The sequence below is a fragment of the Algoriphagus lacus genome (genome assembly GCF_003583985.1).
GTDB lineage: Bacteria > Bacteroidota > Bacteroidia > Cytophagales > Cyclobacteriaceae > Algoriphagus > Algoriphagus lacus.
Map to the genome: position 1 here is coordinate 230685 of NZ_QXML01000005.1, position 57671 is coordinate 288355.

A 57671-nucleotide genomic window follows, 5' to 3' on the forward strand; every position below is an offset into this window, starting at 1 on the left:
GCTGGATGCGGATTTTTATGTAAACCAATACCGCAATCTCATGGCGCAGCTGGACGCCAATGTGCCCAAAACCTCTAACGGAGACAGTCTTGGCTATTATTTCCTGCAAAATTCCACCCAAGACCTTTATCGGCTTTGGACCAATTCCAAAACGGTCAGCGTGAATTATGGGGGCAGTTTGGGCGTCAGCTACAACTTCTTCAAAAACTTTCAGCTTGGTGGCAATTTCACTTACGCAAAACTCTCCCGACAAACCCGGGGTGATGGGTTGGAAGACGGATTCAACACACCTGAATGGAATTACAACCTTTCCCTCGGAAATCCCTCCGTGTACAAATCGCTTGGATTCCAGGTCAACTTTCGTCAGCAGGCAGGTTTTCTATGGGAATCAGCCTTGGCGACGGGTTGGGTTGAGGGCTATTCCACATTGGATGCACAGCTCACGGCAGGGATTTTCAAAAATTCTGGAAGCCTCAAGATTGGCGCCACCAATGCCTTCAATCGCTACTATTACTCCTTTTTGGGTGGGCCGGCAATCGGAGGGTTTTATTACACCAGTGTGACGTTTGAGTTTTAAAGGACTTTCATCCTCATTAACTTGATTTATAAAAACTTCTGTTTGATTTCCGTAAGGCGACCCCCATCGGAAATCCCTAACTTTAAATCTTAATTTCAACAACTATGGCCATTTTCAATCTCAACATCAACGGAACTTCCAAGCAAGTCGATGTGGACCCCAACACCCCGGTGCTTTGGGTTTTGCGTGACCACTTGGATTTGGTAGGCACCAAGTTTGGCTGCGGAATTGCCCAATGTGGTGCGTGTACAGTCCACCTGGACGGCAATGCAGTACGGTCCTGTTCGCTTCCTGTCTCCAGCATCGGAAATTCAGAAATCACCACCATTGAGGGTCTTTCCGAGAATGCCGATCACCCCGTTCAAAAAGCCTGGATGGAACACGATGTGCCTCAATGCGGATATTGCCAAGCCGGTCAAATCATGACCGCGGCTGCTTTGCTTCAGCAAAATCCAAACCCCAGTGATGAAGAAATCGAAAATGCCATGAACGGCAACATTTGCCGCTGCGGGACTTACCTGAGAATCAAAGCTGCTGTAAAAACTGCTTCTAAAAACGGCTAAATCCAATTACCTATGACAACTTTAGATAAAAAATTGGACCGCAGGTCATTTTTGAAAGTCTCTGCCTTGGCGGGCGGGGGCATGATGCTAAGCTTCAGTTGGCTGGCAGGCTGCAAGCCGACTCCGGAGCAGGCTTTGGAACTGCCAAAAGAGTGGTTTGAACTAAACAGCTACATCAAAATCGGCGAAAACGGAGCCGTCACACTCTTCTCACCTAATCCGGAATTTGGCTCCAATGTCAAGACGTCCATGCCGATGATCCTGGCTGACGAACTCGAAGTGGATTGGAAAATGGTGATGGTTGAGCAGGCTGATTTCTGGCCGGAGCGATTCCAGCGCCAGTTTACCGGAGGAAGTCAGGGCATCCGACAGGGTTGGACTCCACTCCGTACAGCAGGGGCTACTGCACGTCAAATGCTAGTCAATGCCGCTGCCCAAACCTGGAAAGTACCGGCAACCGAAATCACTTCCTCAGCAGGTGTATTGGAACACAAAGCAAGCGGTAAAAAAGCAGGCTACGGCGAAATGGCTTCTTTGGCAGCCACCATGGAAGTGCCTGAGGAAGTAAAACTCAAGGATCCGAAAGACTTCAAAATCATCGGAACCTCCAAAAAAAATGTGGACATCACGAGCATTGTTACCGGAAAACCACTTTTCGGTATTGACAAAAAAGTAGAAGGAATGAAATACGCGGCCATCGTACATCCTCCTGCTTTTGGAATGAAGCTGAAATCCCTTGATGCTTCCTCCGTGCTGTCCATGTCCGGAATCCAGGATGCATTTGCGATCAACATTTTCAAGGAAGATTATGCGAGAAACTTCTTTGATACGGCGACATTCCCAGAAATGGTCGCCATCGTAGGTAACTCTACCTGGGAAGTCCTTCAAGCTAAAAAGGCCCTTAAAGTAGAATGGGAAAATGCCCCAGAATCCAGCTTTATGATGTCTGGACGAAATGGGCAACCTTCTTTAGCAAAAATCCCTGCAGGCCTCGAAAGTACAGAGGTACACAAAGCAAAAATGGCGGACTACCTCACCAAACCAGGAAATGTCCTTCGTCGTGACGGAGATCCGGAAGCAGCCTTCAAAAAAGCTGCGAAGGTGATTGAAAAAACCTACACCGCTCCATTTCTGGCGCACAACACCATGGAGCCGGTCAATTGCTTTGCAAATGTGACAGCAGACCAAGCTGAAATCTACGGACCTACTCAGGCACCAGAATTCATAATGGGGGCTCTTTCTTCCACACTTGGCTTGCCAAAAGAAAAAATCAGCATCAAACTGGCCCGAATGGGCGGAGGATTTGGTCTTCGTGCCTACAGCCATCACATGGTGGAGGCGGCCGTGATTTCGCAGAAAGTTGGAGCTCCGATCAAGATGGTCTATACCCGAGAAGATGACATGACTTATGGCATCTATCGCCCGAGCTATTCAGCTACCTATCGTGCTGCTTTGGATGAAAACAACAACCTGCTGGCACTTCATGTAAAAGCGGGTGGTGTCCCTGAGACACCCATTCACCCCAACCGTTTTCCTGCTGGTGCCATCGACAATTACCTTGCTGAAGGCTGGCAGATCGAATCCAACATCACCATCGGGGCCTTCCGTGCACCACGTTCCAACTTTATCGCGGCAGCTGAGCAAAGCTTCCTGGATGAATTGGCTGAGGTGATGGGCAAAGACCCAATCGAATACAGACTCGAATTGCTCAAGCGGGCCGAGACCAATCCAGTGGGTGAAAACAACGACTACGATGCCAAGCGCTACGCAGGCGTACTCGAACTCGTGCGTGAAAAATCCAAGTGGAGCAATCCTCCGGCTGGCGTACACCGGGGCGTTTCGGCCTACTTCTGCCACAATTCCTATGTTGCAGAAGTGGTAGACACCGTGATCAGGGACAACAAACCGGTAGTGGAGAAAGTCTATGCAGCGGTCGACTGCGGAATCGTGATCAACCCGGACGCTTCCATCAACATGGGCGAAGGTGCCATCGTGGACGGAATCGGCAATGCTTTCTTCGGAGAATTGGCTTTCAAAGATGGGGTACCAAACAAGACCAACTTCGACAAGTATCGTATGATCCGCCAGAAGGAGGCTCCAAAAGCGATTGAGGTTCACTTTGTAAACAGTAAAGAAGATCCGACCGGACTGGGCGAACCTTTCTTCCCTCCTGTCTTTGCGGCTTTGGCAAACTCGCTCTACAAAGCAACCGGAAAGCGCTACTACGAGCAGCCATTTGCTCCGCAGTTGGAGATGCAGAATCTGAAGATGTGATTTACATTCAAGATAAAATCGCCTGGGTCAAAAGCTCAGGCGATTTTTTTTGTCTTTTTTTAAAACCTTGGGGTTATGAAATTTCCCTTGAAATTGACTTCAGTTTTTACCCAAGGGAAATCAAATTCTAACTATTAATCGGATCCTCCGGTCCTACTTTAAAGGGGGAAATGTAGGGTAAACCATAATTTTGTCTACCAAAAACAAACTCTCCCCTTCCGAAAAGCTTCCAATCCGGCCTTTTTTGACTACCTTTGAACTTCATTGAATTTCTCTCCCTCAGTCTTTAGCCCTTCCTGATTTTTTGATCCGATTTGTTTCGGTCCGGAGGTCACCACAGACAGACTGATCGCTTTGCTTGTTCAATCACCGATTAAAATCAATTTAAAAACAGCCCAAGGCCCATTCCCTTGGGATAATCTCAATACCAAATACAAGAGCAATGATCGAAACTGCAACAAGTGAAGTGACTCAGGAGCAACCTCAAATCCTACTTGAAGGATTGAAAGTTCTGATAACCTCCGACCAAACCCAGGATGAACTCGTATCCAAGCTGGCCAACCTTGAAGTGGAAGTTCAGTGGCAAAAAATCCCTGAATCGTTAAAAAACCTGGAAGAAACTTTTACTTTTCGACATGTCAAGCCTGCATTTGACTTTGCCGAACAGCAAGGTCTGGACTTGGTTATTGCCATTGATTCCAGTTCCAACAAGTTTTCGATCGGTGTCAGAAAGTCTGTAGAAGGCGGATTCATGCTGCTCAACATCCATCATACTTCCTTGCTTTTAGCTAAACTCCTACTGGAAAACCACGGAGCATTGAACTGCAAAAAATCCATTTTCATCACTGATCTTTTGGATAAGCTTTTCGCTAAGTATCAGGCACCTGTGACCACACTTGCCTACCTCTCCAGTCCACTTTCGGAGCAGGAAACCTTTCAGAAAAGCGAGGAAAATGAATGCTTGTTCATTTCTGAAAATCAGGAAATAAATCTGAAAGGGCAAAACGACAGTTTGGGCTATCTCCTTTCACGACTGTTGATGGCTGCCAAAAAAACCAAAGCGGAAAATCAAACACTTTTCGACCTGTTGATCGGGACCTATCAGGAACTGGGCTTCCAGCGGGAAAAAAACCTGGCAGTATCAATCGAAGAACCTACTCAAAAGGCTTTCTTCAAAAAAATCATGGCCCGTCTCAAGAAAAAACCACCCTTGACCTTGGGAATGAATGAAATCGTAAGTATCGAGGATCTCAGCAACAGTTCATTAAAAAATCTTCTTAGCGGAAGAATTGTTCCTTCCAAATCTCCTGTTGCACCGGCACTTCAAATCCAATTGAGCAGTTCAATTCGAATCCTGATTTTCCCTCATGGAGATCGGATCAATTTCTTCTTCACCAGCCAGGGCAGACAGATCAACAAAGACAATTTCAGCACCATCAGCCAGCAATTGGACCAACAAGTGATCAAGCTGATCGCCGAAATCAACCGATTGGGGCTGGAGAATTAATCCTTGAGCCCAAAACGCAAAGAAATACAATTCAAAGAATCTCTTTTTAATACCGAAGTACTCAGCTAAAACAGTTCGTTTTTCTTTTAATTTCAACAGATTATAAAAGAAGAATGAACCGTTTTAGACATACTTGCATCCTTTTCCTGTTCTCAATTTCTTTGGGACTTGCCCAGACCAACCTTCAAAAATCTCCTGTTCAGCTTAGCGGTATCTATCCTCATCTTGCCTACTATAACAACGAAGGGGAGTGTGGCACCGGAGCCGTGGTTCCTTGGGCTGGAAAACTTTGGGTCATCACATACGGCCCACACCTCCCCTATGGCTCTTCTGACAAACTCTACGAAATCGATGAAGCGCTAAATCTAATTATCAGGCCCGAAAGCATCGGCGGAACGCCTGCCAACCGAATGGTCCATCGGGAGTCCAATCAACTTTTTATCGGTCCTTATGCCATCGACGCCCAAGGCAATTTACGCGTCATCCCCTACTCACAAATGCCCGGTCGACATACGGGAAATGCCCGGCATTTGACAGATCCTGAAGGGAAAATCTATTATGCCACGATGGAAGAAGGGTTTTACGAAGTCAATGTCCACAGCCTTGCCGTGACCAAATTGTATGAGGATGCAAATGTCAGCCGAGACACCAAAACGCTAAGCCCAGAGAAACCTTACAGCTATTTACTCCCTGGGGCTCATGGCAAAGGCGCCTATTCCGGACAAGGTGTTTTAGTCTATTCCAACAACGGCGAGCCCTCAGACCTGGCACTTAAGCAATTTGATATCCAATCCGGATCCCTGAGCGAATGGGACGGTAAAGACTGGAAGGTAGTTCGCCGAAACCAGTTTGTGGAAGTAACCGGCCCCGGAGGAATCTATGGAAATAAGGATCCTGAAAATGACCCAATATGGGCTACGGGTTGGGATCACAAATCCGCAATTTTGGGTGTAAGGGAAAAATCAGGATGGACCTTTTATCGTTTCCCAAAGGCAAGTCACAGCTATGATGGAGCGCATGGTTGGAATACCGAATGGCCAAGAATCCGGGATATCGGCACTCCTGATTCACCGCGATATCTGATGACCATGCATGGGATGTTTTGGGATTTTCCGGAAAATTTCTCTTCCAAAAACTCCAAAGGCATCCGCCCAAGATCTGCCTACCTAAAAGTGATCGGAGATTTCACCAGATGGAACGACCGCCTTGTATTTGGCACGGATGATTCTGCTCAGAAAGAATTTCTTAATAAACGTGCTTCAAAAGGAGGAATCGAAGGCCCCGGACAGTCCAATTCCAATTTATGGTTTACTGACTTGAATCTTCCGGATCAATTGGGTCCAGCCACGGCCAATGGCACAATTTGGCTCAATGAAGAAATCCCAAGCGGCGTTCCCTCCGAACCCATGCTCTTTGCAGGATGGAAAAACAAAGTATTGTGGATCCAAAATCAAGGACAAGAGGAGGTGACTTTCTCAATTTCATTGGATTTAGAAGGCAACGGAACCTGGAGGGTAATTGATTCGCTGAAAATGAAACCCAACCAATCCAAAAAGTTGATTTTCCCGGATAACTTATTGGGCGAGTGGATCAAAATCACTCCCGATAAAACGACCAAAGCCACAGCCCATCTCGCTTTTTCAAATGAAGATAAACGGGTAAAAACTCCGGCCACTTTATTTGCCGGACTTCTCCCCATTTCTTCCGAGGAAATGACAGGAGGCTTGCTTTATGGCTTGGGAAATGACCGGAGAAAACTCGGAATCGCTGCCTCGAAGTATGCAAATGGCACAGAAGTGACAGAGGCCGGCTATTACGAACTGGATGAAAAATTAAATCTCGTCAAAACCGACGATCCTGAAACAAATCAGTTCATCAGGGAAAAATTTGCCATCCCTAGCCAGGTATTTACGGTGGAAGAAGGCTCTGTCCTGATTGTCGACGACAAAAACAGAAGATGGAGACTTCCGCTGGGGTCGGAGAATTTTACGGAGCCCTCCCTCAATGGGGAACTCCGGATCTGCAGGGAGGTAGCCACCGAGCGGGATCTCTTCAATTGCCACGGGACCTTCTATGAGCTCCCTGCCGAAAACGCGGATGGGTATGCCAAGATCAGGCCGATTGCTTCCCACAACTATAAAATCAACGATTACGCTTCCTACCGAGGAATGCTGGTAATGACTGGTGTGGATTCAAAGGAAAGTACAGGAAATGAACACATCATCACTTCAACAGACGGGAAATTATCCATCTGGGCAGGTGCGATTGATGATTTATGGAAAATGGGAAAACCCACAGGTAACGGAGGCCCTTGGGTAAATTCAGAAATCAAATCCGGAGAAGCTTCTGACCCCTATTTGTTTGGATTCTATGACCAAAAGGAATTGAAACTCTCACATGCTTCTGAAGAAATCGTGACTTTTTCTATTGAATTTGAACCGATCGGTCATGGACCTTGGATGGCCTGGAAAGAAGTGGAAGTAAAACCCGGAGAAACCGTTGTGATCAAATTTCCTGATGGTCTGGAAGCCCGATGGATCAGATTCCGAACTGATCGGGACTGCAAAGCAACGACCTGGTTGAGTTATCAATAAGGACTTTTGGATACCCTGAATGAATATTCCAATCAACCGAACAACCGACCTAACATGAGAATTCAGGTTTTGAAGCCTGAATTTTTCATTTGGTCTATGGCATTGGAATTTTCATTGATCAAAATCGATCCGTTCACGCCTTTTTATTATTCCTGAAAAAGTCCGCAGCAATTTTCAGCGGTCGGAAAGTCAGGCGGTTTTTGATGCGGATAGAGGCAACCCGTTGAGCAATACTTTGGAGCGTACGAAGGAGTTCAAGGGTGTGCTTTCCTTTATTGATCATGATGCACTCAGCAGCGGCTGCCCTACCGGCATCCGTGATTTCGGCACGGGATGCGATGCCGGATTTGTGCAGGTTTTCCAATACTTGCGTGGCCCAGATCACCGGTACATGGGCGGCTTCACAAAGCCAGGAAATTTCTTCCTGAATCTCCACCAAACGCTCAAAACCGATCTCCACGGCCAAATCTCCACGCGCGATCATCACCCCAAAATCCGGTTCAACCATCCCTTCCAGCAAAAGTTGGGGCAAGTTGACCACAGCTTCGTGAGTCTCGATCTTAAGGATAATCGGAGGGATTTCGGGTTTGATTTCCCCCAAAGCCATTCTGAGTTCAGCGATATCCGCGGCAGTTCGGACAAATGAAAAACCAACGGTATCGGCATAAGCACAGGCAAATGGAAGGCAGGAACGATCAAACTCCGTCAACGAATGAATATTAAGCGTGGAGTCCGGGAAGTTGAGACCCTTTCCAGCCTTGATGACCGGCTTTTTGGAAGAAATCCGCTCAATTCGAACCGATGCTTTATCGTGGAAAACCTCCTGAATTGTTCCCAAAATCAAACCATCATCGATGAAAACCCGCTCCCCTGCTTTGAGCCAGGGAATAATTCCAGGTTCATTGGGACTGATGACAATGTCTTTTTCATCAAACCCTTTCACTGAATCACTCAGCCAAATCAGTGAATCGGGATGAATCTCCACGGAGCCTTTCTTTTTGCCTTTGCCTAGCAAAACCGTCCGAATCTTTGGCCCTGCGAGATCCAAATGGATTTTACAGGGAATACTGGTCTGTTTGCTGGCTTGCTGGATTTTTTCGACCATTTTCAGCCAAATAGCCTCGTCGTCATGGGCGCAGTTGATGCGGGCAACTCCCATCCCATATTTCAGTAAGTCGGCCACGAGGTGTTTTTCCTCCAAAAAAGACCGATCAAAAGTGACCATTACCGAAGAAGGCCATTCGGCATGGAGTTCTCCAAAAAGATGGATGCTGCTCTTTTCGATCTTCTTGGCACCAAACTCCATTGTGCAGGGATCGAGTTTGGGAAATTCAACTCCCAGATGCTGCAGGGTCACCTGAATCTGTCGATGGGTATGGCTTTCACAACTGGCCAAGGATGAAAGTCCATTGGCGTGCAACATGTCCTGAAGTCGCCTAACGTCCGTTTTGCGCAAGACCAGGTATTTAAGAAAGTTGACTGCTGACCTCCGGTTGTGGGGATGAACCCGCCCCAGAACTTCGGCAAACTCCTCCTCGATCTTGGACATGGATTGGTGAAGAGCGGTCAATTGGGTCTTAATTTGGGCAAAAGGGGCTGCCATAGCTATGCCTCGGTTAGGTGGGTGTAAGTTCCAAAAACTTTGGGTAACCTAATCACGTGACAATGGGATTCATAGTTTTATTTTTTTCGGGCTTGACCTTTGAAAATATCCCACTGAGGATAAATCAATTAGGGAACGACAGAGCATATCAGTGATTTTTTTCTGGTCTGTTTGAAGCGAAAAAGCGATCCATTGCGTCATGGAGAGGTATTTGAAAACCTAATCCAACAAGTATGTACTTTATTTCATCAAACAAAAACATCCTCACAAGAGGAATTAAGACTGTAACCGGATTGATTGCCGGATCACTTTTATTGACAGGTTGTATGGACGATCTTGAATCTCCTGAATTACCGCCGGCGGCTTATGTATCCATCTACCAAGGTTCACCTGCTGCCCCAGCGATGGATGTCTTCGCCAATCAGAACCGGGTTAATCAAAATCCTTTGAACTACACGGAGGTATTGGCTTACAGCGCCTTTTATCCGGGTACAAGAGACTTCCGTTTTTCAGGTTTTAATTCCGCAACCTCCCTGCTGGAAAAAAACTTTGTGCTGAAGGCAGACTCAGTGTATTCGGTCTTTGTAACCGACAAAACAGCAGGAATTGACGCAATTCTGGTCAAAGATGTCTGGGCTGAGCCCAAAGCTGAAAAAACACAGATTCGGTTTGTTCACCTTTCATCAGACACCGAAAAGGTGTACTTACAGGCCTCAGGGGTGGCTTCTCCCTTGGTAACAGATTCCAATTTCAAATCCGTTTCGGACTTTAAGGAATTGAACAAAGGAAACTTTACCCTTACCGTAAAATCCGCAACGACCAATGAGACTCTAATCCAGTCCGGAACGCTGGAACTAAAAGGCAACAGAGTCTACACGCTGATCCTGAGAGGAATGAAAAGTGAAACCACAGGCGGGAAAAAACTCGATCTCCAGCTGATTACCAACTTTATCAACTATTAAAAAACGCCTCATATTTTTTGTTTTTCCCGGAGCCCTGTGGGCTTCGGGAATTTTTTTGCCCTTCCCTTTCCAATCCACAACTATGGATTGGAAAAGTTTATGAGAGCCTACACAAAAAGTAATCAAATCTTCAATGAAAAAAGCCACTCGGATCATTCCGGAGTGGCTTTGGGTTTGGTTTAGTAATCGAGATTCTGAACAACGAAATGATGACTGTGGGATTACCAAATCCTTTTAAAATCAGGGATCCAGCAATTTCATCAGTCATTGGCTTTAAGGCCCAATAACCTTAGACTATATATCAACCAACAGATAATTGCGTCTTGGGTTATTTCTTTTGGACAGCTCCGAAATTGACCTTGAAAGAAGCTCCGAACATGCCCAGTTTTTCTCCGTATCCGGAGAATTCCTGCAAAGGATAATTGTAAAAAGGCATCACCTCATAGCTGGTCTTCTTGGATTGATACAGACGGACATTCACCCCGAAATTGGCTGTAGCGAAGGGATAAAACCTGTTTTCAGGAACATCCAAGGCCGAAACCTGACTAACCGCTTCTGACTTAAGTGTAAATGAATTGGCACTTTCAGCCGAAGCATCCAAAACAGCCACCTGCCGGGTGTAAGAAGATTGCTGCTCCGCATTCTGATTGAAGGTCATCAGATTGGAAAATCCTGCCTGCACTGATATGGACTGACTTCTCGTCAATGGATATTTGACAAACAGCGGGATATCCAGCTGAATTTGACTGATCTCGCTGGATTGGGTGACAGGGGATGAAAATCCCGCCACTTGAGCATAAGACTGACTTTCACTCGCCTGATTCAGGTAATTGACCGCCAGCCCAGAGCCTAATGTCAACTTGCCTGGCAGATCCATATCCACCAACACTCCCAATCCCAGACTGGATCCTGAGGTGGTTTGCTCGGTGCCTTGGGAAGTTCCAAAACCCGGAGAAAGTCCCATCGCCAATCTGGCAAACGACTTGGTTTCCAGAATCTCCTGAATCTCTTCTTCGCTGAGCTGAGGCTCTGTTGGCAATTCCTGAACAACAACAGCCTGATCCTGCTTGGCTTTGGAAGGAATTTCTTCCTTTGGATTTTCAGCTTGGGCAATCAGGGATTCAACCGCTTCAGCCTTTTGGCCAATTTCCTCAGTAGATGATTTTTCAATCAATGCCAGATTATCGCTATTTTTTGGCTCCGGGGAAACGGGATTGGAATTGATAGATTTCTGTTTTTGGCCTGATGAAATTTGGTCCTTGGGAGTCTTAATTGATTCCTCATTTCTGCCGGAACTCAAACTTTCAGAAACACTTTCTTCCTTTCGGTCTGCATTGGGTATTTCCTGATCCAATGCGTTAGACTCAAGTTGAGTTTCTTGTTGGTTTGAGGCTAGTTGTTCAATCAACGGTTCTTCCTTCAAAGGAAGATCCTGAGAAATCCATACACTTCCTGCAACCCACAAAAGGGCTAGTGAGGCAGCGACACCTGTAATCCAATACCCTGCTCTTTTGCGGACAGCGGCGGCACGTTTGGCTTCAAAAGCCTCCCAAGCCCCCAATTCGTAAGGAAGAGGGTTTTCCTCCTGCTGCTTTCGAAGCGAGGATGCCAACCATTTTTCGGGGTTATCTTCCTGCATATTCTTTCATGTGTTGGTGAATCAGCTGACGTAATTTGGATTTGGCCCGTGTCAGGTAAACCCTGGAGGAGCTCTCGGTGATTTCCAGCCGATCCGCTACCTCTCTGTGACTATATCCTTCCACCTCGTAGAGGTTGAATACCAGTTGTTGATCCTCGGGCAGCTGCCGTAGGAGTTTGAGAATGTCCTCAAAAGCCAGCTGATCCGGGGCATATACTTCATCGAAAACCGGGGTTTCTCCGTCTGCTTCCAGGTGATTTTGGAAGCGTTTGTCCTTCCGGTAATAATCTATTGCGGTGTTGACCGTGATTCTCCTTAGCCAAGGCTTGAGGGAGGGGGCTTCGTCCATCTTTTTCAGGGACTCAAAGCACTTCAAAAAAGAGTCATTGGTGATCTCCATGGCCAAGTCCCTGCTTTTTGAATAGGACAGACTGATCCCCATGACATAGCCATAGTATTTTTTGAAAAAAAACTCCTCATGTTTTTTTGACCGGCGTTTGCAACCGTCGATCAACTCTTGGTCAGACCAGTTCAAATCAAATCAACCTTTCACTATTGTTATTCACTCAATCAGGGATAATCAGTTCACAATTTCCCACACAGTTAAAATCTTTAAAGCTGCAATGTTCTCTCATGTAAATGGAAAAAGGATCCATTGGAGAAGTATTGCGGAAAGCTTTTGCCAAGTCAATTCGGATTACCTCTATCTCCTGTTCGGAACCTGAAATACAACTTGAAAATTGTGCCGTGAGATAGATTTGCATTCTTTTTGGAGAAGATTCCTGCCAAACACCATCCCACACCAGTTCGTAGTTTCCGATGCAGTCTTTAGGACGGAGGATTTCAATTAGAAGTTCATTCCCTTCCCGTTTCATTTTCCTGACTTCAAACTCCACTTGGCAAAGTGAAGGATCCTTTCGGTTGAAATCCAGCTTCTGAAACTTTACAGGATCAGCAGTAAATAAGTACCCTTCTCCCTGCACCTGATAAGGAGAACTAATCCCCATCACTGCGTCCGTATTTTCAACGGTGCAACTGCAAAGAAACAACAGAAGGAAAAACCGGAAAACCGTGATCATGAATGATTTTTTGAATAGGACGAAAATAAGGATCCATCATGCTACACCATTCTGGAAAATAAAACACAATGAATTGATTTTCATATAGATAAAACTAAGTGTTTGACCTTTGAATAGCTTAAAAACAAAAAAGCAACCTTTGAATTGGTTACTTGAGACGGAACGAAAGTGCCTGAATATTTCTATTCATTACATTGATTTTAAGTGATTCATTTTTTAAAAAATTCAAAAGACCATCTTACTTCTTTTCGAGTTTCCTCTTTTCCAGGATGACTGAATAAATTAAAAGTTATCCTTAGCCAGCACTCTCCATTTTGAAGAAACTTTCAATATGGGAAGTGCTAAAAGTGAAAACACGTAAAACCAATTTTTCATTTAAAAATAAAGTCCGGAAAAAATGATTTATGCTTTTCAGAATACTCATCACCTAATTTAATTTTTAACATTAGCCGCTTTCTTATTTGCTCCTGATCTACCTCTTGTCCTTAGGTAATTTATATACAAAATGTTCCCTTTATTTTCATTCTTAGTTCATGGCTTTCTGTTTACAAACCTAATTCCCTGCTTAATGCCTATTTTTAAAACGTTAGCCAATGCAGTCTAATTTTCTAGAAATTATTCCAGGATTCATTTCAACTAGATCAAACCTGACATTGGGTTTTTAAAAGGATAACAAATCAAAAATCAGTAATGTAAAAGTTACTTAAAGCGAAATGGCAAGAAGAGAGGTTGCTTTTTCGGATTTCATCTTCGTGAAGGCCTTTGGACCTTTACTTATTTTTTAAAATAACGGGTTCATCAAAACCACTCAAAAATTGGAGAAAGCAACAAAAAATTACCTTACCCTTTTTCAAAAAATGCCGGAAGGGATAGTGTATGAAGATGCAAATGGCTTGCCTATCCAAATGAACCCAGCTGCTGAAAAAATGCTGGGGCTAAATTTAGCGCAACTTAGGGGGGATTCTCCAATTGATCCAAAATGGCATGCCATTCATCTTGACGGTTCGATTTATGATTTCCAATCCCAAGCAACTTTGATTTCACTGCAGACTGGACTCCCAATCGAAAATGAAATCATAGGGATCTTCAATCCGGAGCTGAATAAATACAAGTGGATTTCCATGAATTCAACCCCGGAATTCAGGCCAAATGAAGAAAAGCCTTTTCAGGTATTTGCCACCTTTAGAGATATCACAGAGCAGATCGAAGCTGAAAAAAAACTAAAGGCTCAGTCCGATTTGATGGAGCTATTGGTTTTTACCTCGACGTCCTTCATCAATATCCCCGAGGAAAAGCTTCGGGAAACAATTCAAATCTCCTTACAAAAATTGGGGGAGTTTGTGAATGCAGACAGAATGTATGTATTCGAATACAATTGGGAAAAGCAAACCTGCTCAAACACCCTTGAGTGGTGTAACGAAGGGATAGAACCTCAGATCGATCTACTTCAAGAAGTTCCTTTGGAGGGTTTAGAGAATTGGACTGAATGTCATCAAAGGGGCGAATCGATGTACGTGGAGAATGTCCTTGCCCTGGATGAGGAGTCTACTTTACGACAAATTCTAGAACCTCAAAGTGTGATCAGTCTATTGGCGATGCCAATCATGGATAATTCTACCTGCTTGGGATTTATCGGCTTGGATTCGGTACGAAGCCAACATTCTTACAGTGAAAATGAAATTAACCTCCTGAAAATATTCACCGGGATCCTTTCCAATTTGAAGAACCGCCTTGAAAGCGAAAGACAGCTAAAGGAGCGAATCAAAGAACTTAATGCTATCTATCAGGTATCAAACCTAACCATCCAAGGGAATCTTTCTGAAGACTGCTTACTTCAAAAGATCTCAGAGGTCATTCCTCTGGGTTTTTTTGAACCAGAGATAACCTATGTAAAAATACTGTTTAAAGGCAAAACTTTTGAATCTTCAGAATTCTAAGCCACCACCAATTTCATCAGGGAAAAAATAGTTTCAAACTCTCAAGAGGTGGGATTATTGGAGGTATTTCTTCCCGAAGGAGTAAAATTCCTTCCCGAAGAAAATCAGATGGTTCTGGCCATTTGCAACATCATCGGCCAACATTTTGAATCCAAGATCAATTTAAGCGAATCTCAGAAAAATGAGAGACAACTTAAAAACCTACTAAAAAGTCAAACCAGTTATGTATTAAGAACTGATTTAGAAGGTAATCACACTTATTGGAATGAAAAATTCGAGGAGGAATATGGTTGGATTTACGGGATCGGGGGCCTATCCAAAGGGAATGCACTTCAATCCATTTGTGAATACCACCATCAAAGAACTCTCGAAACTGTACAAAACTGCATTCAATTTCCAGGAAAAATCTTTTCGGTGGAATTGGATAAGCCAGAAAAGGATAAAACCATAATTACCACCCTTTGGGAATTTGTAGCACTCGTAAATGAAAAAGGGAAGCCAACCGAAATTCAGTGCATAGGGATCAATATTTCAGATCGGAAAAAAGCAGAAACCAAGCTGATAGAGAGTGAAAACAGATTGAGGAGTTTGTTGGAATCCCAGACCAACTATGTGATCCGGACTGACTTGAGAGGTATCCACACTTTTTGGAACAAAAAATTTGAAGAGGATTTTGGATTTATCTACAGTTCAAAAGGATTGGAGTCAACTGATTCACTCACTTCCATTTGTGAATACGACAAGGAAAAAGCCATCGAAACGGTTACTAAATGCATTGAATCACCGGGAAATGTTTTTCAGGTGGAACTAGACAAACCGACCAAGTCCGGAAAGATCATGACCACCATTTGGGATTTCATTTGCCTCACTGATTCAAATGGAGCTCCTTTTGAAATTCAATGTGTAGGGATTGACATTTCCGACCGCAAGGAAACCGAAACAAAACTGAAGGAGAGTGAGGAAAAATACCGGTTTCTTTTTGAGGAATCTCCGGATGGTTATTTGGTTATCAAGGACAATAAATTCATCGATTGCAACAGAACCGCTGAAAAAATGGTAATGGCATCGAAGGAGGATTTGTTAGGAAAAAGTCCAGCAGACATTTCACCTGAATTTCAACCCAATGGTAGAAAATCCTCACATTATGCAAAAGAGATAATTGAGCTAACCCTAGCAAAAGGTCAAACGGAATTTGAGTGGCTTCACACAAAAAAAGACGGGACTGAGTTTTTGGCAGAAATCAAACTCTCCAAACTGGATAAAAGCGGAGAGGAAACGTTGTTCACTACCTGGAGAGACATTACGGAAAAAAGGAAAACCGAAATTGCCCTATTCAAGAGTGAAGAACGATTCAGGCAAATCTCTGAGCATACTGGTTCAGTAATTTGGGAAGTAGACCATACAGGGCTCTACACTTACATGGGGCCAGTGGCCAAACGGGTGTTCGGATATGACCCGCAAGAAATGGTTGGGAAAAAATATTTTTGGGACATTTTTCCGGAGAACCAAAAAGAGGAGCTGAAAATCGATGGGCTAAAATATCTTCAGGAAGGCATTGAATTATTGGACTGGGAAAACCCAATTCAAAGAAAAGACGGAAAAGTTATTTGGATCTCCAGATTTGGATCTGCCATTCGGGATGATTGGGGGAAAATAATCGGTTACAGAGGAGCGGATTACGACATCTCCTCCAGAAAAATAGCAGAAGAGGAAATGCGGAAATTCCGAATCATTTCGGACCAAGCATCATACGGAACAGTAATCACAGAATTTGAAACCCGACAAATCACCTATTGCAATGAGGCCTTTGCTAAAATGCATGGATATGAGATCTCGGAGTTAATTGGAAAAGTAATTTTCGACCTCCATACTCCGGAACAGCTGGAATTTTACTTGAATAATGTCTATCCAGAATACGCAGCAAACAAGGAATACAGCATTAAAGAATTTGGCAGAAAAAGAAAAGACGGATCCACCTTTCCTGGTTTAGCCACAGCAAAACTCTTTTATGATGAAGCTGGAAAACCAATATTCAATGCGGCCACTGTAATCGACATAACGGAGCAAAAAATAATCGAGGAACATATTACTGAGCAAAACCTCCGTTTCAAAGCAATTATAGATGCTATTCCCGATCTCCTTTACATCATGGATAAGGACGGGAATTATTTGGAGCACTTCAGTTCGAAACTTCAAAACCAGATAGGCGATTTTAGTTATTTGATCGGTAAAAATTTGAAGGATGTATTCTCCATAGAAGATTCGGAATTGCACCTTGGTCAAATATCAAAAACTCTTACAGAAAATAGGATTCAAACCTATGAATACCAAGGTATTATGGGATTTGAAGATCGGTTTTTTGAATCCCGAATAGTTCCAATGACCTCGAATAAGGTATTAAGATTTGTCCGGGAAATCACTGATCGCAAAAAGAGTGAAAGTGAAATCCAAAAGCTTAACCTTGCCATAGAACAGAGTCCGGTGGCAATTATCATCACAGACTTAAAGGGGAATCTCGAATACACAAATTCAGCTTTCCTAAAAATGACCGGCTACTCCCACGAGGAGTTGATCGGAAAGCCAATTGGTATGATTAAATCCGGTCTAACAGAACGGAAGGTTTATCTTGATTTATGGAAAACTATTAATTCAGGAAAAAACTGGCAATATGAATGGCAAAACAAAAAGAAATCAGGGGAATTGTTTTGGGAAAATATATCCATTACCCCTTTCAATAATCATGAAGGGAAGATTAAAAACTTCCTTGCGATAAAACAGGATATCACAGAGCGTAAAAAATTTGAGGAAGAAATCATAAGTCTAAATGTAAATCTGGAAGAGCGAATCAATTTGAGGACCCAAGAACTTGAAAAAACCAACAGGGAATTGGAAAATGCCAGAATTGAAGCAGACTCAGCCAATCAGGCAAAAAGTGAATTCCTATCCAGAATGAGCCATGAGCTACGAACCCCGATGAACTCCATCTTGGGATTCGCCCAACTCCTGGAACTTACAGAATTAACAACCTCACAAAAGAAAAGTCTCGAATATATTCTCAAAAGCGGCAGCCATCTACTACAACTGATCAATGAAGTTTTAGAAATAACCAAAATTGAATCAGGGAAAATATCCATTTCTCTTGAACCTGTTGATTTAATACACACCATTGAAGAAGTTGTCTCCTCAGTTATGCCATTTGCATTGGGGAAAAAAGTTGATGTTTCCTTCCCTCACCAAGACATTAAACAAAGTTTCGTTTTAGCCGACTTACAAAGACTCAAACAGATTTTGATAAACCTTATTAACAATGCCATTAAGTATAATCAGGAATTTGGTGATGTCTTTATTTTCCTGGAAAAGGTGCTAAAAGAAGACGATAGGCAATTCATCAGGGTCAACATCCAAGATAATGGTATCGGTATATCAGAGGAGGATATCCCAAAATTATTCAGGCCTTTTGAAAGAGTAGGAAATGCCAATTCCTTGATCGAAGGAACAGGATTGGGACTTTCTGTGGTCGAAAAACTGACCTTGCTGATGGGAGGTACTTTAGGGGTGGACAGTAGTTTGGGTCTTGGCAGCAAATTTTGGATAGAGTTGCCAATGGTGGATGCAATAGAAGGTATTGAAACCAAAATGGCTGAAATTTCCCCTATTGGCTATGACCAATCTTCAGGAGGAACCCTACTCTTGATAGAAGACAACATCTCCAATATTCAACTCATTAAAGAAATATTGATAAAACTTAAACCAGGATGTCAACTCGTAACAACTATGTATGGAATTGACAGCCTGACACTTGCCAAAAAACATTCTCCTTCCCTGATTCTTCTGGATTTGAACTTACCTGATACCCATGGGTCAAAAGTCTTGGAAATCCTTAAATCAGATCCAGAAACAAACGGGATTCCGGTCATCGTATTGAGTGCCGACGCGACCTCAAAACAAATTGAGGAAGTGTTAATGACAGGTGCCGATAGGTACGTGACAAAACCAATCAACCTAAGTGATATGATCAACATTTTTGATCATTACTTAAAACCTTCATCCATTGAATAAACCAACATGAAGAAAGCAATTTTAAATTCGAGGATATTCATTTTGGATGATCAGATTCAAAATATCATCCTGTTGGAAAATATTCTGAATCTCTCAGGTTTTCAGAATATATGGTCAACAACTAATCCCCAAGATTTGCTTATTCAACTTGAAAAATCGGATCCGGACATTTTGCTTTTAGATCTGATGATGCCAACTATTTCAGGATTTGAGATTTTGGGCAAGTTGAACACTCTTGGCGAAAACCAAAAATTCATGCCTGTTTTGGTGCTAACTGCTGACACCAATCCTAAAAGTAAAGAAAAGGCACTGAAATTAGGAGCCAGCGACTTCCTTACAAAGCCCTTTGATATCAGTGAAGTCACGCTCCGGATCCAAAATTTATTGACCACAAAGTATTTGGTGGATCAGTTGAAAGATCATAACAACCTTTTGGAAGAAAAGGTAAGGCAAAGGACAGAACAGCTCCAAATAGCAAAAGAAGAAGCGGAAAAGAACGAAAAAAAGTACCGCTTACTATTTGAGGCAAACCTGGATGATATCAACCTTTTTTACCTGGATGAAAATGGCCCCTCCAAATTCATTGAAACCAATCGAGCAAGTCAAACTGTGCTGGGCTACTCCAAGGAGGAACTCCTGAATCTCAGTATAAAGGATCTTGACACCCGACTTTCCGAAAAGGGATACTTCGAAGGTACAATTCAACAAATGTTGGAAAATGGTTCCCATGTTGTGGAAACAATTATTAGAAAAAAAGACGGGGAACTTAGGAATATGGAAGTGAAATCAAACATTTTGGAGTTGGAGGGTAAAACTGCAGTAATGAATATATACCGCGATATCACTGATCGGATTAAATCTATGGAAGCGATTATCAATCAAAACAAAGCATTAAAAGAAATTGCCTGGATTCAATCCCATGTGGTAAGGGCCCCTTTGGCAAGGATGATGGGGGTAATTGATCTGATGAATAACCCTGATTACGAAGGCAAGGATCCTAATCTTCCAAAATTCCTGGAAATCATATTAAATTCCGCACGTGAATTGGATCAGATTATACGAGATATTTCAAAGAAAACTTTTGAGGCCCAAAAAGAACAAAAATTTTAACCATCATACATGAATTTCGATCTTATAATCGTAGACGATGATCCGGATTATATTTTTTTTCACGTGCTTCTCGCAAAAAAATCAGGACTAAGTGAAGACCCGATAACTTTTGAGGACGGGCAGGAATTAATTGAATACGTCTCGGAGAACAATAATGAGAACCTTCGTAATACCTTGATTTTATTAGACCTATATATGCTAAGAGTAGATGGTTGGGAAGTTTTGGATTATCTGGAAAAACTAAACCTTCCTAATAAAATCAAAGTAATTGTTATCTCTTCATCTGTAAATATGAATGATAAAACAAAATCAATCTCCTATTCTTCGGTGATAGATTACATTGAAAAACCCCTACTCCTTAATTATTTAGAGAACATAAAAGATCAGTCTATATTTTAAATCATCTTTTAATTTTAAAGCGATACTTGTCAAAACCTATTATCTGTCCATGTAGGTTTTAAGAAATCATTTTTGAAATAAGTTTTATTCTCCGATTGGTTGGTAATCTCCAAGCCGCAAATTCCACTCAACGTGTTCCTGTACACCGGATCAAACTGTAGGCCTTGTAGGAATATTTTCTGGGAATGGAATAGTGGGCTTTCCTAGAACTAGCTACCCTTACCTATGGCTGAAACCGACCTATAATCTGAAAAAGCTGTCCAAAGAAGCAAATTTTAAATTAATCATTGGTTCACCAGATCTCCGGCCATAGCACAAAGGATAACGGAAATTCTGCTGGCCCTTTTGCCGGCCTAGGCTAAAGTATATCGACGAATTGACCCTAAAATCCCTTTATCGCTAAGAGAGTAAATTCCAACCTCGAATAGAAGACAATTTAAGCGAGGTAGGCAGTTTGGGGTAATTTTTTGAACCTTTCTAGAAGCCTATAAAATAAAAACTCTGTAAATCAGATGTTTACAGAGTTTTGATGTGGATTAAAATCCACTTTTGTCGGGGTGACAGGATTTGAACCTGCGACCACACGCCCCCCAGACGTGTACGCTACCGGGCTGCGCCACACCCCGATTGGAATGCGAAAATACGTGTTTCAATGATTTTAGCCAGAAGAAAAGATGTTTTTCCAAAGGGAATTTTAAATCTTCCTGGGAATCAATTTTTTAACTATTTAAAAATGAAAAAGATCAGGCTTTCTTGGACTTAGGAGGAGAAAAAACTGCTTGAAAATTGGAGTTACAGCAATTGTCACATAGGCTGGAAGTTTCCTTCAAAAGCAAAGCCTTTCTCATGGCTTCACGGCCATTGTTAAATGGCCCCAGATAATCCCGGTTTATCGAATCAGGTATATGAGGACAATCTTTTTCATGAATTTCAAAATGACCCTGGGCATTGGGTTGCGAGGATAGGTAAAAGAATTTCATTTGTACAGGAGATGAACTAACCAAAAGTACCAACCTAAAAAGTTCAAAAACATACCCTATATAGGGTATTTTTAATGGTTTTTAGTTGAATAATTCAAAAAACTAGCTCAATCTCTTCTTTTGATCTCTGATTGCCGCATAGGCATGGCATCGATTGTTTTAAAGATATCATACAGAACTGGAATGTCCTCACCAGCCTTTTTTATTCCCCCATCCAATCCAACAAGCACCCATTTTTCACTTGAATTTTTCTCCAGCCCCAATTTATTAAGGAAGGATTTCTCATCTACCTTTCCTTTATAATTGGAATTGAGAAGCTTCCCGTCCTTAAAATGGAAATACAGGAGTTTACGATCAGTAAGATCCTGTATTCTGGCTTCAGACTGCCAACTTGAAAAGTCACCTTTTCCTGAATAAATAATAATCCGGTTTTGCCAAATAAAGTCTTCGGTTGTTTTTATCCATTGGAGACTTACAAATAGAACAATCCAAGCTATCCAATTCATTACAATAAAACAGATTAGCTAACCAACTGTTTAAATATTGAAAATGATATTAATCCTTTTGAACTTTTTTAGCTGCTAAAAATGCTGCCTGTTGAAAATCCATCACTTGATAAAATCTAGAACTCAATTAGGAAATCGATTTCCTAAAATCTTGAATTCTTAATCCTTTTTCTTTTCAAAAGAAAACTGCTTATCAATTTGCCTGAACCAGATTATTTACATTTTTTTACACTTAGTTTACAATAGAAAAAAAGGGTCTGAATGCTTTTTACTGAAGATTTTCAGTCCTCTTTCTTAAAAAAATACAAAACTGGATCAATTATTGAATAAATAAATATCTTAAATAGTATTTCAAATATTATTAAATGCTATTCCAGTTTTTATTATAAAAATAAAGATTGATTCGACGCGCTGATATTACCCTTTATTAATGCTTAGAGTTTTACCCGAGTCCATAATTATTCTTTTTTTAAAACGCTGCCTGCTGGTCGGGCTTTTGGTGTTGGTATATGGGGTGAGTTGGGGGCAAACGAATACTTGGGATGGTTCAAGCAACAACAACTGGAACACTGCAGCAAATTGGTCTTTGAACCTAGTTCCAACGGCTGCACATGATGTAGTTTTTGAAACTAATGCGAGTGTAGCAGTCGATATAAATTCCACCATTAATAGCCTTACCATCAGAAACAACGCCACGGTAACTTTGACTTCTAGTGGAGGAGGAAGGACGATTACCATTGATGATTTGAACAGTGCCATCCAATCGGGCAGTACATTAAGAATTGCCGGATCTACAGGGTCTGGTACAAGATCGATGTCAATCCTTTTTACAGGGACTGCAAGAACTATGGTTATTGCTGGAACAATGGAATTGACTGGAATAGGCGAGGGATCTATTTATAATGCCACTAATAGCATTACTACAGTTTCCGGCTTAATAAAATTAACTGAAGGGGGAGGAACTTTAGGAGCTATTATTTCAAACTCTTCCAATTTTTCGCTTCTAAATGGAGCCATTTACAGTCATGAGGTCAATGGAGGAGAAATCCCCAATGCATCTTGGGATACAAATTCAACAGTAATAATCACAGGTACTACAAATAACATACCGACTGGAACAAATCAAAACTTTGGGAATTTCAGCTATACCAGCCCCTCTTTTACTGCAACAGGAAATTTTTCTCCCCTTGATATTGCAGGCAATTTGACGATTCAGAATCAAAATAGCGGCCTGCTAAGATTTGAGAACAACTTTACAATTAATGGTAATTTCACAGTTTCTAGTGGCCTGATTGGATTTCAAACCGGAAATAATCAAAACAGAACCATTACTACCTTGGGAAATTTGTCTGTTTCAGGAGGCACTATTGATTTGAGCAGAACAAATGGATCTACTGGAACATTAGAAATTGCCGGAGATTTTGACTTTTCTGGGGGAACCATAACTGAATCTAATGTTTCCGGTAATATTATTTTCAATGGTCCCGGAACCCCTCAGGTATTCACCTCAGGAGGAACAGTTTCCAATACCATATCCTGGACCGTCAATTCGGGGGCATTTTTACAAATGGCATCAGAAGGAACAACGGTTACTGGGGGAGGCTCTTTTACTCTTTCTTCTGGAGCAACGTTGGGAATCACCTCAGCTTTAGGAATAACAACCTCCGGAGCAACTGGAAATGTACAAACCACAACCAGAAGCTACGCTACAGGCGCGAATTACATTTATAATGGAAATGTAAACCAAGCTGTTGGCAATGGACTTCCATCCACTGTAAACAGCCTAACGATTGCCAACACTGGTACCGCAGGGTCAAATACAGTCACGCTTAATGCAAACCGAACTATCACCACTGATCTAAGTGTAACCTCAGGTACTTTTGACCTTGGCGCATTTACAGTCAATAGAACAAACGGAGGAGGAACCCTCACTTTAGGGGTCAATACCAATTTATTGGTAGGTGGAACCAGTAATTTTCCTTCGAATTACACTACCCGAAACATCGACTGCACAAGTACGGTAAACTACAATGCTGCCGGAAATCAAACCCTAGCGGAAGTCAATTACGGAAATCTAGTTTTAAGCGGATCAGGTGTTAAAACCCTTCAATCAGGCACCACTCAGATCTGTACAAATTTCACCCTTTCCGGTACAGCATCCACCACCGCAGTGACTGGGCTTACGATTGGAGGAAATGTCGATATCGGAACAGGCACTACCTTCTCAGCAGCTTCTTTCACGCATAATGTAGGAGGAAATTGGACCAATTCAGGAACCTTCACCGCAGGTAATTCAACTGTTAATTTCAACAGCGCAAATCCGGGATCAATTAATACATCCTTGGGTACCGGCAGCTTCGCCAATATTTCTTTCACAGGTACCGGAACCAAGACCATCAACTCCTCTCTTGCCGTAAGCGGCAACATTACTCCAGTTTCTACAGCAGTAGTACTGAGCGGCACCAATACCCTCACTCTGAATACCGGTAAGATCATGGAAATTACTTCCAGCGGATCTTTGAGCACTCCAGGAACAGGAAAATTTATTTTAGAGCCTGGCTCAATCTATGTAAACCGAAGCAGCTCTAATCCTAGGTTGGAAGTCAAACAAGCAATTACTGGAGATAAGGGTTGGAGAATGATCGGTTCGCCGGTCAATTCCACTTATGCCTCATTGACTTCAGGATTGGAAACACAGGGCTTCCCAGGTTCCACTAATCCTACCCTACAACCCAACTTACTTTGGTGGGATGAGACGGACAAGGGTACTACGCTTCAGGGATGGAGACAACCTGCCAACCTTTCAAATTCAGTTCCGGCCGGAAGAGGGCATTACTTCTATGTGTTCGACGGTGCCAGTAAGCCCTCACCTGCCACAGGAACTTACAGCGATGTACTTCCCAAAACGATAAGTGTTACCGGGACTGAGGTAAATCTGGCTTCTGGAATCTTTGATTTTGAAGTGACTTTTTCCGCAAGGGACACCAATCTCGTCGCACAGGGAGAAACGTTGATTGAAATTAATCAGGCTGACGAAGGATTCAATCTTATTGCCAACCCCACCGCCAGTACGATTGATTTCAACTCCAGTTCAGGTTGGACCAAGACCAATATGGACGAGTCTATTTATGTATGGGACCCGGGCACATCCAGCTTCCTGACTTGGAATGGATCAGTAGGTACGCTGGGAAGTGGAAGAATCGCACCTTTTCAGGCCTTCTGGGTTAAGACCAACGCTACCAATCCCCTGTTACTGCTTTCCGGAAATGGATCCAAAACTCTAACCCCCACCTCTTTCTTTGGTAGAAAATTGGAAGATAAACCGCTCGTTATCGATTTGCATGTTACCGGTGAGGGAATGGAAGCAGAATCCTTTATTTCCTTTGAAAAAGATGGGGCGACCGGACAGGATCCGAAAGACGCCTATCAATTGGAATCCTTGGCCGAAAACTGGCTTTTCCTATACACCTATGGATCACTTAAAACCCAAAGTCCGCTGGTAATCAATAATCAACCCGTATTGGATGGTGAGGAAAAAGTGATTCCGCTCCATTTAGCAGCTTCAAAGGGAGGTCAGGCTATCGCAGGCACTTACTTGATGGATTGGAAGATTCCCTCCGAATGGCCTTCAAAAATTCCAGTGACCTTGATGGATCATATCAACCAAAAAGCCATAGATATGAAAGCTGAATCCATGCACTCGTTTAGCTTCCAGGGTCCCGAAGTACCGAATTCGGGAGCAAGAAAGTCTGTAAGCGAATTTTCCGCTCCAAATGCTGTCATCTTCCGCTCTCCTTACGAAAGCGGAGAAATCAATGCACGAACCGCTGCTTCCGGAAAACCACAGCGTCCATTCACCATTTACATCGGATCATTCCCGAATGACCGAATCGAATACTTGCCTGATTTCCCAAAGTTGTTTGCTCCTGTGCCAAATCCGTTTAGCGAACAGACCAAAATCCGCTTCTACCTTCCTGTGGCAGAAAAAGCAGAAGTCAGAATCTACGATATCCTTGGCCAGGAAGTCGGAAGCTTTCCTGCACAGGCTTATGAAGCAGGCATCCAGGAACTGGATTGGATACCTAATGCAATCGATCTGACAAGCGGGATGTATGTCATCCGCCTGAGTACCTCTTCCGGACAATTCACCCAAAAACTGATCAAAAATTGATGAAACGGACTTTCATTCTTTTCTTCCTTTTCATCTCCAGTTATTGGGGTACAAGAGCATGGGCTCAGGTAGACGATACCCGAAAGGCTGAACTGTCTGTCAGGGCTACAGCCACTGTAACAGACAATCTCCAAATGCTGACTATCCGAAATCTGGATTTGATTTCCCCTGCAGTCATAGACAACAAAATCATGGTTTCTCCCATCACCAGCGGGTTTGCCGGCATGTTCAAAATCCTCGGTAATCCAAGAGGAAGAGTCCGGATCACATTCCTTCAAAATGAAATTTTGAAAGAGCAGAACGAGGGTTTCGGAGAAGTGGCTGCTCAGTATTTTGTCAGTGAGGCTTTTGAGGACACACAGTTCCAGAGCACGCTTTTGCAGGTTGGGGAGGCTAATGTAAGACTCAGCGAAGAAGGTGTACTGTTTTTATGGCTGGGAGCCGATTTGGATTTATCCCGAGCTACACCGGGGATATACCTGTCTGAATTTATCATTGAATTGGAATACATTTGATGAAGGAAGCGCTGAACTATCCAAAACTGATTACGCTGGTGTTCCTGGCTTTAGGAGGACTGTTGTTCTCCCGAGAAAGCCATGCCCAACGGATAAATTTCAGCACCTGGACTGGAAGCGATGACATCACCATTACGCCAGTGCTGGGGAGTCCAAACCTCAACTTTAATCAAAAACAAGCTAACATTTCAGTAAATAGCCCTGCTGTCACCATCAATCTTTTAGACAATCAGGCAGTTGCATTCAGGATTGAAGCACCCGAGGGATTTGACCTTACTGTGGAAGTAGATGCACCAGCGTTTCTTTCCTTGGACGGTGCAGGCACCGTCCCACAGGAGCAAATTCCTTTTCGGGTAGGAATTGCATACAACAACATGGAAGCTGGAAACGAAATGACAGCAAAAGCCGGGGCTGTGCAACTTCCGACAGGCTTTTACAATGTTACTTTTCCGGTCAACCGTCGTGTGGGTGGAGCCCCCGGCCCACCTCCTACTCCGATTTCCGGTACTGATACACTTCCAAAAGCTACCGCTTATCTATTTATCTACGGAGAACTTGGACCTATAGGCCCTGTCAATGCGGGTAATTACTTGGGTGAAATCAATATCAATGTCTTCTTCACCAGCAATGACTAAGCATCTGATTCATATCGCCCTACTTATACTTTCGATGGTGATCCCGGTCTCCGTACAGGCTCAGTTTGTCTCCATTCGATTGGAACTGCCAGCTGGAATCCATTTCAATGCTCAAATGCTGGATCCAATGGAAGGAGGTACATGGGAAAACAGCAAGGCTAAAATTTGGGTGGGAATCGAATCTCAGGAAAACTTGACTTTACTCCTGGATTTGGAATATCCTGAAGGGGAAATCCTGCCCGCTCCGGAAGCCTATTTCCTGAATGACGGAACCAATGATTTTGAAAAAGCACTGAAGCTAATCCAGGGATCTCATGAACTTCTAATGAACTCTACTGCACTTCTCATCCAAAATCTGGACCCGAGACCAACTCATATTCAAGCCTGGCTAGGATTACCGGTATTAAATGGAATTACCATAAAACTCGAATACCCTTAAACAAAACGAAAACTTAAAAAACACAGGAACATGATGCCTATGAAAAAACAGTAAATCAAACCTTTAAAGAACATCAACGATGTTTAAAGCAAAAAAAAATTCAAAATTTTCTTTTACCTATTATTTTAAAAAAAACAACAAACAAATGAAAACAATCTTTAAATCAATTCTTACCCTTTGCATGGTAGCAGGTTTGGGACTTGCAGCAAACGCGCAGAAAACAGCTTCAGCGACAGCTTCTGCTGAAGTATTAGCAAACCTCACCATTACCTTAGATGGAACTCAGGATGAAATCGCATTCGGTACACTTTCAGCATCTACAACTGGTGCTGTTGTTCTAGATGCAAATGGATCAACTAATGCCAATACAGGTACTGTGGTAAATGTAGCCCGATTTAATTTGGCAGGTGCAGCTGCTAGCGTTACGGTATCATATGATGCCACAGTAACCCTATCCAATGGTGGCTCAACTCCTGCAACAATGACCATGACTCCAGAAGTGGTTGGCGCTGCCCTATCTACTGCCCAGGCAGCTGCTACAGCTGTGGCATCTGGTTCCCAAGTTACATTGGCGGATAATCCAGATACCACACCTGCTTTTGATCCAGTTTATTTCCTTTGGGTTGGTGGTACAATCCCAGCTCTTACTGGTCAAGCAACTGGTACCTACACCGGTACATTTAACATTGACGTTGAATACAATTAATTACCCAAAGCCGGCAGGAATTTCTGCCGGCTTTTCTATACTTTAATCTTATGAAACACATCTTACCAGCTATTTCCGCATTCTTGTTATGTCTGGGCTCTTTTTCAGCTTTGGCACAGGTATCCTTGGCTCCCACTACGGTTTTCATCGACCAAAATGGAATAGGAACGCTATTCGTCACCAATCCCGGGGATACGCCTCAGGAAATCAACGTGAGTTTTCTCTTTGGCTATCCCGGAAATGACGAATTGGGCAATCTTACTATGGTCTATGGAGACAGCCTAATGGAAAAGCAATTTGGAATGGGCGATCGCCTTAGAGCATTTCCCCGAACCTTTATCCTAGCACCTCAACAGCAACAGACCGTCAGACTTCAGGTTAGGCCGGACAGATCGCTGGCAGAAGGCACCTATTTCACCCGAGTGAAAATCACTTCAAATGCCCAGACCGCCGATGTGGAGCAAACAACCACGGAAGGAGTGTCCACTCAGGTCAACTTCAAGTTTGATCAAGTGATCGCCGCATTTCAGAAAGTAGGTACTGCTACCACCGGATTGGAGTTTGGGCAAGTGACTACTGAAATCAAGGACGGAATGGTTCGGGTCATACCGGAGTACAAAGTGAGCGGAAACTCACCCTACTTGGGAAGTGTTACAGCCACTTTGAAAAATGCACAGAGTGAGACTTTGGCAGAACAGCAACAAACGGTTGCCTTATATTTCTCCGGGAAAAGGGCTGTGGAATTGAAGCTTCCTGAAAATCTTCCGGCTGGAACTTATGAAATCACGCTTACCTATGAGACCAAAAGATCTGATATCCCATCCTCTGATTTGGTACAGGCCCCTGCTGTGACTCAAAAAGTGACGCTCAATATTCAGTAAGTGTTTATATAGTCGAATTCCTTTCCAGACCACCCCAAAGCCCAATTACCTGAACAGTTGAAATCACTCAGATTTCTCCTTCTTGGATTCCTGTTAGTATCACTAACTGGGATTCTTCAACCTGCTTTTGCCCAGCAAGAGCCAGATGGAGAGGTATTGCTTAATTTCAACTATCCGGCTGTAGGGAATGTGTACCTCAACGGGGTATTTTTCGGAGATGTGGCCTTTCTCCCTCTTGGGGAAGTCTTAAGTTTACTATATATACCAACTGAACGCACAGATAGCGGTAAAGGCCTAAAAGGAGCCTATCCAACTAAAAATGACAACTGGTCTGTAGACCCTGTCACCAATCAATTGATCATCAACGGGAAATCCGAAACCCTAGAAGCGGATAAATATTACCTTGGTGAACTGGATCTTTTCCTTCATCCGGATTACTTCAAGCGAATTTTTGGAATCACTTTTACCATCAACACATACGCCTTGAGCGTGAGTATGAAATCTGATTACACTCTTCCGATAGAAGAACGACAAAAGAGGGAAAGTATCCGAAAACAACTCCAACAACGGACCAGTCAAGGAAGCACAGCTGCACCACTCCTTTATGACCGGGAACGAAAAGCCCTAAGTCTTGGTGTCTTGGATTACAATGTCAATTACAACGCCACAGATGCAGGAAATAACCTAGGCCTGTACTTTAATGCCGGAATGGAATTATTGGGTGGGGATCTTCAGGGAAGCTACAATGGAAATATCAACAACGGGAATCTACTGAGCAGTTTCTCAGGCCTGAGGTGGAGGTACGTACTTCCCGGTGGAATGACTCCAGAGAAAAATGTCGGACTAGCCAGCATCTCAGCAGGCCAAGTCAATACCACCAGTTTCAATAACGCAGCCAATTTGGTCGGAATTTCAGTCACCAACAATCCCGTGATCCCACGTTTGGATTTGGATGTTTTTGTGATTGATGGCACAACTGTTCCCGATTCGGAAGTGGAATTACTGATCGGAGGTCAATTGGTTGATTTTACCCGAGCGGATGAAGTGGGCTATTACCGTTTCAATGCGCCAGTCACCTACGGTACCGTCCGATTAAGCACAAGAATTTACACCCCCCAAGGGGAGGTCATCATCCAGGATAGACAAATCCAGGTTCCCTTTAGCTTTTTACCCAAAGGGTTTGTGGGATACAATATTCAAGCTGGTCTACCCCAATTCACTTTTGACAGTTTGGGCACCACCTTGGCTACCCATGCGGATATTTCTTATGGAATCACCAATGCCCTAACTGTGCGGGCAGGTGCAGATCAGGGAGAAATTTTCGGAGAAAAATCCATTTACCCGGTCTTTGGACTTTCTGCCAGACTTTTTCAACAGTATCTGCTGAATATTGATGCCTTACCGGATCGTTATTATCGGGCAAATGCCAGTGTTTTTTACTCAGACAATACCAGCATCAACGCTCAATACACGGAATACAATCCCAACTCTGCGTTCAATTTTCGAGGACAAACACGGGATGCCAACCTGAATGTGTTTTATCCATTCAAAATTCTGGGGAAATTCTCAGGCTTCCGGGTAACCGGTGAACGGATTTGGTTTGATACCGGATTGGGAGTTAACAATTACCAGTTTGACTTCAATACTCAAATCAACCGAGTAGTTCTTCGGTTTAACTACCGAGGAGGTGCTCGGGGATTGGTCAATGATCCTGAGAATCCCACCCAAAATCAATTTGGCCTTTTTACCAGTTCACTTACCTACACCTTGCCACGCACACCTGGCATTCCGGTCTATGTCCGCGGACTTTTCCTTCGAGGACAATTCCGATATTCTACCCTGCTGGAGCAACCCGAATCGGTAAGTTTTCTTCTTTCCCAAACCTTATTCAAAAACGGGCGCTTTACCCTAGGCTACGACAGAGAATTGATCCGTGACCTTTCACAGTTTCAGATAGGGTTCCTGTATGATTTTAACTCTCTCAGGACGTCCACCCAGTATTCCAAGCGAACCAATGGCTACTCCTTCCAGCAGGGATTTAGCGGATCTTTAGCTTACGATCCTGCAGGAAATTCCGTCATCCCAAGCAACAGAGACCAAATTACCCGTTCCGGGGCCACCGTCCGTCTCTTTATCGATGCCAATGAAAACGGGATTTATGACACAGGAGAAGAAGTCGTACCGGCAAAAGCAGTCCGATTGGATCGCTCCGCCAATATCCTGATTGGCTCAGACGGAATCCTGCGCATCACCCAACTCCAAAGCTATTGGAAGTATCGGTTGGACATTGACGTAGCGGCATTGCCTAATCCAAATCTGGCTCCTAAACTGAAGAGTTTCTCCTTCGTTGCCGAACCGAACCGCTTCAGGGAAATTGATATTCCGCTTTACCAAACCGGAATTATTGATGGGTTTATCCTTCTGGAGAAAAATGGAAAGGAGCAGGGACAGGGTGGTTTGAGACTGGAATTGATGCGGGAAGGCGAAACCGAACCGGTGGAAATCATCCGTACGTTTTCAGATGGAAGCTTCTATTCCTATGGACTTCTGCCTGGGAAATACAAGCTGAAGGTAGATTCCAAACAATTGGAATTCATGCAGGTAGAGTCAGATCCGGCAGAGTTGGAATTTGAAATCAAAGCATTGGCAGACGGAGACTATTTGGAAGGGCTTACTTTGGTCTTAAAACCAAAATCGGAGGATTAGATTTCTTTTTAACCTATCAGGTTTTCGAACACTTTAAGGTTATCGTTACAATTATCCTGCTGCCAAAAATCGCTCTACCAGTTCTCCCCACTCCTCCTCCAAACTGAGATGTGGGCGCTTCTCTCCTGCCCTTGCATACCAATAATCTGCATTCCAAAGATCCCCTTCCTTTCGGTGCAAGTAGGCATGAACGCGGGCAGCCGTTTTGCCTGAAAGTTGATCTACCTGATCGTGGGCTTTTTCCCAATCGCCCTTTCCATCGTACCATAAGGCAGTCAATTCGGCCGAACTGGAAAACTGACTGCAATCAGTATTCAAAAATTCCGACAGGGACTTTTGCATTTAGTCTATCGTTGAATTTGTTGTGGTCATTTCATGAATGATACCATCCAGCTTAGCCAGATTGGCTCTTTTTTTTGGTTCCAGATACTGTTTTGCGTAGTCGGTGTGATACTGATGGGAATTGACAAAATCCCTGGAAATTTTCAACCAATCCAATAGATTCAATTCATCCCCAATGAGCACTTCGCGTTCTTCCTTGAGCAATAGTGTCAGCTCATACCATTGCTCTGAACTCAGGTGGTACAGATCGGAATCGCACAAAATCTGCTCAAACAAATTTTTGGGACTTTGAGGCATTTTGGTAGCAAGGATGGCGGAAGTGATCCGATTAATCCGCTCAGGTTCGTGCTCAAAATTCCTCAAAAAACCAGCGGCCATCTCCGCACCCTGAGCTTCATGCTCCACGGGATCTCCGTCCCAATAGCCAATGTCATGAAACCAGCCTGCAAAAAATAAATCCTCCATTTCCTCACGTGGCAACTGGTAATACCTCCCGAGTTCGTTTACTTTTTCGACAATAAATAAGGTGTGATTGAGATCGTGAAAGCAAACCTGGGGATGCAACTGGATCGAAAACATTTCCCTGATCCAACTTTCAAACTTGTCCAATTCTATTTTCACTTCATTAGGTTTTATAATACAGTATCTTAGCTAAGATAAAAACTAAGTTTTTGAAAAACCATGCGCATCCCCAAAATCTTAATATTGGCTACGGTATTTTTCTCAGGCTGTAATTCAAACACTCAACCTGTGGAAAACCTCTACTCCCTACCGGAAGGGTATCAATTGGAAAATGTTTCCAAAGTCAAACTCCTTGAGGAGTTAAAAGAGATTTCCGGAATTTTCTGGAAAGAAGATTTCATTTGGGCAGTGGACGATGAATACGGAGATCTTTTCCAGATCGATCCCAAATCCGGCGAAATCAAAACCCGTGTGAAATTCGGAAAGGACCAAGACTACGAGGACTTGGCTATTTTGGGAGACACCGCTTGGGTTTTGCAAAGCAATGGAGACTTGCATCGGGTGACAAACTTTCTCCAAAATGACCCCCAAACTGAAGTTTTCGAATTCAGCCAAAAGGGGAAAAAGGATTTTGAAACCCTGGTTCAAAAACCCGGACAAAATTCTCTGTTGATCATCTGCAAAAATTGCGAGTGGGATAAAAAAGGCGAATCCTCGGTTTTCGAATTTGATCTTACAACCGAAGCCTTTAAAGAGAATCCGGTTCAAACCCTGAAGTTCGATGAAGTAGCTGGGATGGAATCTGTTTTTTCCGACCAAAAGCCAACCATGGAACCCTCCGCATCGGCGATCCATCCCCTAACTGGTGATCTGTTTATCCTTTCTTCAGCTGGAAAATGGCTCCTGGTAACGTCTCCGACTTTTTCACCCAAAAGCGTCCATGCGCTCGATCCCAAGCTTTTTGAGCAGCCGGAAGGAATTTCTTTTGATCCCAATGGAAACCTCTTCATTTCAAATGAAGGGCAAAACAAAAAGCCAAACCTACTGTCCTTTCCTATTTCCCGCTAAAAATCTTAAAAATCAAACGAACCATCCTACTGATTTCAAGGCGTTTGTTTCTCGCAGAAAACGCTTCCGTCTTGATATTCTTTTCCGGGTTGGCTCGTAAAGTTTAAATTCTATCTTTGCCCAATTATTTATCAAAAACCCAAATCGAATCAAAATATAGTATGGAACAAGCGCTGATTTACCTAGTCCCGGCTTTGGGAGTGGTAGGCCTGCTGGTCATGGCAGTAAAATCCGCCTGGGTCACCAAACAGGACACAGGGGACAAAAACATGGTGGAACTCTCCGGCTACATTGCAGACGGAGCGATGGCATTCTTGAAAGCTGAGTGGAAAATCCTCTCCTATTTTGCTGTCATAGCCGGTATTGTACTGGCTTGGTCAGGCACTTTGGTAGAAACCTCCAGTCCGGTCATTGCCATTTCATTTTTGATTGGAGCATTTTTCTCTGCTCTAGCTGGCTACATCGGAATGAAAATCGCCACTAAAGCCAACGTAAGAACTACTCAGGCTGCTCGAACCAGCTTAAAGCAGGCTCTTAAAGTTTCATTCACCGGCGGATCAGTAATGGGTCTGGGTGTGGCAGGTTTGGCAGTTTTGGGCCTTGGATCACTTTTCATCATTTTCTACCAACTCTATGTAGTCAGTATAGGCGCAGGAGTGAATGGAATAGAAATGGAAAAAGCCTTGGAAGTGTTGGCAGGCTTCTCTTTGGGAGCAGAGTCTATTGCACTTTTTGCCCGAGTGGGTGGTGGTATTTATACCAAAGCAGCTGACGTAGGAGCTGACCTGGTAGGTAAAGTGGAAGCAGGAATTCCTGAAGATGACGTACGTAACCCAGCTACCATCGCGGATAACGTGGGTGACAACGTTGGTGACGTTGCAGGGATGGGTGCTGACTTGTTCGGTTCCTATGTTGCTACCATTTTGGCAACAATGGTACTGGGTCGTGAGATCGTTTCAGTGGACAACTTCGGTGGCATTGCCCCGATTCTCCTACCAATGGTATTGGCAGGTTTGGGAATCATTTTTTCCATTATGGGCATGGCCTTCGTGACTATCAAAGACGAAAAAGGCGATGTTCAGAAAGCATTGAATATGGGTAACTGGTCTTCGATCATTTTCACCGGTATTGCTTCTTTCTTTATCGTAAAGTATATGCTTCCTGAAAGCCTATCCATCAGAGGCTATGAGTTTACCAACATGGACGTATTCTATGCCATCATCCTTGGATTGGTAGTAGGTACCCTGATGTCTATCATCACGGAATATTACACTGCGATGGGCAAGCGTCCTGTTTTATCTATTATCAAACAGTCAGCTACCGGTCACGCGACCAACATTATCGGTGGTCTTTCTGTAGGTATGGAGTCCACTGTACTTCCAATCCTGGTTTTGGCGGGAGGTATTTATGGTTCTTATGAATTTGCAGGCTTGTACGGTGTGGCAATTGCCGCGGCAGGTATGATGGCAACTACCGCCATGCAGCTGGCTATCGACGCCTTTGGTCCTATCGCGGATAATGCTGGTGGTATTGCTGAAATGAGCCAACTTCCTGAGGAAGTTCGTGGTAGAACAGATATTTTGGATGCTGTCGGTAACACCACTGCTGCAACCGGTAAAGGCTTTGCCATTGCTTCTGCAGCGTTGACTTCGTTGGCCTTATTTGCTGCCTTTGTGGGTATCGCTGGAATTGACGCTATTGACATTTACAAAGCAGACGTCCTTGCCGGACTGTTTGTCGGCGGTATGATTCCGTTTATTTTCTCCTCTTTGGCAATCGCGGCTGTAGGACGCGCTGCCATGGACATGGTAAATGAAGTGAGACGCCAGTTCAGAGAAATCCCAGGCATTATGGAATACAAAGCCAAGCCTGAGTATGAGAAGTGCGTGGAAATATCCACCAAAGCTTCCATCCGCGAAATGATCGCTCCGGGCGCTATTGCATTGATTTCTCCGATTATTGTTGGCTTTGCTTTCGGTCCTGAAGTATTGGGAGGAATGTTGGCAGGGGTGACAGTATCCGGTGTTTTGATGGGTATGTTCCAGTCCAATGCCGGCGGTGCATGGGACAATGCGAAAAAGTCTTTTGAAAAAGGTGTTGAAATCAACGGCGAAATCTATTACAAGAAATCTGAGCCTCACAAGGCTTCCGTAACCGGCGACACTGTAGGTGATCCATTCAAAGACACCTCCGGTCCATCCATGAACATCCTGATCAAATTGATGTCCATTGTGGCTTTGGTTATCGCTCCTCACATTTCCGAAGGTACTCATGGAGAAGTAGTGGGTGAAAAAGTGGAAGTGAAAAAGGAAATCAAAATCGTGGACGGTAAAAAAGTAGAAACCGAAACGGTGACAGTAACCAAATAATTAAACCAATCAACCAAATCGGAAAGCTGCTCAAATTGGGCAGCTTTTCTTATTTTAAGGGAATGAAGAAAATTCTTTTCGGTCTGTTGATCGCACTAAGTTCCTGCACCGTCCAAAAAATCAATCAGTCCGTAAAAAAGTCAGAGGTCTTTGACAAAGGTCATCTCGGCTTTATGCTCGTGGATCCGGAGAAAGACCGACCCTTGGTTGAAATCAATTCGGACCAGTACTTTATCCCCGCATCCAACACCAAACTCTTCACTTTTTACACCGCCTACTCTATCCTGGGTGACGGCTTGGTCAATGGACTCAATTATTTGGAACGTGGCGATTCCCTCATATTTTGGGGCACAGGAGATCCCGGCCTATTGCATCCGGATTTTAAGGATGAAACGGTGATCGATTTTCTGAAAGCATCCAAGAAACAGCTTTTCCTGGTTGATAATTTCGATCAGGTTGAAGCCTTTGGGCCAGGATGGTCATGGGATTGGTACAATGCCTACTATGCCACCGAGCGTTCTGCATTTCCGATTTATGGGAATGTGGTCAGATTCCAAAAAGCAAAAGGGGAACAACAAATCACAATTTTTCCGGAACGGTTCAGAACTGTCCTTTCCGCATTAAAGACCGATAATTGGCAGGGATATCAGTTTGAAAGGGATCGGTTTTCCAACCTTTTTTCGTATCAATTCACTGACAAAAAGGTTGACGAGGCATTCCAAACCGATATTCCCTTCATTACCTCAGCGGAACTTTCCGCTCAGATGCTTTCCGAACTTTTGGGTAAAAAAGTTACCCTAATCCAGAATCAATCGTACCTCAATCAGGATCCTCAAAAATTGGAAACCATTTCGGCAGACAGTCTATATGCCCAAATGATGAAAATCAGTGACAATTTTTTTGCCGAGCAGCTGATGATGTTGGTTTCGGACCAGTTGACTAATACGCTGAGCACGGCAGATGCAATTGACTACGCCAAGGAAAATCTCCTTCAGGACTTGCCTGACGAGCCGATTTGGGTGGATGGTTCCGGACTTTCTGCCAGAAACATGTTTACCCCAAGGTCCATAATTTCCCTTTTGGGAAAAATCAGAGCTGAGGTGCCCTTGGAAAAAATCAAGGCCTACTTTCCCGCAGGAGGCGAATCCGGTACAATACGCAACTGGTACAAAGCCGATGAAGGCCAGCCTCCCTACATCTACGCCAAAACCGGTTCACTCAGCATGGCCAATTCACTCAGTGGCTACCTTATCACCAAAAGCGGGAAAATCCTGCTTTTTTCCTGCCTGATGAATACCTATGCCATTCCATCGAATGACCTTAAAAATGAACTTCAGAAGGTACTATACCTAATTCACGACCGCTACTAATTATGAAACGCATTCTCCTGTTCCTCCTCCCTTTTCTCCTAATTACCCAATCGCTCCTCGCTCAATCCTTCACGATGGAGCAGATCGGAAAATTCAGTTTTCCCTCTGAACTCGTCTCCTCTCCTGTTGGGGAGCAAATTGCCTGGGCCATGTATGAGCAAGGGAAGCGAAATGTCTATTTCGCAGAAGCTCCTGATTTTAGCCCGCTTCGTCTTACCCAATTCAATGAAGATGATGGTCAGGAAATAACCAGTTTGAAGTTTTCCCCGGATGGCAATTGGCTGGTATTTGTCAGGGGTGGAGATCATGGAGGATATCAATATTCTGGTACAGTGAATCCTGATAATCTTCCCAATCCTCCGAAAGTAGAAATCTGGAAAATCAATCTCAGTTCCAAAAAAGCCGAAGTAATTACCGAAGGGGAAGACATTGCTTTGGGTTTCCCCGACCAATTGGTTTTCTTAAAAAACGGACAAGTTTGGGGGACTAAACTTAGCGGAACTGAAAAACCTACCCAACTTTTTCAAACCCGAGGGAATGTAAACTCAGGTTCCTACTCCCCCGATGGTAAAAAATTAGCTTTTACGGTAAATAGAGGTGGACATCAGCTTTTGGGAATATATGAGGATCAGGACACTCCGATTCGCTGGATAGCACCATCATTCCACCGCTATTTGAAACCTACCTGGTCACCTGACGGAACCCAAATCGCCTTTGTAAAAATATTAGGAGGAAGTGGCGCTGCCTTTCCCCTACTCGAACCCAGACATGAGCCTTGGGAAATAATGACAGCAGATATCAAATCTGGCGAGGCAGTTTCTCTTTGGAAAGCACCTGAAACGTTGCGAGGATCTTTCCGAAATGGTTTCCTCTCTTTCCCAAATTCAAAAGAAGTAGTCTTTGAATCCTATCATGAGGGTTGGCAACATCTTTTCGCTTTGGATATTGCCAGTAAGAAAGTTCAGTCCCTCACTCCTGGAGACTACATGGTAGAGCAGATAGCAATGAGCAGTGATGGCACCCACCTCGTTTTTTCTGCCAATACCGGACCTGAAAAAGAAGACTTGGATCGAAGACACATTGGAAGTGTGGACCTGGCCACCAAAAAGTTAACCTGGGAGACTTCAGGAAATGGCATCGAGGCCTATCCCGTTTTTGTGGGAACAGCCGGAAAACTGGCCTTCTTTTCCGCTACTACTCAACGTCCCCATTTAGTCACTGTCAATGATGGCAAGGAGACCGGAGTGCTGCAGCAGGAATTGATACCTTCGGATTTCCCACAGGCCAAACTTGTGACTCCAAAGCAAGTCAAATTCACCGCTCCGGATGGAACAACAGTCTATGGTCAACTCTTCGAAAAGGAAGGTGGACCTGCCAAAAAGCCCGGGGTGGTATTTGTGCATGGAGGACCACAGCGACAGATGCTTTTGGGCTGGAGTTACATGGATTACTATTCCAATACCTATGCCTACAATCAGTACCTCGCCGAGCTCGGTTTTGTGGTACTTTCTGTGAATTACCGACTGGGAATCGGGTATGGCTATGAGTTCCATCGCCCAGCCTTTGCCTACCATCAAGGCGCTGTGGAATACCAGGACATCAAAGCCGGTGGAGAATTTTTAGCTTCATTGCCGCAGGTTGACCCTGACAAAATTGGAATTTATGGAGGCAGCTACGGAGGATACTTGACGTCATTGGCTTTGGCGAGGGATTCAGATTTATTTAAAGTTGGGGTAGACATCCATGGGGTTCATGATTTGGATGGACGCTACAGTATTCCTGATGGATATGAGGTGGCTCCCGATTATGAAAAAGCCAAAGAAATAGCCTGGAAATCCTCTCCCATGGCAGATTTATCCACCTGGAAAAGCCCTGTGCTTTTCATTCATTCAGACGATGACCGCAATGTGTACGTCAGCCAAACCACCGATTTGATCAGGAGATTTGAAGAACTGAAAAAGCCTTATGAAGCTGTCATGATCCCGGGTGATACCCACCATTGGATGAAATGGAGCAACATGGTCAAGGTGGGGGATCTGACGGCAGAATTTCTGAAAAAGCATTTGATGGATTAAATAGGTCAACGGTCTATAGACCACGGTCCACTGCCAAAAACGGTGGACTGTCGTCTGTGGACTGATTTTCAAATCTTCCAATATTTCAATCTTTCTATGCTAAATCTCAATTCCCTTCATCACATCGCGATCATCTGCTCCGACTACGAGAAGTCTAAAAAGTTCTACACCGAAGTCCTGGGATTCCAGATCATCCGGGAGGTTTACCGCGCTGAGCGCCAATCCTACAAATTGGATTTGTCCCTGAATGGAAACTATCTGATCGAACTTTTCTCTTTTCCAAATCCTCCCAAGCGGACCTCCCGACCCGAGGCTTCTGGACTACGCCATCTAGCTTTTGCGGTAAAAAATGTGGAAAAATCTGTCGCTTATTTGGCTAATTTGGGCGTAGTAGCTGAGCCCATCCGGGTTGATGAGTATACAGGAAAGCGCTTTACCTTCTTTTCAGATCCGGATGATTTACCCATAGAACTATACGAACTTTGACCATGGCAGAAAATAAAACTCAACCCACCCCCGCTTCAGTGGATGCCTTTATCAATTCAGTAGATTCTCCAAAAAAGCGGGAAGAAGCCTTTGCCCTCAAAAAAATAATGGAAGAAATCACCGGCGAGAAAGCAGTCATGTGGGGACCTTCCATCATCGGTTTTGGAGAGTACCATTACAAGTATGCAAGCGGACGGGAAGGTGACTTTTTGATTACCGGATTTTCTCCAAGAAAAGCCGCTCATTCGCTTTACCTCTTGGGATGTATGGAACAGAAATTCGAATCTCTTTTTTCGAAACTCGGAAAATACAAAATGGGCGCAGGATGTTTGTATATCAATAAATTAAGCGATATCGATCTTGAGATTTTGAAGCAGCTGATAGCAGAATCTCATTCCTTTATGAAAGCCCACTACCCTACCAAATGATTTACCATATTCTAAACGGGGATGCATTGGCAGCCCAATTTCCAGATTCCATCCCAGGGGAGCGGATCATTTTTAGAGAATGCCTGATGGATGGACCAGTGACAGCCGATTCAGGTGAGGAATTTTGGAAAAAAAGAGAAGATTTCCTGCGAACAAACTTTCCCGAGGTTCAGGACCTAAACTACCAAACCGAGGTTCGGGATGAAATTCTAAAAATCAAGTCCATTGGTTCAGATGACCAGATCTACTGCTGGTTTGAGGAAGACTTGTTCTGTCAGGTCAACCTTTGGTTTATCCTTAATTACCTCAAAACCCATCCGGCTGAAGTGTTTTTGGTTCTTCCTTATCCCGATTCACCTTACCATTTTTCAACTTTACGTGGAAAGGAAATAGAAAAAGCCTTCCTCACAAAATCCCATTCCCTGAACAAGCGGGAGAGGGAAGTATTGGGAGAGCTATGGGTTCATTTCCAGAAAGAAAATATTTTCGACGCCCTGAAAGTGGCAGAAATGTTTACCGAACGATTCCCATTTATCAAGCCCGCGGTGGAAGCCTGGAGGGACATGATTCCTTTGGGTGATTTTCCGGGAAAGCCAAAAGCAGCTCTGATTGAAATCAGCCAAAAACTCCAAACAAAAGACTTCCAGGCTATTTTCAGAGTATTTCAGAAACAGCTTCCTGAATACGGATTCGGCGATTTACAGGTGAAAAGAATGTGCAAAGAGCTCGGGATCATTTGATGCAAAAATTCTAAGTAATTTCATCCCATGCGTTGGTCAATTGATTTTCCCATTCCCCATTCTCATTTTCCGATCACTTATCAAAGCAAAATCCTGAGTATGGGATCTTGCTTTGCCCAGACCATCGGGCAAAAAATGAATGATGCCAAATTTGAAATCCTGATTAACCCTTTTGGGACCATTTTCCATCCCATGGCCCTTGCCCGGCTGCTGGAAGTTTCGATTTTCTCCGATCCTTTTGATGAAAATTTGATTCTGGAGCGTGATGGCATGTTTTTTCATTACGAAGCCCATTCGGATTTGGTAGGAAAAACCAAAGCTGAACTCCTCGAAAAACTGAATCAAAGACGAGATTTGGTTTTGGATTTTTTGAAAACCGGAACCCACCTGATTCTCACGCTCGGAACGGCTTGGGGATATGAACTGTTGGATCAGGGATTAGTCGCCAACTGCCATAAGCAGCCCCAATCAATGTTCACAAAACGATTGTGGAAAAAAGAAGACATGAAACTTTCATTGGATGTCCTTTTCCACAACCTTCATCAGATCAATCCAAACCTAAAAATCATCCTAACGGTGAGCCCCGTACGCCATCTGAAGGATGGAATTCCCGAAAATCAACTCAGTAAAAGTTTGCTTCGAGTGCTTTGCGCCGACCTGGAAGAATCCCATGCGAATATCACCTACTTCCCTGCCTATGAAGTGATGATGGATGAATTGAGGGACTACCGATTCTACAAATCCGATCTGATTCATCCCTCAGAGGAAGCAGAAAACTACATCTGGGAAAATTGGCAGCAGGCGCTTTTCAGCTTGGATACCCAAACTAAAGTGGCTGAAATCACCAAAATCCGTATGGAACTCGCCCACCGCCCATTGAATCCCGATTCTGCTTCCCACCGTAAATTTCTCCAAAACTTACTTTCCAAGCTGGAACGATTGAATGCAGAATTTGATTTTTCTAAAGAGATAAAATCTATTTCTGATCAACTAAATCCCGCCACAACCAATTAAAACAGGGAATGAAATCAGAATTAACCTCCGGTTTTGAATAGCTTCTTTACCAATTTTGTAATCTTTCAATTTTACAATGTCGACCAATCGCCTCCTCCATAGTCAAAGTCCCTATCTCCTTCAGCATGCCCACAATCCGGTAGATTGGTTTCCTTGGGGGCCGGAAGCATTGCGAAAAGCAGAAGTAGAAAACAAGCCCATTCTCGTGTCCATCGGGTACTCAGCTTGCCATTGGTGTCATGTGATGGAGCGGGAAAGTTTTGAAGATCGGGTGACGGCTGATTTAATGAATGAGCATTTCGTCTGCATCAAAATCGACCGGGAGGAGCGCCCAGACCTGGACAATATTTACATGGATGCCGTCCAAGCGATGGGATTGCATGGGGGTTGGCCACTCAATGTCTTCCTGATGCCCAACCAAAAGCCATTTTACGGAGGCACTTATTTCCCAAACCACAAATGGAAACAGCTGCTTGCCAATATCGCCGATGCGTTTGCCAAGCATGAAGACCAACTGGCCGAAAGTGCGGAAGGCTTTGGCCGAAGCCTCAACCGGCGGGAAACCGAAAAATACGGAATCGCTGCGGGAGAAGTCTCGCATGATCCCGATGATCTTGTCGAAATCATTACCAAACTCACAGGACAGTTTGACTCAGAATGGGGAGGAATGAATCGGATACCCAAGTTTCCAATGCCTGCCATTTGGCTTTTTGTACTGGACTATGCAATCCTGAGCAGAAATGAAGCCCTTAAAGAGAAGGTCTTTTTCACCCTGAAAAAGATCGGAATGGGAGGAATCTACGATCACCTCCGCGGTGGATTTGCACGCTACTCCGTGGATGGAGAGTGGTTTGCTCCGCACTTTGAGAAAATGGGATACGACAACGGGCAGCTGCTTGAACTCTGTGCAAAAGCGTTTCAGGTGAGTAAAGACCCACTTTTTTTGGAAAAAGTCACTGAAACCGTCAATTGGCTCGAAGCCGAAATGCATCAGGAAGAAGGTGGATTTCATGCCGCTCAAGATGCCGACAGTGAAGGCATAGAAGGAAAATTTTACACCTGGACCTATTCCGAACTGGAGGCTTTGGTACCTGATGAAATGCCCTGGCTGAGCCAACTCTACAACCTCAAGCCACATGGAAACTGGGAGGAGGAAGTCAATATTCTCTTCCAAACCAAGAGTTATGGGGAAGTGGCTGCTGAATTTGGCATGACCGAATCAGCCCTGTTGGATAAACTCAATCAAGTCAAATCCCAGCTTTTGAAAGTCCGAAATCAACGAGTCTATCCGGGAAAGGACGATAAAGTGCTCGCCGGATGGAATGGGCTGATAAGCGCCGGTTTGATCCAAGCCTATTGGGCTACCGGGGAAAAACGAGTGCTGGACCTGGCGGTTCGGAATCTGGAATTTATCCGGGAAAAGATGATCCACGCCGGAGTGTTGCATCGCTCCTACAAAAACGGCCAAGCCTACACGCCAGCGTTTCTGGAGGATTATGCAGCGGTGATCCGGGCGAGTTTGATGGCATTTGAGGCAAGCGGAAATACCGCTTGGCTTCAGCTTGCACAGCAATTGGCGGATTTCTGCATCGAACAGTTTTTCGATGAGACTGACGGATTTTTCTTTTTCAACAATCCAAAAGCTGAAAAGCTGATCGCCAACAAAAAGGAGATTTTCGACAACGTAATCCCAGCATCCAATTCCGTGATGGCTAGAAACCTTCACCGGCTTTCGCTTTACACCTACGAGGAAAAGTATGCAGTGCTAGCCTCCAATATGCTTGGCGGAATGAAAGATTTGATTCTAAAGGAACCCGGATTCCTGTGCAATTGGGCCAATTTCCTCTTGGAATCCATTGTCCCGACTGCCGAGATTTCGATTGTCGGAAATGGGGCTGAATCGCTGACCAAAACGTTTCAACAGAATTATTTCCCCAATCAGGTAGTCTCCTGGTCAGAAACAACGACAGAAATTGCCCCGATTCTTCAGGGCAAAACGCCCGATCCAACTGGAAATGCCTTAATTTATGTTTGCTTCGACCGAGCCTGCCGAAAGCCGGTAAGTGAATTGGATGAAGCCGCAGCTCAATTACCTTATCTAGCCTGAATTGGTGGAAAGTCTGTTTGGAGACCAGGATTTTTTTGAAAAACAAAGCGGAAACAATTTCGCCGATGTCATCCTGCCCGTCCCGATTCCGAGGATGTTCACATATAAGATACCTGTTGCAATTCGATCACAGATTCAGATAGGAGCTCGGGTGATTGTGCAGTTTGGGAAAAAGAAAGTCCTGACAGGGATCATCGGCAAAGTACACAACAAACCTCCCCAGGCCTACGAGGCCAAGCCAATTTTGGATGTATTGGACATCCAGCCAAGCGTCAATCCGCTGCAGATTCGCTTTTGGGTGTGGATGGCAAGCTATTATTGCTGCCACATCGGCGAGGTGATGCATGCAGCTTTGCCGTCTGGCCTGAGACTTTCCAGCGAAAGCAAAATTCAACTCAACCCTAACTTTGACCGGGAAGAGAGCAAATATCCACTGGATTTCAGGGAGGAAAAGATCCTGGAAGCGCTCGAAAAATCAGAGGAAATCACCTACGAAGACTGCGAGAAAATCCTTGGAGTAAAAACCATACATCCGATTTTGAAAAGTCTGGTGGCCAAAGAGGCCATCCTGATTTTTGAAAAAGTCCAGGAGAAATATACCCCGAAAGTCGAAACCAGGCTTCGTCTCACCAAGGATATTGCGGAGAGCAAAACTGCTTTGGAGGCTGTTTTTGAAGGAATTGCCGGCAAGCCCAAGCAGGAATCCATCCTACTCAAATACCTGCGGGATGTTCCGGTTTTCCAAAAACCTCAACTGAACGAAAAAGGGGTGGACAAAGCCACACTTCTGGAAGAAGGAGACTCGGAAAGCTCCCTGAAGACCTTGATCAAGAACGGGATTTTCGAATCCTTTAAACTTGTCGTAAACCGACTCGGGGAGGAGGAACCGGAAAAAGAAGCCTCGGAGCTTTCCTCCACTCAACAAGCGGCCTTGGAAGAAATCAAAGGCCATTTCGAAAGCAAATCGACGGTTTTGCTACATGGGGTGACCGGAAGTGGCAAGACCGAAATCTACATTAAACTGATTCAGGAGGTGCTGGAAAGTGGTTCTCAGGTGTTGATGCTCTTGCCCGAAATCGCCCTGACTATCCAGATTGTGAGCCGACTCAAAAAAGTCTTCGGATCCCAGATGGGCATTTATCACTCCAAATATTCCGACAACGAGCGGGTGGAGGTCTGGAACGGCGTATTGTGCGGTAGATTTTCCTTTGTCGTAGGTGTACGATCTTCCATATTTCTTCCCTTTGACAGTCTCGGACTGATCATCGTCGATGAAGAGCACGAACCAAGCTACAAGCAGTTTGACCCGGCGCCGAGATTCCACGCCAGGGATGCTGCGACCATGCTAGCCTATTTTCATCAGGCCAAAACGCTGCTAGGCTCTGCGACACCTTCCTTTGAATCGTATTTCAATGCCAATCAGGGCAAATACGGCTATGTGGAGATCAACCATCGCTTTGGTGATGCCAGCATGCCTGAATTTCATCTGGCCAATCTTTCTGCTGACCGAAAGAAAAACTTGCTCAAACTTGACTCTACCCGGCTGATGCGGGAGAAAATCCAAGCGGCTTTGGATAAGCAAGAGCAGGTGCTGATTTTCCAAAACCGACGGGGTTACTCCCCTTATATCCAATGCGAGGATTGCGGTTGGACCGGTCAGTGTGTGCAATGTGACGTCAGCCTGACCTACCATCAGTTTGCGGAGGAAATGCGCTGCCACTACTGCGGCTACAAGGAAAAAGTACCTCAGTCCTGCCCTGCCTGCGGAAGTACGCAATTAACCACTATGGGAATGGGAACGGAGCGGATAGAAGAGTCCTTGAGTTTGCTGTTCCCCGAAGCCCGAATGGGGAGAATGGACCTCGATACCACCCGGAATAAGTATGGTTATCAGCGTATCCTGGACGAATTTGGAGCTGGACAAATCGATATTTTGGTGGGTACGCAAATGATCACCAAAGGGCTTGATTTTGGGAAAGTCACCGTTGTGGGAATCTGGGACGGAGACCGGATTTTAAATTTCCCTGACTTTCGGGCAGGGGAAAGAGCCTATCAGCAAATCACCCAAGTGGCCGGTAGAGCAGGTCGGCGGGAAGCCAAAGGTCAAGTGGTCATCCAATCCCGCGATCCGGAAAATGACCTGTATGAAAAAGTGATCAAAGGAGATTATTTCGAGTTTTTCCGTCAGGAAATGATCGACCGAAAGAAGTTTTATTATCCTCCTTATGTCAAATTAGTGAAAATCACCACCCGTCATTCCGACTTTAAAATCGCCGAAAAAGCGGCTCACGCCTTGCATCGGGAAATGGCAAATATCGCTGCCAAGAAAATTGTACTTGGACCGGAAAAAGGCATAATCGCCCGTATTAAAAACCAGTATCAGTTTGAGAGCCTGATCAAGCTGGACCGAAACGGTAACTCTCAGGCGGTATTCAAAGAAAGTCTGGCGAAAATCCTGGAAGACCTTCAATCCCGACCGGAATTCCGCTCGGTAAGATGGATCGTGGATGTAGATCCGAGTTGATTGCTCCTCGGAAAACGGGAACCGTGAAACCCAACTAGCAGGCTTTTACAAATTCAAGGCCTCCCAAAGAATCTCCACCGGATGCTTGGCCTTTCGCCCTGTACCATCCGCAATCTGATGACGGCAGGAAGTGCCCGGAGCAGCGATCAGGGTATCTGCTTCGGCTTTTCTCACTGCCGGAAACAGCACCAACTCCCCTACTTGCTGGGAAACTTCATAATGTTCTGCTTCATATCCGAATGACCCAGCCATCCCGCAACAGCCGCTTGGGATTGTTTCTACGGTATAATTGGCAGGGAGGGAAAGAATCTTTTGGGTCCAACTTACCGAGGAAAGAGCCTTTTGATGGCAATGACCATGCAACTTGATTTTTTGGGGTTTGGAGGTAAACGATTCAGCCTTGATGTTTCCTGCAGCAACTTCCTGGCCCAGAAACTCATCGATCAACTTAGCATGGAACTTGAGTTTCTTTGCTGCCTGCACCAGATCCGGGCTGACAATCCGTGGATATTCATCCCGAAAACTCAAAATCGCTGAGGGTTCCAAACCAATCAATGGGGTGTTGCCATCGATCAGTTTTTCAAAGATTCTAACATTGGCCTCCGCATGCTTTTTGGCTTTAAGTAAAAGTCCCTTGGATAGGGCAGATCTACCACTTTCTTCGTGGTCCACCACTTTTACCTCATAGCCCAGTTTTTTCAAAAGTGAAATCGCTTTAATTCCGATCTGGGTATCGTTATGGTTGGTAAACTCATCCACAAAGAAATAAACCGACTTGATTGTCTTGGCTGGTCCCGGCAAGGAAGCATAGTTCTTTTTATACCATTTCCGAAGACTGATTGGGCTGATTTCTGGGAGATTTCGCTGAGGAGCAACTCCCAAGACTGACTTCATCATTCCACCGGTTGCTTTGTTTCCCAAGAAGAAGTTGGCAATTCCCGACATTTTTGATCCCAATTCATTGAGCTCATTGATGTAAGCAAAGGCCTTGGAGCGAAGTGGAACGCCGTGAGTTTTCTGGTATTGATAAAGAAACTCGGCCTTCATGCTGGTCATATCCACACTGGAAGGGCATTCTGCGGTACAACCTTTACAACTCAAGCAAAGATCCAAGGCTTCCTTGATCTCCGGGTGATCGAAAATATTTTCCTTTTTGTCGAGAGTCAAAAACTCCCGTAGCGTATTAGCTCTTCCTCGAACAGTGTCTTTTTCATCGCGAGTTGCCATGAAAGATGGACACATCGTACCACCCGAACCCGGCAATTTTCTACAGTCTCCGGAGCCGTTGCATTTTTCAGCCAGTCTTAGAATTCCTCCTACAGAAGAAAAGTCGAGTATGGTCTCCGGATCGGGCGTGTGCATTCCCGGTTCGTAGCGCAAAAATTTATTCATGGGCGCTGCATCCACGATTTTACCCGGGTTGAAGATGTTTTTTGGATCCCAGGTGTATTTAATCCGACGGAAAAGTTCGTAGTTCTTTTCGCCCACCATCAGCGGAATAAACGCAGCCCGAACCCGACCATCTCCATGTTCGCCTGAAAGCGAACCTTGATATTTTTTGACCAATTTGGCGGAAGCCAAAGAAATCTGGTAAAACTCCTCTACGTCCTCAGCCTTTTTCAGATTGAGAATTGGACGCATGTGAATCTCCCCGGCACCGGCATGCGCGTAATGCACCGGGTTTTGGTTAAATCCCTTAAGTGTTTCATCCAATTCATCGATGTAATCGGCCAAGTCCTCGATATCCACAGCCGTATCTTCGATACAGGCAACTGCTTTGGGATCACCGGGGATATTTCCCAGCAAACCCAAGCCTGCTGCCCTTAGTGCCCAAGCTGAGGCAACTCTAGCAGGCTCAATGATCGGATAGGCATAACCATAACCGGCGGCTTTTAGGTCAGCGACCAAAGCCTCCCCTTTTGCCATGGCTTCTTCCAGCGTTTTTCCTCGAAATTCGATCATCAGAATCGCCATCGGATCGCCTTCGACAAAGTATCGGTTTTTACTATACTCGATGCTTTCCTTGGTGCAATCCAGGATGATTTTGTCCATCAGTTCCACCGCAGTGGTCGGATGCTTCATCGCCACCTGAGCAGATTTCATGCTTTCGTGGATACTTTCGAAGTGGGCAGCCACCACGATTTCGATCGGATCAGGAAGCGGATCAAGGCTGATTTTGATTTCGGTCGTGAATGCCAAGGTACCTTCCGAACCTGCCAAAAGTTTACAGAAATTGAATTTTTCCTTTCCTTCAAAAAGCTCTGCTTTCAGCAATTCATCCACTGCATAGCCAGTATTTCGGCGATGAATAGTGGGCTTGGGAAATTGGGCATGGATTTCCTCCCGGTTTTCGGGATTATTGAGTTCGTCAAAAATCTGTCTGTAAATCGTTCCCTCCAGATTTTTTTGTCCACACTTTCGGTCAAAATCATCCTGCGAAATTTCTCCGAAAACTACCTCGCTCCCATCACTTAAAACAGTGTTGAGTGAAATCACCTTATCACGGGTTACCCCATAAACGATCGAAGTGGTACCAGAGGAATTATTGCCGACCATACCGCCAATCATCGCACGGTTGGCGGTGGAGGTAATCGGGCTGAAAAATAATCCGTGAGGTTTCAAAAAGCGATTCAATTCATCGCGAACCACTCCAGGCTGCACACGAACCCAGCGTTCTTCTTTGTTGAATTCTAGGATTTGTGTAAAGTGCTTAGATACGTCGACCACGATGCCATTGCCAACGCATTGACCGGCAAGGGAAGTACCTGCCGTGCGGGGAATCAGAGAAGTCCCGTGTTCAGAAGCAAAATGAATCAACTTTTGAATGTCAGGGATTGACTTGGGAAAAGCGACAGCCAAAGGCATCTCCCGATAGACAGAAGCATCGGTGGCATACAGGGTTTTGGTCAGTCGGTCGAAGTGTAGGCTTCCCTCCAGTTGGGTAGAAAGACTATCCAACAAAGGCAATAGGTTAGGCTGGTTTGAACTCATGTTCAAAAATAGCTTTCTGCCTAGATTAAAGAAATAAAATTATCAATGATCAATTTTCAATAACCAAACACAATGATCAATAAATCAAAACAAATTGAGCTTTGCTCTTTGAATTTGAATATTGAGGTTTTCCCGCTTTTCTTTGCCACAAACCAAAACCACCATGTTCTTCTATCTCTCCCAGTTTCTGAGTTTTTTGGCCATGCCGCTGACGGTTGTACTGATCATGATCCTTAGCGGAGCAGTTTTTATCCGGAGAAAATGGGGAAAAAAAATTCTTTGGACAGGGATCGGGCTTATGCTCTTTTTCACCAATCCATTTTTATCCAATCTGGCTTTGCTGGCTTGGGAACATGAATACAAGTCCTTTGAGGAGATTGAAAACCATGAAATAGGTATCGTGCTCACCGGAGTCACCAACTTAAGTAAAACAGCCTATGACCGCACGTTTTTTAACAAAGGGGCTGACCGAATCACCCACGCTCTCCAGCTCTACCGCATGGGCAAAATCAAAAGAATACTGATCACCGGTGGTCAGGGGCTAAATCCTGTCAATCCTCAATCCGAATCGGAGGTGCTAATGCGCTTTTTGATCATGACTGGGATGCCCGAATCTGATATAATGATCGAGGATCAAAGTAAAAACACACGCGAAAATGCAGCTTTTACCAAGGTGTTTTTAGAGAAAAACAGCATCCCGATGGATCAGGAATTCTTATTGATCACCTCGGCTTTTCACATGACCCGGGCAAAAGGCTGCTTTGACAAAGTCGGCTTGCAAACCGAGACTTTTCCCGTCGACTATTATTCCCACGATATCAAATTTGATCTACCTGGTCTTTTATACCCTAGTCCGGATTCTTTGTCCAATTGGCATAAGCTCGTAAAGGAATGGATTGGATTATTAATGTATAAAGTGGCAGGATATATCTAAGGCAACCTAAGCCAAAAGCGTAGCCTGAATGGAATCCCGTAGTTTGGGTTCGACTTTTACCTCATCAGCAAAAGACGACCACTTTTTCACGGCCAATTTGACCTGCTCGATTTTTTCCTGAGGCTTTTTGATATTCATTTGTCTGGCCACTTCCAGAAAGTCAGTTTCGGTGATTTGATTCCGTTTTCCATTTACGGTCAGAGATTGGGAACTCACCCACAAGCTACCGGGCCGGAAAGCATGGCAGACATCATAGGCCGGAGAAAGCGACCATTTACCACTTTGGTCCATCAGGAATGCAAAATTCTTGGTGTGATCATCACAGTTTCTCGCCAATACATTAAATACCATCCGGATAAATTGTTGCTCGGCCTCGGGATAGGTTAATCTCAGCATCCGCATCGTCTCAAACACCTGCTCATAACTATATACACCCACCTGATTAAAGTCAAAGTGCCTAAGTCCACAGAGACTTTGCATATGAATTTTCTCTCCAGTTTCCGTTCGGTCAAAGCGCTTGGTCATAAAGTGAGCTCTCCCCTTTTCCTCCAAAAGCCGGCACTCACTCATCTGAATTCCAGCTTCTTTCGCCATCAGATAATAGGCCATTTCCACCCGGCCATAGCCCGAAGAAGTGCCAAATTGCGTATCCGTCACCCCGTCAAACTTTATGATCCAATGGGAAAAACCCGTAGGAGCCTTTACCTGACCACTTTTCACTTCACCTGTTTTGGGATTGAAAGCAATGACTGCCTTTGCCCGGGCACCACCCGCCGAAGTACCGATTTTAAGGATATCGGCCAAAGCGGCTTCTTCTTCCTTGGATAAGTCAGTCTGAAAATCTTCCCGTGAATTCAGGATCTTATTGGCAATCCCCACCAAACTTTCAATTTCCAAGGAACTTGCCTTGGCCGATTCCTGCCGAAGGGATGGCTTGATTTCAAGAGCCCCTACTCCTCTTTTTCCGATAAAGCAAAGTAATTCCACCGGGTTGAGGCTGTCCGTCGGGCGGCCGTTTTGGGCCAACCAAGCATTGATCAGCCTATTTCCGTATTTATCCGGAAGCATATCAGCCAAAAGCCCGGGGAGACCTCTGAAGGTGTCAAAAGCATCAGTTCTTCCCCGCCGGATTTCCGGAAAAGCGTAGACTCGCTTTCCCTGCCTCAGAGGCATGGTGATTGGCGCGATATCCCATCCCGATCTAAAAAAGCCCTGATCAAACTCGAAACTGGCGAGTTGTTCTTTTCCGTCCCAAAGCACCGCCCCAGCCAACCGATCCCAAAGCCAAACTTCAGCCGCAACTACCATTCAGATGGGGGATTTTCGGCTGCCAAATCTGAATTACGTACGCGCTGTCGCTCGTATTTCTTTTGGAGCTTGATGTACTCAATCGGACTGATCTGCTGCTTGATTTCAAAGGCCTCCAAAAGCTGCAACTCATCCAAAACCCGAAGCGCCTGGATCAAGGTCAACAACTGGACCTTTTCGCCGCGCTCTAATAAACTGAGCGTAGAGCGGCTCATCCCTGCCTCCTCGGCCAGTTGGTCCTGAGTCTTATTGAGAGCCATCCGCTTCTTTTTGATGAAATCTCCAATCATCCGGAGAATGGCCAAGTCACTTAAATCCCGATATACCATACATGAAATATCATTCGTTAAGCACAAAAATACAAATTAACGAATGATATTTCATACATTATTTAAATTATTTAGCGAATGATAAATCATTCATTAAATGATATTTTTTATTTTAATGAGTGCTAAATCATGCATTAATAGATAGATAATAGCAAAGTATAAAAAAGACTGCTTCTACTCCATTTCCACTCCCATTTCCATCCCTTTTCTTCGAGCAAAATTGGATGGTAGGCCAAAGCGGCCTTTGCCGAAGGTGAACTAAAAAATCGTTGGTCATCGGTCAAAACTGCAGCCTGATTTCCTTCCAAATCCCTTTTCACCAAATCCATCACCGAAGAGGGAATCTCTTTGGAATAATTGGAATCCAACAATAAAAGCCAGTTTTTCAAACTCCAATCCACCTCATACCCCTTGGCCTTGGCCTCCGGTGAAGGAATATCGCGCTGCTTGCTTTGAGTTTTTACAAAACCCAAAAACTCCCGAAGCAAAGCCAAGCCGGGATTTTGAATCTGACCAGGACGGAAATCCTCCGGCTCAATACTGCTGATCACATGCATATTTTTTCTTGCCCGGGTAATCGCAACATTCAGTCGGTTTTCTGCACCGGCTTTTCCGAGCAGACCAAAGTTGGTAATCAGTTTCCCTTCCCGATTAGGAGCATATCCCAACGAAAGGATCACCTGATCAAACTCATCCCCCTGCACATTTTCGATATTCCGGACTTTGATATCCCCATCCTGAAATCCAGCATTCCAAAGTTTTTCCCGGATCAGCTCCATCTGGAAATAATTTCCAGTCACTATCCCGATCGAATCGTTTGGGAAAGAATGTTGAATAATTTTCACTCGTTCCACCACTGCATCGGCTTCAGTCTTGTTAACCTGATTTTCCCAGATTCCTTCTGTTTTTTCCCAAGAAAAAGGAGTCCGGCCCAACTTCACTGTTTGGTAATCAGGTAAGGTTTCCAATTGATCATTGTAAAAATGTGAATTGGAAAAATGGATCAAACCCGGATCTGCTGAGCGATAATGGCCTTTGAGCTGCTGCTTTTCAAAGAAATGCCCTGACAGTTCGAGGAGCGACTCAGCCTCATATTCCATCCCTTCCTCTTCAGATTCCCACTTGACTTGGTAAAAATCAGAAGGCCTCAACTGCCTGGAATCCCCAGCCACAACAACCTGCTTGCCCCGAAGCATAGCTGGAAGTCCCCGCTCTACCTGGCATTGGGATGCCTCGTCAAAAATCACCAAATCAAAAGCCTGCTTCATAGGAAACAAAGCAGAAACCGTCTCGGGACTTGCCAACCAACAAGGAAGCAACCGAAAAACCTCAGTTTCCAACTCCTCCACCAACTTTCGGACTGACCATCGCAAGCGCTTCTTGCTCACCTGATGGTGGAGTTCCCGATAAGTTACCCTATTGCCGAGTCGATTTACTTCAAGCTGCGAACTTACCTGTTCGCGGAGCCGAAGCTGGGCCATATGACGGGAAATCTTGCGCTTTTCAAGGATTGCAGTTTTGAGTTCATCCATTTCATGACTCAACTTTAAACTGCCAGCTTCGGACAAGACAGGGTTTCTACGTTCCAAATCCCCAATCCAAGCCAAGTACCAGCCATTTCGAAAAGCAGAGATTTTTGACTCGATATCATGCCCGGGAAATTGAGTTTCAATTTCTTTTGCCAATTCCAGATGCTCAGTTCCCCACTCCCTTCGAAACCGATCAAAAGCAATCAGCTCTGAAAAAGCCTGGGTTAAAATCAATTCCCTATCCAGGAAAAGCGGCGTCAGGCCTTCCCGTAGTACATCGAGGATCTGTCTCTGACTCAACCAAAGTTTCCAACTTCGGGAAGAAATCTCAAAACCCTTTGCCCAATTGAAAATCTCTGACAAGCGGAAATCGAAGGCCTGTAAGTCCAGGTTTTGCCAATCCCCTAATTCATGGATCTCTGGAATAGCTTTCCAATCCCTGATCCAATACAAAATCCGGTTGATCCGATCCAACTGAAGTTGAATGGAATCCGGAGAAAACTGCCCTAATTCAAAAAAGTCGATTATAGGTAGATCCCGAAATTCCTCCTGCAATCTTATCCTGATTTTTGCCTCCTTTTCGAGTGTTGACAAAGCGTCAAAATCAAACTTTAACCCATTTTCCGCCAATGCCTGAAAGCTGAGCGGAAACTTACTTCTCGTCCACCTGGAGATGATTTTTCCGAAAAAAGATCGGGATCTTGGCAATAGGATACCAAGTTCTGAAATCAGGTTAATAAGTAAGGTTAAATCGTCGGACAGTTTCAACTTTAATAGCGAAGTCTCCTGAACCGTCTTACCTAACCAGTCCTGAATTTTTGCTAGCTTTTTTATTTCCTTGGGCTGAAAAGTAAGGGCTAGTGATTCTTTCGGGTTGGGAAGATGGCTGAGTGATTTTTTCAGAAGAAAAATCGCGTTTACCAACGCATCTGAATTCAGAAGTGAATGCACCAGTTCTAGCCCCTTTTTGAAATCAATCTGGCTTGGAATAGAGTTTCTGAATTCTTCGATTTCTGAAAGACTTTGGAGAATTCGTCCAAAATTTGCAGGCTCAACATCAGCAAAAGTCAGTCGGCTTTCCCAAAAACTATCCTTGAATTGTTGGTGATACGCATGAAAAACTCGGAACTTCTTTTCAAATTCTAAAGATTGATCAAAGTCAAGTTTAAGAAGTTGGGCAGAAGCATTTACGGCTGGACTACCGATTTTAGCCTGTAGGTACATGGCCTTTACCGGAATTCCAGCAGGTTTCACCTCATAAAGCGCTTTTCTTAGTCCTTCAAATTTTTCGGAAAGTATACTTATCGTCCGAGAAAGCTGGGAAATCTCCCGCTCCAATTGAATGGAATCGATTCCCCGATTTTGCTCCTGATAGGAATCAATTGCGTCGATTTGAATCCGGAGTTTTTCGAAAAGCAAGCGCTGATCTGCTCTGAAATCATGCATCAAGGCTAAAAAGTCCCCAAATCCAGCCTTTGCCATGCGATCAAAGACGACGTCCAAAGCAGCCCGTTTTTGGGAAACAACCAGGACTTTTTTACCCCTCGCAATGAAATCCGAAACCAGATTGGCGATCAGCTGAGACTTACCCGTACCAGGAGGCCCCTCTACCACTAAACTCCTGCCTTGTCTGACTTTCACCAAAACACTTTCCTGAGAAGCATCTAGGGAGAAAACAGGAAAAAGCTGTTCTTCTCTTGGTATCGGTAAATTTTCATCCGAGTCAAAATACCTCAAGAACAGTTCCTCAAGGGATAATTCTCCATGCTGCGAAATCAATTCTTCATATTCCCGAAAAAGGAAATTTCCCTTTTGCGCAAATTGCCCAAGAACAGCGTAGGTTTTCAATACCAATCTTCCATCCTCAAACCGGCTTTGATCGAGATTGACTTGGGAATTTGGAAAAGGAGTGATTTGATCTTCAAAAATTGTCGAACTCAGTTGAAGTGAGAAGTTTTCGGAAAGGATTTTAGAAAGCTGAGTTCTAAACTCGGTGGAATCATCTGAGCCTTCCTGCAACGCAGAATCCAGTAAATCCATATCCAATCCATTACCATAAGCATGTCTGTAGGCAAGTAAAAATGCAGGGTTCCATTGCCAGGGATTTTGGGGTTTAAGGATCCAATCCCCATTTTTCCGTACCAAACTAATCGGAATCATCAGAATCGGCGCCCGCAATATCTGTCCGTTGATGAGCTTTCCCTCCACAAACGGCCAAGCCAAAAAGAGACTTTGCTCCCCGGTCTCCTCCTGCGTCAACTGGTCCTGAAATGCAATTCTGGAAAGGCTTTTTGAGAGTTGATTGGTTTCTCCCATTCTTGGATCAACCTCTGGAATCAACGGAAACTGAATTTTCTTTTGAATTAGCTTTCGGATGATTTCGAAAGCGGGTTCACCGTTTAAAAAATCAAAATTTCGGACATCCATCAAACCAGTTCCTTCCAGCTTCGCCAAATACAATGATCTGTTTTTGGAAGACAGATCGGTAAGCCGATTGAGATAGGTTTGGAAAATACTATCAGCCATTTACTTTATCGGAGAATCCTTTTCTTTAGCCATTTCCCGATAGACCATTCCATCCATAATTCCCGGAATCCATTTATTCAAAAAGACAGCCAGCTTTCCCTGAACTGTAAGTACCAGGTCACGCTTTCTTTTTAAGGTTGCCTTAAGTATACTTTCGGCCACTTCCAATGGCGTCATCATCTTGGCCTCATCCCTTGGAGATTCACCCTGGGATTTGCCATCAGCGGTGAGTGCATTATTTCGAATATTTGATGAAGTAAATCCCGGACAAGCCACTAGGACATGGACCCCCTGATTCATCACCTCGGTTCGTAGGGATTCGAAAAATCCGTTCATCGCATATTTGCTAGCAGTGTAAGCTGTTCGCGCAGGTGTTCCTCGGTAGCCATTGATCGAAGAAATTCCGATGATCGAGCCTTTGGATTCCAAAATGGCCGGTAGGCAAAACTTGGTGGCATATACTGTTCCCCAGAAATTTGTATCGATGACTTTTCGGAAAACTTCCAAATCAATATCCTGAAATAGGGCACGCATGGAAATTCCTGCATTATTGATCAGGACATCAATTCGTCCAAATCTGGAAAGTGATTCTTCTGCCATTCGTTTATTATCTGCTTCAGATCCGGCATCAGCCAAAATAGCAAGCACTTTAATATTTTTTGACCGTAGTTTAACTGCTGTTTGTTCCAGTTTTGCGGAATTTCTACCTGTTATGACTACGTTGGCTCCTTCCCTTCCAAAAACTTCTGCGCAGGCCTCTCCTATTCCAGAGGTTGCCCCAGTGATCACGACGACTTTGTCTTTGAATTTCATGGGTAAAATTTGTGGGATAAAGATACGGAAATGCTTCTTTTGAACCATTTTTCAATCGCATTCAATCTGGGCCTTCGGAATTTTCGAAAACCCCAAAGGTGGTAGATCCAATCACCGTCTCCCTCTTTTTCCCTAATTTTGCGGCCATGTCGCGAAAAATGAAAAATAAGGTCATCACCAATCTACTGATTGAACGCATTGCCTCAGAGGGAAAATGTGTCGGTCATCACGAAGGAAAGGTGGTATTTGTATCCAATGTCGCTCCCGGAGACGTGGTGGATGTTCGGATCACCAAGGGAAAAAGTTCATTCATGGAAGGTGAAGCCATCAGGTTTCATGAGTATTCCAAAGATCGTATCGAACCTTTTTGCAGTCATTTCGGTACCTGCGGAGGTTGCAAGTGGCAGCATATCA

The 57671-nt window shown here is 44.2% G+C and carries 41 protein-coding genes and 1 tRNA gene (2 of these 42 cut by a window edge); 29 read left to right on the plus strand and 13 right to left on the minus strand.

Annotation, left to right across the window (positions count from 1 at the left end):
* The 5 genes from D0X99_RS11835 to D0X99_RS11855 all read left to right on the plus strand — a co-directional run.
* A protein-coding gene (locus tag D0X99_RS11835; protein WP_119478036.1) for a TonB-dependent receptor plug domain-containing protein crosses the window boundary here: on the plus strand, window positions 1-577 show its end. 1967 nt of this gene lie to the left of the window's left edge; the window shows 577 of its 2544 coding nt (coding positions 1968-2544); its start codon lies beyond the left edge, outside the window; it ends in the stop codon at window positions 575-577.
* Between the two features lie 104 nt (window positions 578-681).
* Window positions 682-1140: a (2Fe-2S)-binding protein gene (locus D0X99_RS11840; RefSeq protein ID WP_119478037.1), complete on the plus strand. Its 459-nt coding sequence runs from the start codon at window positions 682-684 to the stop codon at window positions 1138-1140.
* Window positions 1141-1152: 12 nt separating this feature from the next.
* Window positions 1153-3414 carry a xanthine dehydrogenase family protein molybdopterin-binding subunit gene (locus tag D0X99_RS11845; RefSeq protein ID WP_119478038.1) on the plus strand — a complete coding sequence of 754 codons (2262 nt, stop codon included), beginning with the start codon at window positions 1153-1155 and terminating at the stop codon, window positions 3412-3414.
* 442 nt (window positions 3415-3856) lie between these two features.
* Window positions 3857-4921 carry a hypothetical protein gene (locus D0X99_RS11850; RefSeq protein WP_119478039.1) on the plus strand — a complete coding sequence of 355 codons (1065 nt, stop codon included), beginning with the start codon at window positions 3857-3859 and terminating at the stop codon, window positions 4919-4921.
* Between the two features lie 113 nt (window positions 4922-5034).
* The gene (locus tag D0X99_RS11855; RefSeq protein ID WP_119478040.1) at window positions 5035-7515 is read left to right on the plus strand and encodes a hypothetical protein; all 2481 of its coding nucleotides are present in this window, start codon (window positions 5035-5037) and stop codon (window positions 7513-7515) included.
* 133 nt (window positions 7516-7648) lie between these two features.
* Here the strand turns inward: D0X99_RS11855 and D0X99_RS11860 are convergent, their stop codons facing one another.
* On the minus strand, window positions 7649-9118 hold the full coding sequence (locus D0X99_RS11860) for a pyruvate kinase (RefSeq protein ID WP_119478041.1): 1470 nt from the start codon (window positions 9116-9118) through the stop codon (window positions 7649-7651).
* A gap of 233 nt (window positions 9119-9351) precedes the next feature.
* Here D0X99_RS11860 and D0X99_RS11865 point away from each other — a divergent pair, with 233 nt between their 5' ends.
* Window positions 9352-10080 carry a DUF4397 domain-containing protein gene (locus D0X99_RS11865; RefSeq protein ID WP_119478042.1) on the plus strand — a complete coding sequence of 243 codons (729 nt, stop codon included), beginning with the start codon at window positions 9352-9354 and terminating at the stop codon, window positions 10078-10080.
* 328 nt (window positions 10081-10408) lie between these two features.
* Here the strand turns inward: D0X99_RS11865 and D0X99_RS11870 are convergent, their stop codons facing one another.
* From D0X99_RS11870 to D0X99_RS11880, 3 genes are read right to left on the minus strand one after another with little or no spacing between them, the layout of a single operon-like run.
* Window positions 10409-11719: a hypothetical protein gene (locus D0X99_RS11870; protein WP_119478043.1), complete on the minus strand. Its 1311-nt coding sequence runs from the start codon at window positions 11717-11719 to the stop codon at window positions 10409-10411.
* The gene (locus D0X99_RS11875) at window positions 11706-12254 is read right to left on the minus strand and encodes an RNA polymerase sigma factor (RefSeq protein WP_233553704.1); all 549 of its coding nucleotides are present in this window, start codon (window positions 12252-12254) and stop codon (window positions 11706-11708) included. Before D0X99_RS11875 ends, D0X99_RS11870 begins: the two co-directional genes overlap by 14 nt.
* Before the next feature lie 31 nt (window positions 12255-12285).
* Entirely contained in the window at window positions 12286-12798 is a 513-nt protein-coding gene (locus tag D0X99_RS11880; RefSeq protein ID WP_119478044.1) for a hypothetical protein, read from the minus strand.
* 815 nt (window positions 12799-13613) lie between these two features.
* On the opposite strand from D0X99_RS11880, the gene D0X99_RS11885 reads away from it, so the two are divergent.
* The 4 genes from D0X99_RS11885 to D0X99_RS11900 are packed head-to-tail and all read left to right on the plus strand — an operon-like array spanning window position 13614 to window position 20303.
* The gene (locus D0X99_RS11885; protein WP_119478045.1) at window positions 13614-14735 is read left to right on the plus strand and encodes a GAF domain-containing protein; all 1122 of its coding nucleotides are present in this window, start codon (window positions 13614-13616) and stop codon (window positions 14733-14735) included.
* A gap of 48 nt (window positions 14736-14783) precedes the next feature.
* A complete protein-coding gene (locus tag D0X99_RS11890) occupies window positions 14784-18794 on the plus strand; it encodes a PAS domain-containing hybrid sensor histidine kinase/response regulator (RefSeq protein WP_119478046.1) in 4011 nt (1336 codons plus the stop codon).
* A 6-nt stretch (window positions 18795-18800) separates the two neighbouring features.
* Complete coding sequence (locus D0X99_RS11895; RefSeq protein ID WP_119478047.1) at window positions 18801-19904, plus strand: response regulator; 1104 nt, start codon at window positions 18801-18803, stop codon at window positions 19902-19904.
* A 9-nt stretch (window positions 19905-19913) separates the two neighbouring features.
* Entirely contained in the window at window positions 19914-20303 is a 390-nt protein-coding gene (locus tag D0X99_RS11900) for a response regulator (RefSeq protein ID WP_119478048.1), read from the plus strand.
* Between the two features lie 552 nt (window positions 20304-20855).
* Here the strand turns inward: D0X99_RS11900 and D0X99_RS11905 are convergent.
* Window positions 20856-20929, minus strand: a tRNA-Pro gene (locus D0X99_RS11905).
* Window positions 20930-21390: 461 nt separating this feature from the next.
* The gene (locus D0X99_RS11915) at window positions 21391-21789 is read right to left on the minus strand and encodes a DUF4174 domain-containing protein (RefSeq protein ID WP_119478050.1); all 399 of its coding nucleotides are present in this window, start codon (window positions 21787-21789) and stop codon (window positions 21391-21393) included.
* Window positions 21790-22219: 430 nt separating this feature from the next.
* Between D0X99_RS11915 and D0X99_RS11920 the strand changes: the two genes are divergently transcribed.
* The 7 genes from D0X99_RS11920 (at window position 22220) to D0X99_RS11950 (ending at window position 31842) form a co-directional block, all read left to right on the plus strand.
* The gene (locus D0X99_RS11920) at window positions 22220-25960 is read left to right on the plus strand and encodes a T9SS type A sorting domain-containing protein (protein ID WP_119478051.1); all 3741 of its coding nucleotides are present in this window, start codon (window positions 22220-22222) and stop codon (window positions 25958-25960) included.
* Window positions 25960-26475, plus strand: a complete 516-nt coding sequence (locus tag D0X99_RS11925) for a hypothetical protein (protein ID WP_119478052.1) — start codon at window positions 25960-25962, stop codon at window positions 26473-26475. Before D0X99_RS11920 ends, D0X99_RS11925 begins: the two co-directional genes overlap by 1 nt.
* Entirely contained in the window at window positions 26475-27110 is a 636-nt protein-coding gene (locus tag D0X99_RS11930; RefSeq protein ID WP_119478053.1) for a hypothetical protein, read from the plus strand. The genes D0X99_RS11925 and D0X99_RS11930 overlap by 1 nt, the downstream gene beginning before the upstream one ends.
* Window positions 27085-27549: a hypothetical protein gene (locus tag D0X99_RS11935; protein ID WP_158587701.1), complete on the plus strand. Its 465-nt coding sequence runs from the start codon at window positions 27085-27087 to the stop codon at window positions 27547-27549. The genes D0X99_RS11930 and D0X99_RS11935 overlap by 26 nt, the downstream gene beginning before the upstream one ends.
* Window positions 27550-27694: 145 nt before the next feature.
* The gene (locus D0X99_RS11940) at window positions 27695-28255 is read left to right on the plus strand and encodes a DUF4402 domain-containing protein (RefSeq protein WP_158587702.1); all 561 of its coding nucleotides are present in this window, start codon (window positions 27695-27697) and stop codon (window positions 28253-28255) included.
* 50 nt (window positions 28256-28305) lie between these two features.
* Complete coding sequence (locus D0X99_RS11945; RefSeq protein WP_119478056.1) at window positions 28306-29136, plus strand: hypothetical protein; 831 nt, start codon at window positions 28306-28308, stop codon at window positions 29134-29136.
* 57 nt (window positions 29137-29193) lie between these two features.
* On the plus strand, window positions 29194-31842 hold the full coding sequence (locus tag D0X99_RS11950) for a hypothetical protein (RefSeq protein ID WP_233553705.1): 2649 nt from the start codon (window positions 29194-29196) through the stop codon (window positions 31840-31842).
* Between the two features lie 51 nt (window positions 31843-31893).
* Here the strand turns inward: D0X99_RS11950 and D0X99_RS11955 are convergent, their stop codons facing one another.
* Window positions 31894-32184: a hypothetical protein gene (locus D0X99_RS11955; RefSeq protein WP_119478057.1), complete on the minus strand. Its 291-nt coding sequence runs from the start codon at window positions 32182-32184 to the stop codon at window positions 31894-31896.
* On the minus strand, window positions 32185-32805 hold the full coding sequence (locus D0X99_RS11960; RefSeq protein WP_119478058.1) for an HD domain-containing protein: 621 nt from the start codon (window positions 32803-32805) through the stop codon (window positions 32185-32187). It abuts the gene before it with no gap.
* Window positions 32806-32865: 60 nt separating this feature from the next.
* Here D0X99_RS11960 and D0X99_RS11965 point away from each other — a divergent pair, with 60 nt between their 5' ends.
* The 10 genes from D0X99_RS11965 to priA all read left to right on the plus strand — a co-directional run bounded on the left by D0X99_RS11965 (window position 32866) and on the right by priA (window position 46827).
* Entirely contained in the window at window positions 32866-33714 is an 849-nt protein-coding gene (locus D0X99_RS11965) for an SdiA-regulated domain-containing protein (protein WP_119478059.1), read from the plus strand.
* Window positions 33715-33875: 161 nt separating this feature from the next.
* Complete coding sequence (locus D0X99_RS11970; RefSeq protein ID WP_119478060.1) at window positions 33876-36083, plus strand: sodium-translocating pyrophosphatase; 2208 nt, start codon at window positions 33876-33878, stop codon at window positions 36081-36083.
* A 62-nt stretch (window positions 36084-36145) separates the two neighbouring features.
* On the plus strand, window positions 36146-37453 hold the full coding sequence (locus D0X99_RS11975; protein WP_119478061.1) for a D-alanyl-D-alanine carboxypeptidase: 1308 nt from the start codon (window positions 36146-36148) through the stop codon (window positions 37451-37453).
* A gap of 2 nt (window positions 37454-37455) precedes the next feature.
* Complete coding sequence (locus tag D0X99_RS11980) at window positions 37456-39528, plus strand: S9 family peptidase (RefSeq protein ID WP_119478062.1); 2073 nt, start codon at window positions 37456-37458, stop codon at window positions 39526-39528.
* 96 nt (window positions 39529-39624) lie between these two features.
* Window positions 39625-40014, plus strand: coding sequence for an SMU1112c/YaeR family gloxylase I-like metalloprotein (gloA2, locus tag D0X99_RS11985; RefSeq protein ID WP_119478063.1), 390 nt, complete (start codon window positions 39625-39627; stop codon window positions 40012-40014).
* Between the two features lie 2 nt (window positions 40015-40016).
* Window positions 40017-40442 (plus strand): DUF1801 domain-containing protein, encoded by a 426-nt coding sequence (locus D0X99_RS11990; RefSeq protein ID WP_119478064.1) that lies wholly within the window; start codon window positions 40017-40019, stop codon window positions 40440-40442.
* Window positions 40439-41182 carry a DUF1835 domain-containing protein gene (locus D0X99_RS11995; RefSeq protein ID WP_119478065.1) on the plus strand — a complete coding sequence of 248 codons (744 nt, stop codon included), beginning with the start codon at window positions 40439-40441 and terminating at the stop codon, window positions 41180-41182. Before D0X99_RS11990 ends, D0X99_RS11995 begins: the two co-directional genes overlap by 4 nt.
* 27 nt (window positions 41183-41209) lie before the next feature.
* Window positions 41210-42196, plus strand: a complete 987-nt coding sequence (locus D0X99_RS12000) for a GSCFA domain-containing protein (RefSeq protein WP_119478066.1) — start codon at window positions 41210-41212, stop codon at window positions 42194-42196.
* Between the two features lie 76 nt (window positions 42197-42272).
* Window positions 42273-44303 carry a thioredoxin domain-containing protein gene (locus D0X99_RS12005; protein ID WP_119478067.1) on the plus strand — a complete coding sequence of 677 codons (2031 nt, stop codon included), beginning with the start codon at window positions 42273-42275 and terminating at the stop codon, window positions 44301-44303.
* A 4-nt stretch (window positions 44304-44307) separates the two neighbouring features.
* A complete protein-coding gene (gene priA / locus D0X99_RS12010) occupies window positions 44308-46827 on the plus strand; it encodes a replication restart helicase PriA (RefSeq protein WP_119478165.1) in 2520 nt (839 codons plus the stop codon).
* A 45-nt stretch (window positions 46828-46872) separates the two neighbouring features.
* On the opposite strand, the gene D0X99_RS12015 is transcribed toward priA, so the two are convergent.
* A complete protein-coding gene (locus D0X99_RS12015) occupies window positions 46873-49818 on the minus strand; it encodes an FAD-binding and (Fe-S)-binding domain-containing protein (RefSeq protein ID WP_119478068.1) in 2946 nt (981 codons plus the stop codon).
* A 163-nt stretch (window positions 49819-49981) separates the two neighbouring features.
* Between D0X99_RS12015 and D0X99_RS12020 the strand changes: the two genes are divergently transcribed.
* Complete coding sequence (locus D0X99_RS12020; RefSeq protein ID WP_119478069.1) at window positions 49982-50752, plus strand: YdcF family protein; 771 nt, start codon at window positions 49982-49984, stop codon at window positions 50750-50752.
* Between the two features lie 6 nt (window positions 50753-50758).
* Here D0X99_RS12020 and D0X99_RS12025 read toward each other — a convergent pair whose 3' ends face one another.
* From D0X99_RS12025 to D0X99_RS12040, 4 genes are all read right to left on the minus strand, one after another.
* Complete coding sequence (locus D0X99_RS12025) at window positions 50759-52060, minus strand: type II toxin-antitoxin system HipA family toxin (protein WP_119478070.1); 1302 nt, start codon at window positions 52058-52060, stop codon at window positions 50759-50761.
* Window positions 52054-52389: a helix-turn-helix domain-containing protein gene (locus D0X99_RS12030; RefSeq protein WP_119478071.1), complete on the minus strand. Its 336-nt coding sequence runs from the start codon at window positions 52387-52389 to the stop codon at window positions 52054-52056. Before D0X99_RS12030 ends, D0X99_RS12025 begins: the two co-directional genes overlap by 7 nt.
* A 134-nt stretch (window positions 52390-52523) precedes the next feature.
* Window positions 52524-56444, minus strand: a complete 3921-nt coding sequence (locus D0X99_RS12035; RefSeq protein WP_119478072.1) for an AAA domain-containing protein — start codon at window positions 56442-56444, stop codon at window positions 52524-52526.
* Window positions 56445-57257, minus strand: a complete 813-nt coding sequence (locus tag D0X99_RS12040; RefSeq protein WP_119478073.1) for an SDR family oxidoreductase — start codon at window positions 57255-57257, stop codon at window positions 56445-56447. It lies immediately after the preceding gene.
* Between the two features lie 146 nt (window positions 57258-57403).
* Here D0X99_RS12040 and rlmD point away from each other — a divergent pair, with 146 nt between their 5' ends.
* A protein-coding gene (gene rlmD, locus D0X99_RS12045; protein WP_119478074.1) for a 23S rRNA (uracil(1939)-C(5))-methyltransferase RlmD crosses the window boundary here: on the plus strand, window positions 57404-57671 show its 5' end (the start). Its footprint extends 1139 nt past the window's final position; only the first 268 of its 1407 coding nucleotides appear in the window; the start codon lies at window positions 57404-57406; its stop codon lies off the right edge, out of view.

Bases quoted from the DNA above. Each gene is read 5' to 3' on its own strand.
- D0X99_RS11880 (WP_119478044.1), bottom strand. From the start codon at position 12,798: ATGATCACGGTTTTCCGGTTTTTCCTTCTGTTGTTTCTTTGCAGTTGC.
- D0X99_RS11900 (WP_119478048.1), top strand. From the start codon at position 19,914: ATGAATTTCGATCTTATAATCGTAGACGATGATCCGGATTATATTTTT.
- D0X99_RS12020 (WP_119478069.1), top strand. From the start codon at position 49,982: ATGTTCTTCTATCTCTCCCAGTTTCTGAGTTTTTTGGCCATGCCGCTG.
- D0X99_RS11980 (WP_119478062.1), top strand. From the start codon at position 37,456: ATGAAACGCATTCTCCTGTTCCTCCTCCCTTTTCTCCTAATTACCCAA.
- D0X99_RS12015 (WP_119478068.1), bottom strand. From the start codon at position 49,818: ATGAGTTCAAACCAGCCTAACCTATTGCCTTTGTTGGATAGTCTTTCT.
- D0X99_RS11940 (WP_158587702.1), top strand. From the start codon at position 27,695: ATGAAAACAATCTTTAAATCAATTCTTACCCTTTGCATGGTAGCAGGT.
- D0X99_RS11845 (WP_119478038.1), top strand. From the start codon at position 1,153: ATGACAACTTTAGATAAAAAATTGGACCGCAGGTCATTTTTGAAAGTC.
- D0X99_RS11970 (WP_119478060.1), top strand. From the start codon at position 33,876: ATGGAACAAGCGCTGATTTACCTAGTCCCGGCTTTGGGAGTGGTAGGC.
- D0X99_RS11865 (WP_119478042.1), top strand. From the start codon at position 9,352: ATGTACTTTATTTCATCAAACAAAAACATCCTCACAAGAGGAATTAAG.
- D0X99_RS11935 (WP_158587701.1), top strand. From the start codon at position 27,085: ATGTCTTCTTCACCAGCAATGACTAAGCATCTGATTCATATCGCCCTA.
- D0X99_RS11990 (WP_119478064.1), top strand. From the start codon at position 40,017: ATGGCAGAAAATAAAACTCAACCCACCCCCGCTTCAGTGGATGCCTTT.
- D0X99_RS11965 (WP_119478059.1), top strand. From the start codon at position 32,866: ATGCGCATCCCCAAAATCTTAATATTGGCTACGGTATTTTTCTCAGGC.
- D0X99_RS12040 (WP_119478073.1), bottom strand. From the start codon at position 57,257: ATGAAATTCAAAGACAAAGTCGTCGTGATCACTGGGGCAACCTCTGGA.
- D0X99_RS11855 (WP_119478040.1), top strand. From the start codon at position 5,035: ATGAACCGTTTTAGACATACTTGCATCCTTTTCCTGTTCTCAATTTCT.
- D0X99_RS11995 (WP_119478065.1), top strand. From the start codon at position 40,439: ATGATTTACCATATTCTAAACGGGGATGCATTGGCAGCCCAATTTCCA.
- D0X99_RS12005 (WP_119478067.1), top strand. From the start codon at position 42,273: ATGTCGACCAATCGCCTCCTCCATAGTCAAAGTCCCTATCTCCTTCAG.
- D0X99_RS11870 (WP_119478043.1), bottom strand. From the start codon at position 11,719: ATGCAGGAAGATAACCCCGAAAAATGGTTGGCATCCTCGCTTCGAAAG.
- D0X99_RS11955 (WP_119478057.1), bottom strand. From the start codon at position 32,184: ATGCAAAAGTCCCTGTCGGAATTTTTGAATACTGATTGCAGTCAGTTT.
- D0X99_RS12025 (WP_119478070.1), bottom strand. From the start codon at position 52,060: ATGGTAGTTGCGGCTGAAGTTTGGCTTTGGGATCGGTTGGCTGGGGCG.
- D0X99_RS12000 (WP_119478066.1), top strand. From the start codon at position 41,210: ATGCGTTGGTCAATTGATTTTCCCATTCCCCATTCTCATTTTCCGATC.
- D0X99_RS11920 (WP_119478051.1), top strand. From the start codon at position 22,220: ATGCTTAGAGTTTTACCCGAGTCCATAATTATTCTTTTTTTAAAACGC.
- gloA2 (WP_119478063.1), top strand. From the start codon at position 39,625: ATGCTAAATCTCAATTCCCTTCATCACATCGCGATCATCTGCTCCGAC.
- D0X99_RS11850 (WP_119478039.1), top strand. From the start codon at position 3,857: ATGATCGAAACTGCAACAAGTGAAGTGACTCAGGAGCAACCTCAAATC.
- D0X99_RS11975 (WP_119478061.1), top strand. From the start codon at position 36,146: ATGAAGAAAATTCTTTTCGGTCTGTTGATCGCACTAAGTTCCTGCACC.
- D0X99_RS11840 (WP_119478037.1), top strand. From the start codon at position 682: ATGGCCATTTTCAATCTCAACATCAACGGAACTTCCAAGCAAGTCGAT.
- D0X99_RS12030 (WP_119478071.1), bottom strand. From the start codon at position 52,389: ATGGTATATCGGGATTTAAGTGACTTGGCCATTCTCCGGATGATTGGA.
- D0X99_RS11915 (WP_119478050.1), bottom strand. From the start codon at position 21,789: ATGAATTGGATAGCTTGGATTGTTCTATTTGTAAGTCTCCAATGGATA.
- D0X99_RS11860 (WP_119478041.1), bottom strand. From the start codon at position 9,118: ATGGCAGCCCCTTTTGCCCAAATTAAGACCCAATTGACCGCTCTTCAC.
- D0X99_RS12035 (WP_119478072.1), bottom strand. From the start codon at position 56,444: ATGGCTGATAGTATTTTCCAAACCTATCTCAATCGGCTTACCGATCTG.
- D0X99_RS11925 (WP_119478052.1), top strand. From the start codon at position 25,960: ATGAAACGGACTTTCATTCTTTTCTTCCTTTTCATCTCCAGTTATTGG.
- D0X99_RS11930 (WP_119478053.1), top strand. From the start codon at position 26,475: ATGAAGGAAGCGCTGAACTATCCAAAACTGATTACGCTGGTGTTCCTG.
- D0X99_RS11895 (WP_119478047.1), top strand. From the start codon at position 18,801: ATGAAGAAAGCAATTTTAAATTCGAGGATATTCATTTTGGATGATCAG.
- D0X99_RS11945 (WP_119478056.1), top strand. From the start codon at position 28,306: ATGAAACACATCTTACCAGCTATTTCCGCATTCTTGTTATGTCTGGGC.